Genomic DNA, 57,671 nt, shown 5'->3' with positions numbered 1-57,671 from the left:
ATTCCTGCTGACGAGATGATCCTGGACACCGGCCCCGCCTCGCACACGCTTTTCGCTGAGGTCATCAAGAACGCCGGCACAGTGATCTGGAACGGGCCCATGGGCGCTTTTGAGAATCCGGCTTTTGCCCAGGGCTCCATCAATCTGTGCCGGATGGTAGGAGCCGTTTCCGGCATGACCATTCTCGGCGGTGGTGACACCAACGTCATCGTGGAGCAGATGGGCATGGCGGACAAGTTCTCATTCATTTCGACCGGCGGCGGTTCCTTCCTGGAATTTTTGGAAGGCAAGGAGCTGCCTGCCTTCACAGCCCTGGAGAACAAGTCATGAAAAAGCTGCTCATGGCCGCCAACTGGAAGATGTACAAGACGGTGGAGGAGGGCGTGGCCACGGCCAGGGAACTGGTCTCGCTGCTCGGCACACTGCCCCAGGACAGGGAAGTGCTGGTCTGCCCGCCGTTCACCATGATGCACTCCGTGTGTCCCATCCTCGCGGGGAAAGCGGGCTGCCACTCCGGGGCCCAGAATTTTTATCCCGCAGCGCAGGGAGCCTTTACAGGTGAAGTCGCCCCGGAGCAGCTTCTGGACCTGGGCTGCACATACGCCCTGGCTGGTCACTCCGAGCGAAGACACGTTCTTGGCGAGATGGACGAGTTGATCGGAAGGAAGGTGGCCTTTGGCCTTGAAGCCGGCCTGAAGATGATCCTCTGCATCGGTGAGACCAGCGTCGAGCGGAGACTGGGCCAGATCGAGGAAGTTCTGGTACGCCAACTCGAAAGCGGGTTGGCCGGAGTGTTGTCCACCGCCACGGCGGAGAACCTTGCGGTTGCGTATGAGCCTGTCTGGGCCATCGGCACCGGCGATGTGGCCGGACCTGATGAAATCCTGGCGGCGCATGCCCTGGTGCGCTCCAAGCTTGAGTCGTTGTTGCCGAGCGAAGGCGCTCAAATCCGCATTCTTTACGGCGGTTCCGTCAAGCCGGACAACGCCGCCGCCATCATCCGCCTTGACAATGTGGACGGTGTGCTGGTAGGCGGCGCAAGTCTCAAAGCGAGCAGTTTCAGCCAGATCGTGCTCGCATAATTTAGGAGGTATTTTTTTGAACTCCCTGATGATAACCATACATGTCATTGCCTGTGTCACCCTTGTCGTTCTCGTCTTGCTGCAATCCGGCAAGGAGGGAATGGGGATAATCTTCGGTGGTGGCGGAGGCTCTGTTTTCGGATCCACCGGTGCCGGCAATTTGCTCAGCAAATTGACTGCCGGAGCGGCGACCGTGTTTTTTCTGACCTCCATCATTTTCACGTACGTCAGCACGCAGAAGCACACTTCCCCCAAGGAATCCATCGTGATCGACATGCCCGTGACCCAGACTCCCACAGCTCCCGCCGGAGTCACCACGGCCCCTGCCGAAGAATCTGCAGGCCAGGAAAAAAATCAGTAAAAAAATACTGGACAAACCAGTGGAGCATCGCTAAAGACTGCTTCTCCGGTTTGCGGGATTAGTTCGCAAATTTGAATGCTTAGATGTCGAAGTGGTGGAATTGGTAGACACGCTATCTTGAGGGGGTAGTGGGGTATCCCGTGGGGGTTCGAGTCCCCCCTTCGACACCATCTAAAAAGATAAGCCGCTGAAATGTAAAAATTTCAGCGGCTTTTTCTTTTTCAGAGTTCCAGCGAGGGTTGCGGATTCGTTCTTGGCCGTGAAAATGGAGGCTATCTTTTAAAATGAAGATGGCGACGCAAGGCTTCCTATCTCTCTCGATTGATGGAGGGGCGAGTATTGTGGACATGCCCATGCAGGTCGTGTTGTCTAATCGCGAGTTGTGGTAGGTTAGCTGGACATGGGAAGGCAACGCGTTTACCAAATTCAAAAGTCAAAAAGGACATGCCATGCACCATGACGCCTTCGCCAATCTGGACGCGCTAAAGTCCAGGCTCGACGCTCATCGTCCCCTTGCGCCGGAACTTGTCCGAAACCTGCGCAAGGACATGGTGCTGAGGTACACCTACCATTCCAACGCCATCGAGGGGAACACGCTGACCCTCATGGAGACCAAAGTGGTATTGGAAGAAGGTTTGACCATCGGTGGCAAACCGCTGAGACATCATCTCGAAGCCATCAACCATGCCGATGCCATTACCTATCTGGAAAGTCTCGTGCAGGAGAACATCCCGCTTGATGAGCGCATTTTGAAGGATCTGCACCAGCTTGTCCTGCGGGGTATCGACAATGAAGCCGGGCGTTATCGCGGCTGCAACGTCATCATCTCAGGTGCAGGGCATACGCCACCTGATCATCTCCATGTCGGCGAACGCATGCAGAGCTTCTTCGACTGGTACCGGGGCGAGGCTCAAAGCCTTCATCCGGTGGAAAGGGTTGCCAGGGTGCATGCCGATCTGGTCATCATTCATCCCTTCCGGGACGGCAACGGCAGGACTTCAAGACTCGTCATGAATCTGGAACTCATGCGGGCAGGATTTCCGACCGTGATCATCCCGGTGGAGGATAGGGCCGCCTATTACGAGAATCTGGACAAGGCGGGGAAGGACGCGGATTACGCCCCATTCGCTGAGCAACTTGCCCAACTGGTCGAGCAAAGTTTCGCCCCTTATTGGTATCTGCTTGGCATAGCCTAGCCGTTAAACACAACAACGAACGAAAAGCCCTGGAGTCACAAGCTCCGGGGCTTTTCGTATTTGGAGGATTTCATGATCGATACATGGGCTGTGTGCGTTCGCTGCCATTGGTGGCCTGCGTGCTCGGCAGAAAATACGGGGTGAAGGTCGAGATGGGTGGGGCGGATGCCTATACAGTTGGTAAAAATAATTAAGTTGCACAAAACGCACATGTTTTGTGCAACTATTGAGCTTTCTAAATGCCAAGCTCCGTACGCGCACGGTCGATTCCTTTCTTCTGAACTTCGAGATCAGGGCTTCTCTCGGAGTTATTGATCGCGCTGCGGATCAGGGCATCGACTTTTTCCCGTCCACTGGGTGATTTTGCCGCTTCCCTGGGTGTCTGCCCGTCAAGGATCGGAAGAGGGGTATCGACCCATTGACCCCAGTGGTCGAGAAACATGTTTTCCATGTGCTCCCTGACCGCAGGGTCTTGCATCATCTTGTTGTGGAAACCAAGCGGGTCTTCATCGTCTTCGGCGCGCTCCCCAGGATCACGCATGGGCTTGATGCTTGTGGTTTTGTAATGCGCCTTGTCGCCCATCAGGTTTGTAATGATTTCTCGGATTTCAGCCGCTCTTTTTTCCGAGTTCACTTCGACGGTCATGGATTCACTTTCGATGTCTATGTAGCCGAGGATGGTGTTTGACATTGGCGTGGCTTTCGCTGTTTCAAGCCGACTCCAGGGGATTGTCACGCCCGCAAGTTCACCGCTATCGGTATAGTCGGCGTTTTCAAGGAGCTGTTCTGGTGATTCCGTCACGCAGAGGTGGACCAGTGCGTCAAAGGCATCTTTGGGGCTTGAGATGCGGTAGTGAAGGGTTTGCAGGGATAGAGGATCGCCATCCGTGTTCGACAAAGATGGAGGGTTGTTGGCCGCCGCGTACAATTCCAGAAAAACTTGGCGAATCTCAAATTCGTATTCTGGCAGATCCTCCGTCGATAGCGCTTCTTTCCTGCCAATCAGGGAAGTGCGCAGGTCGATGACATGCGTTTTCCATGGCAGAGGGAAGGATATGGGACTCGCGGCGGAAAGAAATTCTACGTCGTCGACCCTGGAGATGGCACAAAACAAGATGGACCCTTGAGCCAGCCACTCCGAGGCGCTGTGATCGGTGACCCTGTGCGAACTGCCGGCGAGAATGTCGAGACAGGCAAAGCCGTTACCCGGAAAGACAGCCGTGACCTCATAGAACGAAAAGACCAGGCGACCCACGGATTCAAGGACATGAAGTTCCAGGCTGTCGATCTTGCTTGATCGTTTTTGCCGGTAGAGTTCCGCGATCGTGGTGTCGGCGGGGAGCGCAATTTCAAAATCAAGTTCTTCGATGTCAGGCTGCGTCAGATCCCAGCTACAGAGAATCCAAGGCACCATCACCTGGGAGAGTTCATCAATGGTGGTCTCGTTATCGAGTTCATCGCCCCAAAGCAGGAATGTGTCGATGGCCTCGTCCATGCCATCGGCTTCAAGCGTGTTTTGCGCAAAGGTCATGAGCTTGCCGGTCAGGCTTTGGAAGGTCTGGCTGATTCTGCGGTAGGAAAAATCCTGACTCTCTTCCTTGGGCAGGCAACATTTCTTGTATTTCTGTCCGCTGCCGCAAGGGCATGGGGCGTTCCGGGATATTTTCACAGCAGGTCGTCTCCCTGAAATAATTTTTTTGGCATCACGCCATCTTCTGATTCAACTCCTACGATTATTCGTCATTTTCCACAATCTGTGTTCACCGGGAATGCCCCGTAAGGATTACGACACATTGGTATTAGTCTTCAGGAAAACTGACGAACGGTTGGCCTTCAGTCATTTGTTTGCCGTTTCAGGGTGTTCGCCTTGTATTTCATGAGAATCATTCCGGCGGGCCCTGAGCGATGATTGTCTCCATGAGTTTCCCAAGGTTGGCTGCGTCTTCGATATGGTGCGCGCCCAAAGGGTTGAGGTCAGGGCCGGTCCAGGTGATCACGGTGCCTTCGCTGTCGTAGCGGATTTCGCCGGTTCGGGCCTGCGGACATGAGAGAACGTTGATTTGGGAAAGCAGGTAGCCCCTGTCCAGGATCTGATCCAGCGAGCCCTCCAGACCTTCCAGATGCGGGGCCACGATAAGGAAGGACAACTGACGCTTCCCGCTACGGGAAACATCGAAACGCTCTATGTTTTCGAGGATTTGATCCAACAGGTTGGTTTCCGTTCCGCCGTATGTCTGGTCTTTGTTGCTTACATGCGCCAGATAGGCGAATTCACCGGGCGGGACGGCAAGAAAGCCCGTACAGGTCGATATGCCGAAGGTACGAAGGCCCTGGCTGCGTTCGGCTCGATAGAATTCATCCATGTCCACCCGTATGGACGTTTTTTTTGTCCTTTGCGCCGGTGGATTCATCGCCGGACAGGTTTGCCCGGCCATCGCCTGGAGCAGTCGCTGGGTATAGTACCGCTTATGCAGGGCGAATTCTTTGGTGACAACCTCGTCTTTGTCCACCTTGGCCACCACCAGCCATCGCGCTCCCTTGAAGTCCACTACCTGAAAAGTCGTCAGGCATTCCTGCCCACGGTAGTCTGTTACCTCCATTCGTCCTTGGCCCTGGGCGAACTTCGAGGGCACATTGGAAAAGTTCAGATGGGCCCGGAGCACGCTGGTGTCGCCGAAGAACTGGGAGTCCGTGAGCATGATCCCCTTTTCGTTGACGAGAAGGGTTTCCATGGTTTCGTACTCTTCTCCGGTCGGGGCGAACAAGGCGTTGATCTTGTTGACCGAACACTGCAAGGCGATCCATCCCAACAATCGATCCTGTTTCAGGATTGGCTCCACCAGGAACGCTGCGGGTTCAGACGAAGGCGTATAGTCATGGTAGTCGATGAACACCTCGCTCTTTGGATGCCGGCTTATGCAGGCACCCAGCGGCGAAGAGGCCGCCTCGCCAGCGGTCAGGTTTGTCTGGAGGTCGCTTTCTCCCCGGAGGCTGTGGACCACGGCTCCGGTCGTGTCGATGAAAAGAATGTCGTAGAAAAGGTAATAATTCTCCATGTAATATCGGCGAAAACTTTCCTTCATCTCGGAAATCTTGACTTCAAAATCGCCGTCGACTGTCCCTTGGCGCAGCGCCTGGGCATGGAACGCCGAGAGCTCAAGCACAGACACGATCACCTTGTCCAAGGCCGCCGCACGGGCTTTTTCTTCGAGTCGACCGAGGACGCTTTCCAGCTGGGTCACTCGTTGGGTCCGCAACACCTGCAGGTCCGCATAGGGCCACGCAAAAGGCTCGTTCATGGAATTCGCCGGACCGCTCAAGAACAGCGAACCGAGAAAGAACGACATCAACATGCCGGCCAAACAGAACAGTTTATTCATCCGTAAATCTCCTCTCTGCCTCGTCACTATTGAGCTTATGTCAGTGCAAGGTTTTTGGTCGGTATCAGCCAAGCCGGGGCGTTGATACGTGATGACAATATATCCGTTGCGAAGATCCGGAGCTTTTAATGGCTATTGTCTGCAGAAATAGTTGATGGTTCAAGTCCAATATTTCAACCAGTTGGCATTGTATGGAAGGCGTGCTCTGCTGTAAAGTTTCCTGTTTTAGAGCCCGCCTGGAGTAGAGACTCCGAGTTGAATTTTGGTTGGCGCCTATCTTTGGTGCATTTAGGAAGGAAAATCTTCGAGGCTTCTTCGGTCTCTGACACGCTGTTGAAGAGATGGATGGCCAAGAAATCGGCGAGGTAAGTCCGGTTGAAGCGTTTGATATATGAGTTCTGCGTACGTTTTCCCAGCTGGATGAGAGGTGCTGTTGTATTATCCGACCGAAAGGGGAGGACTTAGAAAATGTTAACTATTCTTGCTCAAGATCTCTCTATGGGTTACGGTATGACTTATCGATTAAGGCTATCGTTACTAATTAATGTTTTGCCTGGAGGTTATATGGAAGAAGAGTTGGCGGTAAGCTGCACCCGTCCCACGGCGGAAGTCGAACAGCAGGCACCTGAAGAGCACGTTCAACCCACAGTTGTTTCACAAGGAGTTCGCCCCATGATTCAGATCGGAAGAAAAGCTCCCGATTTCACCGCCCCGGCCTATTTCAACGGAGGGTTCACCTCGGTCAAGTTGTCGGATCACCTGGGAAAGTGGGTGGTTTTGTGTTTCTATCCCGGTGACTTCACCTTTGTCTGATCGACCGAAATCTCGGCGGTCGCCGAGAAGCATGACGAATTCGCCAAGCTTGGCGTGCAGGTGCTGTCCATGAGCACGGACAGCATATTCGTTCATAAAATGTGGGTCGATGACGAGTTGTCAAAGATGGTCACGGCGGGGACCGTGCCTTTTCCCATGCTCTCCGACGGGGGAGGGAATGTCGGCAAGATGTACGGAATATATGACGAAGCAGGCGGCGTTGATGTGCGCGGTCGTTTCCTGATCGACCCGGATGGGGTCATCCAGGCTTTCGAGGTTCTGGCTCCTCCCGTGGGTCGCAACATCCCCGAGACCCTGCGGGAAATCCAGGCTTTCCAACTCGTTCGCGAAAGCAAGGGAACTCAGGCCACGCCTTCGGGCTGGAGACCGGGCAAGCAAACCTTGAAACCTGGTCCGGGCCTGGTTGGCAAGGTTTGGGAGGTCTGGAGCGTCGACAATGCCTTTGACTAGGTTTGTCGCCTGAATCTGGAGCGGCGGCGTCTGTTTTCAGGCGCCGTTTTTTTCATTTGTGCGCCGGATATTGCGCATGCTGAACCCGTGGAAACTGAAACCGACCCGTAGTATGGAAAAGGAGGATGACATGACCGAAGCATCAAGCAGGCCGTCTGACAATTACGCGCCACTCTATTTTTTGACGTCCCTTGGTTGTGGAGGACTGACCGTGACTTTTTTCATGTGGCTCATGCACTGGACAAGGCACCCTGGTCGCTCGGTTCCCGTGTTCGAGGATATTGTTGCCTCGTTTATCGCCGGAGGGGCAGGCGTTCGCGTCATGATCGCCCTGGCGGTGGCGGGGATCGCTTTCTACGCTTTCTTGAACATCAAATACCTGCTCTGGAACCTGGTCCGGTTTCGACAGTGGAAACGCACACCCGCCTATGCCCAGTTGTGTTCCTCCAACGCCGAGACGCAGTTGCTGGCCATGCCCCTGGCCTTGGCCATGACGGTCAACGTCTGCTTCATTCTGGGCATGGTCTTCGTGCCGGGTCTGTGGAGCGTGGTAGAGTACCTTTTTCCTCTGGCCATTCTTGCCTTTCTCGCCATCGGCGTTCTGGCTTTCCGCATGCTTGGAAGCTTCATGGGACGGGTGATGACGTCCGGCGGATTCAGTTGCTCCAGCAACAATTCCTTCGCCCAAGCCCTGCCCGCGTTCGCCCTGGCCATGATCGGCGTCGGTCTGTCGGCGCCTGCAGGATTGTCTGCGGCACCTTTGATGGCCGGAACGGGGCTGGTCCTTTCGACTTTTTTCCTGATAGCCGCCACTTTGATCGCAGCCATCGCCTTGGTTCTGGGGATTCGATCACTGGCAGAGAATGGGGCCAACATCGAGACAGCCCCGACACTTTCGGTCTTCATTCCGTTTTTGACCATCATCGGCATCCTGTCGTTGCGCCAGAACCATGGCCTTGACGATCATTTCGGCCTGACCAGCGGCGGGGCCGAACGGCTGATGATGCTCTCGCAGTATCTTTCGGCCCAACTCCTGTTCGCTTTGCTGACCGGGCTTGTACTGTGCCGGTTGGGCTATGTCGCCAAATATGTCACCGGCCGCGAGGCTTCGGTGGGTTCCTATGCCCTCGTCTGTCCAGGCGTGGCACTGGCTGTAATGATCCATTTCTGGCTCAATCGCGGGCTTGTGGACGCAGGCCTGATCGTTAAGTTCTCGTTTGGATACTGGACAATTTCGGTGCTGGCAGTTGCGATTCAGGTTGTGACCGCTTGGCTGGTCTTCATTTTGAATCGCAAGCATTTCAGGGCAGCGTGAGATAGCGATACGGAAGGTCGTCCAGACACGAAGGGGCAGCGGTGTGAGCGTGTCGTGGGGTATGTGATTAGGGACTTGCGTCACGCCACGCTCAGAGGGCACTGCAAAAAGTCGTCATTATATATGTTAGCCGCTTTTCTTGTGCCTTCTAAATCATGTTAGTGGCCATTTTTGACGTGAATGTAGAAGCCTTAAAATTTGGATTGCGGGGCCTTGCTGTCGATAGATCAATATATACGGCAGTCCAGGTACTACAAGTTCCTTTGTGCTCATTTCGGCTCCATTCCGGCCCATCTGGGGGAATTGGTCCAGACGTTCGCTGGCTGACCGGATCGCTTGGGCGACTCGCTGGGCAGACTCGGCATCATCGGCGGCGATGTACTCAAGCACGCTGTCCAGGTCTCTTATGGCGAGTTTTGTCCATCTGGGCATCTTATGCCCCGTATTTGTTGAAGATCGCTGTCACTTCATCCGGGGATGCGAGTTCGCCTTTATCGGCGGCCTCAATGCCTTTTTGGACCTCCTCCACGAACCAGGCCTGATGCTCCAGAATGTCGTCCAACGCTTTGTTCAGGAGCCAGTTGCGGCTTCTACCCATAGACGTGGCGATCGCGTCGATACGCTCAATTTTGTCTTTTGATGCCCGAAAACTGGTGGATACGGTTTCTGATGGGTTCATAGTGGTTCCTCCATGCAGTCAGAGTAACTACAAATGACTGCGCTGCCAAGTTGAGACAGTGGAGTTGAAAAGTCGACATTTTTTGATGTTTGCCGAATAATCACAGAAAGGCATTGAAAGACGACACTGCCAAAAGTCGCGAAAAACCTGCGTGTCATTCCCGCGAACGTGTGCCCAGCATGGGTAGGCGGGCCATGTCGGGCTATAGCGCGAAATCCATTCTTTTCAGATATTTAGGAAAGAATGGATCCCCTTCTTCAAGGGGATGACGACCTATTTTACTTTTTCCGCCTCCTCAATCATCTTTAGGTAGATAGCCTCAATATTGCTCAGACATGCTCTACGCATTTGTTCTTCCTTTTCGCCATTCATGGTGAAAGATTGAAGAGCATCGATTGATCTGCGGCTCCATACAATGGCCGTTTCGATGTCTTCTTCAATGAATGGAAGACTGCACTCGTCCGTCGGATCACTCCCAAGTATCGTATAAAGACTGATTGCAGCCACTGGCTGGATTGGAATATTGCGGGCAACAGAGAATTGCCAGATCAGGCTGAAAGCAGCGTCGGATTCTTTTCGTGTCGCAATTAAGATATCTGTGTTTACGAAAATATCTTTGCAGGCTTGATGCACAATGAACTCGAATTTTTTTTCCTCAATGGTCTCGTCCACAAAATGTTTATCCGCAAATGCTGGAAGCGCCATGAACATGAGTAACGATGCGAGGATCAAAGAGAAGTGCTTCACGCTCCTACCTCACTTCAAGAGTGGTTTCGCCGCTTCTGACAATGGCTTTCCGAGCTTCGCGACTCAAGACTATGCACCCTTTGGATGCGGTGCCCAAGGCACCTGTTTTGTCTCCGTGAATTCTGAAATGGGTTCTTCCGTGCGCAGAGTGGCCGACAGGATTCAGTTTCAGCACGAAAGGTCCCAGAGTGGCGCTGTCGTAATGGTCGAGATTGATGCGCCATGTGCCGCAGGGAATCGGGCCAGAATCGACTATCGCTTCGGATCTTGGCTCATTCTTGTGGACTCCGCGCCCGCTGTATCCCTGGTATTCCTCCCCTCCGGGACCGACGATTTTGCCTGATCTTTGATTGTAATGCCATGGCATGCTTGATTCTCCTTGATTGGCGTTAAGGTTTTCAAAGTTTGAATCGTGCCAGATTTCAGAGGCCGGGGATATTGGGGGGAATCTGTATCGCTTCGAGGCGTTCCGCCGCGCCCCCTGCGGGCGAGCTTTTCAGGCAGCGTATTGTTCACGCTTGTGTAGGCGAAAGGCGGAAACTTTCACGGCAGGCATGCTGCGGAGGATCGACAACGAAGCCGGGCGTTATCGTGGGTGCAACCTCAGCATCTTAGGTGCTGGGGGCTGTTAAACGGCATTGAAAAGTCTGGTCAGGAAACTCTGTTCGATATCCGTCGCATGAGCCAACGCGTCGGGAAAAACAAAGCCGGGCCGACCAGGGCCCAGGCGCTGATCCAGCCGAGTATTGCATGGAGAAGGGGGATGCCGAGAATGGCGAATGAGCCGATTGGATCCGTAAACACGATTTTTATGATGCCTGGAACCGTTGTCTCGAAATGCTCGACGTCAAGGATCGTTTCTCCAAGACGCAGAAAAGGGATCATGAGGGCGTATTGAAACGGGGTGAACACCAACGAGACCCCGCTCGTGATCGCCTTGTTGCATTTGAACGATCACGAAAGGATGAGGGCCATGATTGGGTTTGTGCCAATCTGGGGCCAGGTGGAAGACACCAGCCCGACGGTCCCCCAAGCCGAGTATTGGACCATCGTGACCCTGACCACGGTGGGCTATGGAGGCATCTCTTCGGTCACGCCGCTTGGGAAGGCTCTGGCCGCCGTGTTTCATCTTCCGACGTTGAGGTGAAGGAGTCCGTAATTTGGACATGAACTGCCGGCGGTCAGGCGGCTCGCAATCGCTTTTCTCGGGATCTTCAGAGGAAGCCTGCTTTTCGTGGTGGATCGAATTAGGTATGTCATGCGGACCCGTGATTCATGAACATTGCAACAGGTCGGGAGTCGTCATGACCATACTCGCGCTTGAGATTTTCTTTATTTTCCTGCTCATAGCGGTCAACGGCGTCTTCTCCATGTCCGAAATCGCCGTCCTGACATCCAGGCGGCATGCGCTCAAACGAGAGGCCAAAAGGGGAAACGCCCGGGCGCGCCTGGTCCTGGGTCTGGCCGGTCATCCCGAGAAATTCATGTCCGCCGTGCAGGTAGGCATCACCCTCATCGGCATACTCACCGGCGTTTTCAGCGGCGCCACGATTTCGGGAGGATTGTCCTTGAGAATCGCCGAGGCGTTCGATGTGTCCGCCGAGGTGTCCGAGACCGCCGCCGTCTTCATCACGGTCTCCGTGATCACCTATTTCACGCTCATATTCGGCGAGCTTCTGCCCAAGAAGCTCGCCCTTTCCAATCCCGATCGCTGGGCCAAGGCCATTGCGCCCGTCATCACGTTCGTTCAGGCCGTGGCCCATCCCGTCGTGGTGCTCGTCTCCCGAAATGTGCACCTCCTCGCGAGGATACTTGGGATTGGCGAAGGCAGAAGCGGGCTGACTGAAGAGGACTTCAGATCGGTCATTGATGAGGCCCGGGCCAGGGGCATTATCGAACCGGAGGAAAAGGACATGCTCAACCGCGTCATGCACTTCGCGGATCAGCGCGTTTCGGCTGTCATGACGCATCGGTCGCGCGTGGTGCAGATCGACGTGGCCGACGGCGAGCAGAGAAATGCCGAGGTCCTGCGCCAGGCAAACCACTCGAATTATCCGGTGGTGGAAGGTTCGGCGGACAACCTGATCGGCTTCGTGAGCGTGAAGGACCTCTACGGAAAGAGCCTCGGCGGACAGAGCATCCGCAGCGTGCTCCAGGAACCGATATTCATCCAGGAAACGCTTTCGGCCATGTCCCTCTTGGGCGCTTTCAAGGAGACCGGAAACAAGATCGCCATCGTCGTCGACGAGTATGGCGACATCCAGGGGCTCGTCACCCTGACGGACATTCTGGAATCCCTCGTCGGTGAAATCAGGGAGAACTCCCTGGAAGTTCCGCTCATTGCCGGGCGCGAGGACGGTTCATGGCTGGTGGACGCCCACGCGCCGCTTTACGACGTCTTCCACAGGCTGGGCATCGACGTGCCGACGGATCAGTCCTTTCCGGGGATCAACACCATCAGCGGATTCATTCTGCATCATCTCGGCGACATACCCAGTGAGTCGCAGTTTTTTACCTACCACGGGTTCAGATTCGAAATCGTGGACATGGACGGGCAACGGCTCGACAAGATTCTCATTTCCCGGCTTGAGGGCGACGATCCTGGCGGGTCGTGATGGCGGCAGTTGTCGGCTCGACTTGCCGGATGGCCATTGAAAACCAGACACTTTTTCATGCGGCAAAATCAATGTCCCGGACGGGACGTTTTCCGTGAATTTCCACTGAAATCGGCCGCCTTCCCACGCCTTGCGACAAATTCGGCCGTTCAGACGCGCGGCGACGCTGCGCCGGAACGGCCGGTCGGATTGCGCGCCGGCTTGTGTCTTTCAAAGATGCGAACTATGTCCTCGGGCTTCACGGCCCGGGGTCCGCTTCGTGCGGCCTTGACCGGGTCATCCTTCTTTTGCGCAGGATCGACATGGGATACTATCTGACAATCGGAGCCGTTCTGGGGCTTTCCGCCGGGTTCGCGCCGGGGCCGCTGCTTACGCTGGTCATTTCGGAAACGCTCCGGCACGGCATCAGATCCGGGATCAGGGTCGCCCTTGCCCCCGTTGTCACCGATTTTCCGATCATCCTTCTGACGCTTTTCGTGCTTTCCAGGCTGTCGTCTTTCCACGGCATACTGGGAATCATCTCCATCGCTGGCGGCGTTTTCATTCTGTCCATGGGTTACGAAAGCGTGCGCGCCAAGGGCTTCGATCTTCAGGTCGGGAATGCGGAGAAACGCTCGCTGCGCAAGGGCATTCTGGCCAACATGCTGAGTCCGCATCCCTATCTCTTCTGGTTCAGTGTCGGGGCGCCGACGATGACGAAGGCCCTGGTGGAGGGCCCTTGGGCTCCGGCGGCGTTTGTCGCGGGCTTCTACGCCTGCCTCATCGGGTCGAAGATTGCACTGGCCGTCCTGGTAGGCTCGTCGAGATCCTTCTTCAGGGGCGCGGTGTATGTCTGGACCATGCGCACGCTCGGTCTTGTGCTCATCGTCTTGGCGTTGCTGCTTTTTCGTGATGGGCTTAGGCTGCTGGGTTTTGGTGGTGGCGCGTTGTTTTGAGGTTTCAGAGGGCGCGGGCATCGACAGGCGGACAAAGCGAGGTCCCTGTCTCGATGGAGTGAATTTTAGATCAATTTTTGGAGGGATGCATGAAATTCGTCAGTGAGGATGTTGCGGCCCGGGTCGTGAGCATGGCCGAAGCCATAGAGGCCGTGGAGGCCATGTTCAAGGAATACGGGTGTGGTCTGGCCACGGTTTTTCCGGTGGCGCAGGGGCATGGACCCGACGAGGGGACCTCGTTCAGCATCAAGAGCGGCCTCATCGGGGCCAGCCGGAAAGTGGGCCTCAAGGTCGGCAGCTACTGGCCGGGGAATCGTGCGCGCGGGCTGGCCGCCCATGCCTCAACGACCCTGTTGCTGGACCCGGACACGGGCTACCCCGAGGCCCTCGTGGCCGCCTCGCATCTGACCTGTCTGCGCACCGCAGCCTCGGACGCCGTGGCCGTGCGCCATTTGTCCCGTCCGGACAGCCGCGTCCTGGCCCTGTTCGGAGCGGGGCACCAGGCCTGGTTCGAGTTGCTGGCCGTGCGCGAAGTGCGATCCATTGGCAAGGTTTTCGTGGTCAACCGCTCCTCGCAGGCAGGGGATGCGTTCGCGCGGCGCATCCGCGAAAAACTCGGGATCGACGCCGCGTGCGTGAGCGCACAGGCGGCCCTGGCCGACGCCGACATCGTGGTCACGGTCACCGCCTCGCGCGGTCCGCTCTTCGAGGCGGCATGGGTGCGGCCGGGCACGCACATCTCGGCCATGGGCGCGGATCAGCCGGGCAAGCAGGAGCTGGACACGGCCTTGGTGGCCGGTGCGTCGCTTTTTGCCGACGTGATGCAGCAGTCCCTGGCCATCGGTGAATATGAGGCGGCCCACAAGGCCGGACTGGCGGATCCCGGCCGCATCACGCCCATCGGAGCGGTGCTGAACGGGGCGCCGGGGAGGACCTGCGCCGATCAAATCACCATTTACGACAGTTCGGGCATGGCATTGCAGGACATCGCCGTCGGTTCCCTGGCGTTGCGCAAGGCCGACGAGCTTGGCCTGGTGCTGACGGCCTGACGCTGCCGATCTGGAGCTGGCGACCTGAAGCTGGCGACCCGATGCTGACGACCTGATGCGAATGTGGCAGGCCCACTTCCAGCTCCCCTTGAAACAAGACTCGTGGTCCCGGCTGTGCCGCGATTGCAAAAATGGATCGGCATGGGCAGGAACGGATGACAGAGCCGCCGTTCGGCAGGAGATCGACAGAACGAGGACATGCTTTCAGCGCATAAGGGAGGTCACGGATGAAGCTGCACGATCCCGATAAAAGTCTCGACATCGTTCTTCAGGACAAACTGCTTGCCGAGGCCGCAACGGCGGCGGAGCAGGCGTACGCGCCGTACTCTGGGTTCCGCGTCGGCGCCGCCGTGCTTGGCGGGAAGGGCACGATATACAGGGGCGCGAACATTGAGAACGCGAGCCTCGGCCTTGGCACCTGCGCCGAGCGGGTGGCCCTGGCTTCGGCCTATGCGGCCGGGGAGAGAGACATCATGGCCATCGCCGTCGCCTGCGTGGATGCGCCGCAAGGCGCGCCGCTTGAACAGCGCATGCCGTGCGGAGCATGCAGGCAGTGGATCCTGGAGCTTGCCCCGCATGCGGCGATCATCATCCCGGGCGCGGAGCGTTCCTTCACGATCCAGGAACTGATGCCGTTGGCGTTTTCCCTGGACTCCGGACACCCGGCAGGACGTGAAGGGCAGGGCTGATGCCTGCCGGACACGGGTCCTGCACGATTTTGCGGTTGAGCGCGACTTCGCTTCGGTCAGCCGGCATGCACTGCGGCTGACCGTCTCTTAACGACTGGACAAGAGCGCGCTTCCGGGCGTCGCCAATTGGAGATATGCCATGAAATCAGTCTGCGTGTTCCTGGGTTCAAGCTCCGGGAACCATCCGGCCTACATGCACGCCACCGACGCCCTTGGTCGTGAACTGGCCAGGCGCGGGATCACCTGTGTCTATGGCGGTTCCCGCACGGGCCTCATGAACCGGCTGGCCGAGAGTGTCCTTGAGGCCAAGGGAGAAGTCGTCGGCGTTACGGTTCAGGCCTTGAAGGACAAGGAGGAGTTCCACCGGGGTCTGACGCGGCTTCATGTCGTGCCGACGATGCACGAGCGCAAGACGCTCATGATCGAACTGGCGGACGCGTTTATCGCCCTTCCGGGCGGGATCGGGACATATGACGAGTTTTTCGAGGTTTACACGCTCAGGCAGTTGGGATTTCACTCCAAGCCCTGCGGACTCCTTGACGTGAACGGTTTTTATGAGCCGCTGAAGCTGATGCTCGGCATGGCCGAACGGGAAGGATTCATGAAGCAGCCGTATCGTGAAGCAATCACGGTCTCATCGGACCCGTCGGACATTCTGGATCTCATGGCGGAGCAGTCTCGTGACAGGCTGGCGGCCGGTTGAAGGATTGCCGGACGGACATGTCCGGTGAGCGCTTGGCGGATGCGTGGGGCAACCTTGTTCGAGGCGTCGGCCCTGGATTGATGCCATTTAGATGATGCCAAGCTTCTTCATTTCATTGATGATGCTGTGCCCATATATCGGTTTGACCAGATAGCCCGAAGCCCTGCCTTCGTAGAAGGCTTGGCTCACGCTTTCGGCGCTGTCGAGGGCGGTGGTCATGATGACCTTGACTTCCCTGATCTGAGGCAGGCGCAGAGCCCGCTCCCTCTCCCGAATGATTTTGAGCACCTCGTGTCCGTTCATGTCCGGCATCATGATATCCAGAAAGATCACGTCATAGGGCCTGCCCTCCGACCAGGCTCCATCGAAGGCCTCGATGGCGCCGGGTCCATCGTTCACCTCGTCGACGTCTCCATATTCGGTCAGGATCATCCTCAGCAGTATTGCTCCTGCGGGGTCGTCTTCAACGATCAGGAATTTCATAACGTTGGCAATCCTTCGGCAAAAGAGTCATATCTTCCTGTTATTCATGACTTATACGAACTTTTTCAAGGAGCGGCAAGCTCATTTTCGCGCACGTTCCTCCCGTACATGCCAGTCGCGGTACAGCGTTTCTTCAAGGAGTCAGCCACTGTTGTCCATCGCTCGGATGTTGCTCAAAAAATCCGGATGTTCCTCCATGATGCCCTCCAGAGTGTCGACCGCCGTCGGATCGAACGTAATCCCTTTCCCCTTGCGCAATTCCCTCATGGCCGCTTCCGGCCCAAGTCCAGGTCGATACGGACGGTAGGACGACATGGCCTCGAATACATCGGCCACGGCCAGGATTCTGGCCTCTGGAAGGATTTCTTCTTCCTTGAGGCCCCCCGGATAGCCGGATCCGTTCAGTCGTTCATGATGTTGCAGGACGATGTTGGCGACGGGCATGCTGAAAGGGATGTCCTGGATGATCTGGTGACCGATTTCCGGGTGATACTTCATCAGGTTCATTTCCGCTTCGCGCAGCGTTCCGGGCTTGGTCAAAAATTCCGCAGGCACATAGATCTTGCCGATATCGTGAAGCTTGGCCGCTGTTTCCAGCCCTTCCAGACACCGGGGATCCAGCCCCATGCGCCTGCCCATCTCCTTGGCCAAATGGGCGACACGGGCCTGATGGCCGGCCGTGTACGGATCCCTTATCTCGGTTACGCGGCCAAGGGCTTCCACGGTTTTGCTCAGTGTCGCCTGCAGCATGACCATGCGTTCCGCCAGGAGGGTCGCCTTTTCCTTCTGGTCCGTGATGTCGCGAAGCATGCCGAAAAGTTTCCAGACCCTGTCGCCATCCCTGAAAACATCCATGAATTGGATGACCCAGCGTTCTTCACCATCGGGTGTGACAATGCGGTGTTCGGCCTCTCTGGTTTGTCCGCTGTCGCGGCAGTTGTGGATGATGGAGAGGAGTTCCGCGCGATCTTCGATATGGACGCTTGAAAAAAGGGAAGGGAGTCTTGCGTTCCCGTCGTCCATCCGGGTGTGCATGATGCGTGCGAAACTCTCGTTCCAGCTGCATGTGTCTTCAAGAATGTCCCATTCCCAGCGCCCGACGGTGTCGGTCCGGCTGTTCAAGGCCGTTTTGGTGGCTTGCAGGCGCAGGGCCGTGAGGTACTCCTCAAGTATTTCCACAAGCTGTTGCGTCTCGATGGGTTTGGTCAGAAAGCGATGGATCTGTCCGGTGTTGATGGCGGCTATGACGCGCTCAAGACTGGCGTGGCCGGTGAGGATAATGCGGATGATCCGGGGCTGTCGGTTGCGGACTATGGCCAGAAAGTCGGAACCGGACATGCCGGGCATCTGTTCGTCGGCAACCACGATGTCGATGTCGCCCGAGTCGATAAGCTCCAGGGCCTGAAATGCGGAGCCGGCGAAATGGCGTCGGAAAGTGGCATTGTGGAGGGAACGGTTCAGTCCGAGCAATACTGCCGGTTCGTCATCGACGAAGAGGACTGCCTGTTCGCGATGCCTCTGGTTTGTGGTCACGCAAAACCTCTGTTGTTGCCGTATTGGTAAGGTCGCATGCCGACAGGGAATTGCCAGCATGCGCGTTCGTATCGGAAAATTTCCGGTTCCCGGATTGAGATGTCGTTATTTTTGGTACGTTCTTGCAGAATCCTGGCGCTTGCAGTATTTTGCCGCTCGATAACTTACGTATGGCATGGGCGTGAATGATGACAAGTGAAATTTGATTTATGCCCGAAGCACACGCGTTGCGCGCTTGCCCCCCCCCTCTTTTCGTGGAAGGACGGGATTCGCATTCAAAGCAAGGAACTCGCATGGATAATCCCGTTGACCTGCTCCGAGCCAAGGAAGATTGGCTTGTCGAGCGCATTCTCTTCTATGCCCGGGAGCACGGTTATGCCGAATACACATCCACACTCCCCGAGGCGTGGCGAATCTCCATTGCCGGGTTGATCGACGCCCTGTCTCCGGCCTTTGAGGAAGGAGCGGCGTCCGGCATCGAGATCAAGGTGCATACTGACTGGAGTTCGGATCCTGTGGCAGGATTCGGGCTTCAGGCGGCCCGCAGGCATCGGGAGCGCGGTGTCGATCTCGGCATGTTTCTGGGGCTTTTCGTGTACTACAGGCAGGCATTTCTGGACTGCATCAGACAGTTCATGCCTCCTGGAGAAGAAAGGGACAGCCTCGAATATTCCATGCTTCGTCTTTTCGATCGCATGAACACGGCGTTCTGCTCCGAATGGGCGGGGCACGGGGAGCAGGTTTCCAACGCCCGCTTGGCCGCAAGCCTGCGGAAAATGACTAACGAGAAGAATCGCTATCTGACTTTTTTCGAAAGTCTCGTTCATCCGGTCATCTTTGTTTCGCACGATGGAACCATCGAGAACCTGAATCGCGCCGCCGCCAGATTGCTCGACGAAAACGCGGTGCATGGTCGGGATTACTACGCCTGCCGCACCAAAGGAGCGATGGCGAGCCTTTGCGGGGAGGCGGCCGTGAAGGCTTTTCCCTGGCTTGCTGACGCATTGAGTCCAGAAGAAACGGAACCGGGCTACGCGAAGGAGCGCCTGGTCGCTTTTCCGGTTTCCGGTGGTGAACGGCTCTTCCAAGCCTGGACGTGCAAGGTGCCCAGCGTGTCCGGACAATTCGCGGGTACTTCGATTTTTCTTCAGGATGTGACGGAGTCCTTGAGAGATCAGGAAATGATCCTGAAAGCCAAGGAGGAACTCGAACGCACCTTCGACACAATTTCCGACTTGGTGTTTCTGGTCGACGACTCGGGCGTCATTCAACGGGCCAACAGGGCCCTGGCGGACAAACTGGGGCTGTTACCCGCGGACGTGGTCGGCAGGACGTGCCGGGAGATTTTGGGCTGCACCGAGTGCAGACTGCAAAACACGGGGCATTTGTCGCAGGAGATGTCCGTGACGTACCCCAATTTGCCGGGCAGATTCATGGTTCGCGGCAGCGAGTTGCTGGGCAGGGACGGCAAACGTATCGGCAGGGTTGTCGTATCCCGCGACGTGACCGCCTCGGACAGGATCCGAGACACCCTGGAGTCCATCGAGAGCAAGTACAAGAGCATTTTTGATCATGCGCCGGTGGGAATATTCCAGAGCACTCCCGAAGGCGTCTTCCTGAGCGTCAACGAGACCATGGCCGACATGTTCGGGTTTGGTTCGACCAACGATATGATCAGGTATTACATGGATATAGGTCGTCAGATGTATGCTGACCCGGCGGACCGGGGCGCACTGATCGCAGAAGGCCTTGAGCGGCATATCGTCCCCGCCAGGGACGTGAACCTGGTTCGACCGGACGGATCGACATTCTGGGGCCGGCTGCGTGGGCGTCTGGTGCGTGATGCGCAGAACAGGGTCATGTATTTCGAGGGGTTCGTCGAGGATGTCACCGGCCGTCGAAGCGCCGGGGAAAGCCTGGCGCGCAGCGAGCAGCTTTTTCGAAGTCTGGCCGAGAATATGAGCCAGGGGCTGGTGCATGTGGATTTGGCGGGCACTGTCGAATACTGCAACGATCATTTCTGCGACCTCGTGCGGCAGAGCAGGGATATGCTCATGGGCATGCCCATAACGCCTCTGGTGCATGAAGAGGACAAGGCGCTTTTTGGCTCGATATTCGGCCAGCAGGCCTGTTTCCTGCCGGGGTCCCGGTTCGATCTGCGCCTGCAGGTCCACCGGGACATCCGTTTTGTTCTGGTCACGCCTGTGGCGCAACGTTCAGGGGGTAGCCATCCGCAGGGCTACTGGCTTTTGTTTCTGGACATCACCGAGCGCAGGATGCTCGAATCCCAGCTTCTCCAGACGCAAAAGCTGGAGGCCATAGGTCAGTTGGCTGCCGGGATCGCCCACGAAATCAACACGCCGACCCAATATGTCATGAACAACATGTGGTTCATCAAGGAGGGGGTTGAAAATCTGAAATTGGCCCTCGAAGCCTGCCGGACTCTGATCACGGGAAGCGAGGCTCGGGAGATATTGACGGTCAGGGAGACTGATCTGCAAATTCCCTTTTATCTGGAAGAACTTCCACCGGCGATTTCCGAGACGCTGCAGGGCTTGGACCGGATCTCCGCCACCGTCAATTCGGTCAAACAGTTCGCGCATCCCGGCCACGACCAGCATCAGGAGGTCGATTTGAACGAACTGATCGATAAAACGGTGACTCTGTCCCGCAACGAGTGGAAATACGTGGCCGAAATGGCTGTCGACCTCGATCCGAATCTGCCCCGCGTTGTCTGCTCTTCCCAGGCCATAGGCCAGGTGCTCTTAAACCTGGTGGTCAATGCCGTGCACGCGGTCATGGATGTATCCAGGGACGCGAACCGGTTGGGCAAGATCACGATCGGTACGAGAAACATGAAAGACCGGGTGGAGATTCGGGTCATGGATAACGGAACGGGTATTCCACTGCATGCCAGGGCTCATATTTTTGAACCCTTCTTCACGACCAAGCTCGTGGGCAAAGGGACCGGACAGGGCCTGTTCATCGCCCATCGCGTGGTGGTCAAGGAGCATGGCGGCGATATCGGCTTTGAGACCGAAACCGGCAAGGGAACAACGATCATCATCTCCCTGCCCGTCGATGGCGGGGGCGAAGGTGTGCGCTATGAATAAGCTCAAAGTGCTCTTCGTTGATGACGACATCCATGTGCAGCAGAGTCTGAGGCGCATCGTCATGGCCAGAAAGTTGCCCATCGAGCTTCTGTTGACGACTTCCGCCAGTGAGGCGGATCGGATTCTCTCCTCCATGGCCTGCGACGTCATCGTGACCGACGCCAGACTGTCCGACATGGGTGGCAAGGAACTGTTGACGCACGTCAGGGAGCGCTGGCCCATGACCATGCGTATCCTGATGACGTCCGAAGCCGAGGATGGCGTTGTTTCAAGTCTTCTCGTCGCCGCGCATCAGCTGCTGAACAAGCCGGTCGGTCCGACGGAACTCCTTGAGGCGGTCCAATCGGCTTCGCGGCTGCGCTTTTTGCTCATGAACGAGCGTTTACGAACGGTCGTGCACCGCATGGAACATCTGCCCGTGGTGCCAAATGTCTATCGGGAACTGACCCGGGCGCTACGCGATGAAAACACGTCGAACCTGACCCTGGCTAAAATCCTTTCCCAGGACATGAGCCTGACGACGGGTATCCTGAAGCTCATCAATACTCCGTATTTCGGTCTTTCCCGCAGGGTGAGCGACATGCTTCAGGCCGTGGGCATACTCGGCGTGAATCTGATCAGGGGACTGGTGATCGCGGATCGAGTTTTCAAGACTCTGGATCCGGACATGTACCCCGGATTTGATACCGAGAAGCTCTGGACCCACTGTCTCGACGTGGCGCGTTGCTGCCGGGCGGTGACGCGGAGCGACGGGGCGAATGGCAGGGCGGTCGAGGACGCGTTTCTGTGCGGTCTCCTGCATGACGTGGGCAAGATCGTTCTGGCCGAAGGGTGTCCGGGAGAGTTTGTGCGGATCCTGCTTCTGGCTCAGGCGCGGAATATTCCCTTGGCGGACATCGAGGCGGAAGAGCTGGGGGTGACCCACGCGGAGATCGGCGCGTATCTGTTGGGGTTGTGGGGATTTTCCGAGGATGTCGTCATCGCCATCGCCCAGCACCATGGAAGCAGACAGGGACCTGCCTTGTCGCATCTTTCCTCCGTTGTGCACATGGTGGACGTGGAAATGCACAACCGGTACGTGCGGCAGAGCGGACACGCTCCGCATTCATTTGCGTCAGCACTTCTTGATGTGGAAGACGGAGAGATGACGCTCGCGAAATGGAAGGCCGCGATGGTGACCGAACTCGAATCTCCGAACTGACATGACTCGTGGAACATGGCTCCGTGGACGAGGCTCCCTTGGGCACAAGGGACCACGATGTATCGAGACAATCAACGGTGAGGGCTCATGAGCGAACGGATTCTTTTTGTCGACGATGAAAAATTCGTGCTTGAGACGTTTCGGCGCAACTTGCGCAATCGTTTCGAGATCGAGACCGCCGGAAGCGGCCTGGACGCCTTTCGGCTCATGGAGTCGAGCGGGCCTTTCGCCGTTGTTGTTTCGGACCTGAAGATGCCTGTCATGGATGGGGTGGAGTTTCTGGGCGTCATCAAGAATCGCTGGCCGGATACGGTCCGCGTCATGCTGACCGGCCACGCCGACCTCGATACGGCCATCTCGGCCGTGAACAAGGGAGCGATCTTCCGGTTGCTGACCAAGCCTTGCGCGCCGGATGCCCTGCTTGCGGCGGTGAACGACGGCGTGCAGCAGTACCGGCTCATAATGTCCGAGAGACAGCTTCTGCACGGCACCCTGCGCGGATGCATCCAGGTCTTGTCGGAACTTCTCGCGCTGGTCAGTCCCAAGGCCTTCGGGCGTGCAGAGAAGGCCAAACCCTTGGTCGCGGGCATTGTCCAGGTTCTCGGCCTGGAGGGGAGCTGGAAATACGAACTGGCGGCCATGCTCAGTCAGATCGGGTGCATATCCCTGCCCATGGATATTCTCGAACGGAAAATTTCCGGTGAGGATCTGTCGGAGGACGAGCAGGAAATATTTCTGATGCATCCGGACATCGCCGGCAATCTGTTGCGGCACGTTCCCCGCCTGGAGAGCGTGGTCGAGATGATCTCGGAGCAGGAGCTGGTATTGGGTAAAAATCCTTGCGCAGGCGCAAGGATACTCAAGGCAGCGCTGGATTTCGCGGATCTCGACAATCTCGGAATTCCCGCCGCTGGAGCGTTGCAGCGCATGCGGGAGATGCCGGACGTGTACGACGTGCGGGTCTTGTCCGCCTTGGCGGAAGTCATGGAAAGGCGGCAGCAAAGCGAGATCCGCAGTGTCCTGATCGACGATCTGCGCGAGGGCATGCTGCTGATGGATCCGGTGTTGAGCGGAAAAGGCTCGGTCCTGATGGACAGGGGGCAGAGCATCACCGTGGCAGGGCTGGAACTGATCCGAAATTTCGGAACCATCCTGGGGGTCAAGGAGCCGCTCTACGTGCTGGCCAGGAAAGAACAGAAACAGGAGCCGGAACAGTAGGCAGCGTCCGGCATCCGGCATCCGGCATCCGACATTTATTTTTTTGGCCCTGGCGCACGGATTTCGTGCGCGACTCCTCAGCCGACGAATCCTTGGGCAACCTTTGCGAGTTCCGACTGCAAATCTTTCATGGTCACCGGTTTGGAGAGATAGCCGCTCATTCCGGCATCAAGGAATTTGTCCTTGTCCCCGCGCATGGCAAAGGCGGTCATGGCGATGATGGGAATGTCTTTTCTCGATGCCTGGCTTGTCTTCGCGCGGATAGCCCTGGTTGCCGCGACCCCGTCCATGACGGGCATTTGGATGTCCATGAGGATCAGGTCGAACCCCTGCTTTTCGAGCAGATCGAGGACCTCCTGGCCGTTCACCGCCAAGGAAACCTCGTGGCCGCTTTTTTCCAGGAGTGTCTTGGTGGCGAAGGCGTTGGCCCAGTCGTCTTCGGCCAGCAGGATGCGCATCCCACGCATAGGTTTGTCCTGACCGGAATTCTCCCGGTCTCGGGCGTTTAGGAGTGCCGGTGGCAGTTTCAGGGGCAGGATGACATGCACGCTGGTTCCCTCGTCCGGCACGCTGTCCATGATGATGTGGCCGTCCATGAGTTCAACGAGCCTGCGCACGATGGACAGGCCGAGTCCCGCGCCCTGGTATTTCCGGGTGTAGGACGTTTCGACCTGGGAGAAGGGCTGGAACAGCTCGTCCAACCGCTCGGTCGGAATTCCGATTCCAGTGTCGATCACGCTCATGAGCACGAGCGGTTGCCCGTTCTCGAACCGTAGCGGCGTCATCTCCAGTGTTACCGAACCTGTATTGGTAAATTTCACCGCATTGCCGATCAGATTGAAGAGGATCTGACGCAGCCGCGATTCGTCCCCTAGCATCCTTGGGGGCAGTGCGGGGTCCAGGGAACTCTCAAGTTTGATGCCTTTCTCCCTGGATGCGACCAGGAAAAGTTCGAATACGGACTCGCACAGCTCCCTGGCCCCGAACTCCTCCTCGCGCAGGACCATCCTGCCGGATTCGATGCGGGAGAGGTCGAGAAGGTCTGTCAGAAGTCGGGCAAGACGGTCCGAGGACGTCATGGCCATGGAGACGTATTTGGCTTGTTCCGGGTTCAGCGGCGTCATCTCCAGGACTTGCATCATGGCCATGATGCCGTTCAGCGGTGTGCGGATTTCGTGGCTCATGTTGGCCAGGAACGAACTTTTGGCATTGTTGGCTGCTTCGGCGTCTTCCTTGGCCTGGATAAGGGCCTGTTCGTTGTGCTTGCGTTCGGTGATGTCGTAGCAATGGCCAATGTAGCCGATGAACGCTCCCGCACTGTCGTGGCGCGGGTTGCCGAGATCGAGAATCCAGCGGTAGGAACCGTCGGCATGACGCAGCCGGTACTCGATCTCGAACGCTTCACGGAGGTTGAATTTCGCAAGGTAGAAGTTCTGGCAGCGGTCAAAGTCGTCCGGGTGTACACCTTCCGCCCAACCATGCCCAAGCTCCTGTTCCAGGTTGCGGCCCGTGAAATCCAGCCAGGCGTCGTTGAAATAGTCGCAGAGCATGTCCGGGCCCGATGTCCAGATAAGGGCCGTTCCGGCGTTGGCCAAGGTGCGGAAGTGGTGTTCGCTCTCCCGCAGGGCTGTTTCCGCCCGCTTGCGTTCGGTGATGTCGCGGGCTGCGGCGATAATCCTTTTCCGACCGCCGATGATCGAGTGCCTGAGCGTGATCTCGACCGGAAAAACAGTGCCGTCGTGTCGCTTGGCCTGCCAGTCGAACTGGAGGCGCTCCCCATGAAACGCCGCGACGATTCTCTTTTGGGCCTCCGCTTCGGTGAATGGTTCCTCGTTTGAACTCAAGTCTCCTATGTTTCCCGCCAGTACTGCCTCCTTGGAATGGTAACCGTACATAGTGAGCATGGCATCGTTTACGTCGAGAAGCCTGCCGGTGTCCGCTTCGCTGATGAAAATGGCTTCGGATGTTGCGTTGAAGATCTCTCTGTAGCGCTGTTCGCTCTCCCGCAGTGAAATTTCGGCCTTCTTCATCTCCGTGACGTCCTGAATGACACCGGTGATTTTCACGACCTGGCCGTCTTCCACCACGGGCCTGCCCACGGTTCTGACCCATTTTTTATTCCCGGCGGCGGTCAGCATCTCCAGTTCCAGATCATACGGAAGCGCCAGGTCCACGGCGTCCTGCACCGCACTCGCTATTTTTTCCCTGGATGTTTCGATGTAGAAGCTCAGCCCCTGCTCGACGCTCACCTTTTCAGAGGATGCCAGGTCGTGGATTCTTGCCACCTGGCTTGTCCAAGTGCCTTGCAGGGTCTTCACATTGAACTCCCATCCCCCAAGTCCGGCAATTTCTCCAGCCTGCTCCAGCAATTCGCTTGCCCGTTGGATCTCCTGCTGCGATTCCATCTGCTCCGAGATGTCCGTAATGACCCCATCCCAGATGATCCGGCCGTCGGCCAGACGGCGGGGCCGCGAGCTGATCTGGAACCAACGCCAGACACCATCGGCGCGGCGCATGGAGAGTTTCATGACAAAATCCGAGAGGTCCTTGATACTGGCGACCTGGTTGGCTTTCATCTCTTGAAACTGGGCTGGAGACACTTGGTTATACAGAAGACGTCCATCTCGCATCACGTCTTCCGCGCTGAGTCCGTGGAGGCGTTCGATGCCTGCGCTGAGGAAAAGAAAACGGGGCGTGCCGTCCGGCTCCAATGTGAATTGGTACACATAGCTGTCGGGAAGGTTGTCGCACACAAGACGAAATCTGTCTTCGCTCTCTGCGAGACGATTGAGAAGCTCCTCATGACTGGCCGAGTGAAGGCGAATGAGTGTCATCAGGAGGGCCGCCGAGACGAATACGAACCCCCATCCCTTGTAAATGGACCACCGAACTACCGTTGGTGCATCAAGATCAATTACGGCAAGAATACTGTCAGAGATAAGAATCCAAAGACACGCGAAAATAAAATATGGAAGCACGATGCCAAATATGCTTTTTGAAAATATTGTTTCTTTGCGCACGTAAAGTCCCGCTCATGCATTTATATTATTGTTAACACCCTTGATCGGTGCCAGGTCGGTATAATTTTTTGAGTCAGAAGTGATTCACTGCGTTTACAAGCGTCACCGTAAGAAGTCATCGTTCCCGCCATTGCCCGCCTACCCATGCCGGGCACTCGTTCGCGGTAATGCCACCCAGGTTCATTCGCGATTTTTTGCAGTGTCATCATTACAGAGCCACCGTGCCAGCGCCGTTTTGGTCGTTCGCGCTCCTTTTCCGTTCGGCAATGGCATGGAGGCCTCTCAGCCGCCGCTTGTCTGCTCGGCGAGCTTGCTGTCACGATGACTTGCCGGAAAAGTTCGAACTGTTCAATCTTCGAGAAATGTTACCTCTTGCAACACCTCTCGCTTTTCCCAGACGCCCAAGGCCAAACCTTGGCTGGCTGATTCCGGCTTGACACGAAAGAATATGTCGAGCAAAAGGCTTTTGAATTCACGAATTATATTTCGCGAATTGCATGGCGCCTAGTCCTTCTCCCAGACATCAAACTTTACACAACCCTCACGGAAGATTGCTCATGACCAACACCCCTCAAGCGTCCTCCTGGACATTTTTGACCAATCACACACACGTAATGTTCTGCCTGTCCCGGGATCCGGGCATGCGCATGAAGGACATCGCCGGCGAGGTCGGCATCACGGAGCGGGCCGTCCAGCACATCGTCGCCGATTTGCGCGCCGCCGGTTATCTGGTCGGGGAGCGCGAAGGCCGACGGGTCAGATACACCATCCTTCGCGACCAGCGCCTGCGGCATCCCCTGGAAAGCGGATGCTGTATCGGCGACGTCCTCGAAGTTCTGGAACGTTTGACGGGTGCTGCACGATGAAATGGGTTGTTCTTTGCGCTGGTTGTCTGACCCAGATGATACTTGGTGGCATTTACGCATGGAGTGAGTTCGTTCCACTGCTGACAGCGGAATATGGATTAACATCAAGCCAGTGTGGGATCATTTTCGGCGCCACCATTGCAGTCTTCACCTGTGTCATGATTCCCGCAGGGCGTTTTCTGCAGCGTCGCGGGGCGCGTTTGACCGCGATGGTCGGCGCGCTACTTTTTTCGGCAGGCTACCTTATGGCGTCGTTGTCGCAAGGAAACTTCTTTTTGCTGTTCTTTAGTCTCAGCGTGGTCACGGGAGCCGGAATCGGCTTTGGATACATCTGCCCTCTGACGGTCTCCATGAAATGGTTTCCGGATAAAAAGGGGCTCGTGACCGGAGTCTCGGTCGCCGGCTTCGGGGCAGGGGCCATCCTCCTGAGCGTCGTGGCCGAGCATCTGCTTGTGACCCGCGCCATGGACGTGATGCATGTGTTTCGTTTTATCGGCCTTGGCTCCGGCGCCATCGCGATATGCAGCGCCCTGCTCATGCGCGAGCCGCCCTCGGACGAACACGCCAAAAGCCTTCAGGGCAGCGCCCGGACGGCCCTGCCCATGAGCTTGCTGACTTCGCGCAATTTCCTGCTCCTGTGCCTTGGCATGTTCTGTGGAACCTTCGCCGGGTTGCTGGTGGTGGGCAACCTCAAGCCCATCGCCTTGTCCCTGGGCCTTGAGAGCTCGGCTGCCACTCTGGCCATATCGGTCTTCGCTCTGGGCAATGCCATGGGCCGGATCGGCTGGGGACAGGTTCACGATCGGGCTGGTTCACGCCTGACCATCTTTCTTTTTCAGGCGTTCCTGGGGCTGAGCATGCTGCTCTTCTTGCTGCCGCCCGCGCCCGCGCTTGTGCTGGCCGCCGTGCTGTTTACGGGAATCGGGTTTGGAGGATGCTTCGTCGTCTATGCAGCCTCCATCGTGGAGCAACTCGGCATAGAGCTGTTCCCCCGCCTTTATCCCATTTGCTTTCTCTGGTACGGACTGGCTGCGCTCATCGGACCGCCCTTGGGCGGTATCATGGCCGACGCCACCGGATCATACGGGGTCTCCATCACCGTGAGTGCGTTGCTCGTCCTGACCACGGCGCCCCTGAGCTGGGTATTGTTCCAGCGCAAACAGATCGCAAGAAGTGTAATGGATTACAGAGGGCCGTTGTGCAATCGCTTTGGTTCATGCGAATGAGGGCAGCTCTTGATCTGGAGTAGGTGCGACGCAACGCCTTTTTCAATGCGAAACCGATACGGATTCGAGCTCTGAGTCTGATTTTTCGAGAATAGTCACTTCATCTTATGTGGAGGTTTTCAATGAGTATCATGAATCTTCTTGATCAAATGCTTCAGTCGGGTCAGGGGGCATTGCAGAATGCCGGGAACCGGGCAAATGCCACAGCCGGGGGAAATCCGCTGGGCGCCTTGCTCACGGGAGCGGGAGGCGGCGCTTTGGCCGCAGGCACGATCGGGGTGCTCATGGGCAGCAAAAAGGCGCGCAAGATGGGTGGTACGGCACTCAAGTACGGTGGCTTGGCGGCGCTTGGTCTTGTGGCCTACAAGGCTTTCAGCACCTGGCAGCAGAACAGCGCCTCCGCGCCTCAAGTGTCGCAACCCCGGACCGTGGACAGGGTTCCTGCCCTGGAAGCCGAATTCCACGGAAAGGCGGTTCTGCGCGCGATCATCGCGGCTGCAAAGGCGGACGGCCATATCGACGATCGTGAGCGGCAGTTGATCGACCAGAGTATCGCGCAGTTGACCAGCGACCAGGAATTGCAGGCCTGGGTAGACCAGGAATTGCGCAAGCCCATGGATCCCGCAGAAGTCGCGACCTCGGCCACGACTCCGGAGATTGCCGCTGAAATGTATCTGGCCAGCCTCTTGATGGTGGACGAGGAAAATTTCATGGAGCGTGCCTATCTGGACGAACTGGCTCGCCAGATGAATCTGGATCCGTCCTTCAAGATGGAGCTGGAACATCAGGCCAGACAGGCGCAACTGTGATTTGATGCGTTTGCGCATCCCTGACAGGCAAGCCGCTGGAATGTAGAATTTTCAGCGGCTTGTCTGTTTTGAGCAAGGCTTCGGTCCCAGGGATCAGGAATGGCAAGAATTGATTGGTCTGATGCGGGCCCGGTAAGGTCAATTGATTCGCCAGGAGGCGGTGACTTCCAGCGCCCTTATCAGCTCCGTCAGCATCTGATTGACAGGAGTGGGGATGCCGGTCTTGGCTCCCTCGCGGACCACCGCGCCGTTGATGACGTCGATTTCGGTAGGCCGTCCCGCGAGGATGTCCTGGAGCATTGAGGACTGGTTGCCGCTGGTCATTGCGCAAACCCTTCGGACCTTCTCCAGCGGCGCGTCGTTCGGCAGTCTTACGCCCATGGCCCGGGCCACGGTCACGGCTTCGTCCACGGCCTTGGTCATGAGGCATTCGCATTCCGGGATCTCGGCCAAGGTGCCGTTTGGGACCCGCAGCAGCGCGGTCAGGGCGTTGATGCCCACGTTGACGATGAGCTTGGACCAGAGCAGGGCCGCGACGTCTTCGGTGACGGTGGTGGCGATGCCTGCCTGGTTGAACAGGGCGGCGACGGCGGCGATTTTTTTATCCTGTCCGGGCCCTGCGCCCAGCACCGTGGGGCCGCTTCCTGCATGGCGTATCTGCCCGGGGCCGAGCAGGGTGGCCGCCTGGGCGGTGATTCCGGCGGCGGCGCGGGAGACGCCGACAGCGGCCTGGATGAGTTCGAGGTTGCCGAGCCCGTTCTGTAAGGTGAGCACCAAGCCGTCTTCGGCGAGCAGTCGGTTTGCGGTTTCGGCGGCTTGGCCGGTCGAGCGGGCCTTGGTGCAAATGAGGATCAGGTCGGCGCGACGGCCGTACCGGTCTGGATCGGTCAGTGCACAGGCCGAAGTGCGGCGGACCTGGCCGTCCATGCAGTTGAGGGCCAGCCCGGCTTGATTGATGGCCTCGGCGTGCCCGGTATTGGTGGTGAACAGGGTTACAGGAACCAGCGGAGCGAGCAGGGTTGCGAACAATCCGCCCATGGCACCGGCGCCAATGATCAGTGTCTCCATCTTTTCTCCTGGTTGTCGGCATTGCCGCTGGGTGGTGCCGCGCGGGCAGACGCGGGAAAGTCCGAAAAATTATAAACCCTGCGCGAAAAGGTCAATTCGAATCCGTGATTTCTGTTCGTCCATCCGCTCAAAATTCAACAAAAATAGTGGCCGCCACGGACGGCGTGGATGCGCGGCCTTGGATCGCCTTTTTGGAAATGGTGAACTTTCAGATCGGTTCGTCATTTTTGGCATGGCCCGAAAGTGGCGGACATGAAGCAATTGTGCCAAGGTCTTGCTTCAGACCTCTTTTGGCTGGAGCAGACTGTCGTGTTTTGCCGCGAGCCTCGGAATTGGCCGTAAACGGAGAATTTGGCCGATATGCGCGCCAGGGGCATGGCGGGAAAAGCTTAATCCGTAATTTTGCAAGGAGTGGATTTTGATGCAGGAAAAAAAAGATGTCTATGTGCAGAAACTCAAAGCCAAAATTGACGAATGGAACGCCGAGATCGACCTGCTGGCCTCAAAGGCGAATCAGTCCAAGGCCGATCTGAAGATTGGCTACCTTGAACGCATCCAGGAACTCAAGGAAAAACGCAATGAGCTTGAAACGAAAGTGAAGACCTTGCAAGAGGCCGGCGGATCTGCCTGGGAGGAACTCAAAGATGGCCTGGAGGAGTCGCTTAAGGTCTGGAAGGACAGTTTTACCAAGGCCAAGGCGGCATTCGGGCAGGGGCTCAAGGAAGGCAAAGAGGACAAGGATTGATGCTGTCGCGGGCATGACGTTGCCCTTGGCGGATGGCTTGGACGGGATGGCCGGATTGGTCATGTCCGCGCGTCAATGCTCCCGGCGCGATGACTTCCGGGCCGTCTTCGGCCTTGATCATTTCTTGGGATCGACGAAGCGTTTGTCGGAGCGGACCCGGCCCGCTTCGTTCTGATGGCTTTCGGCCCAGCCTGAAATGGCTTCAGGGAAGGCGTCGAAGGTTTTGAAGTAGGGCTTGATGTCCAGAAGCGGTGTGCCGTCCAGGACATCCACATCGAGGATGTGCAGGACGTTGCCCTCAACGCGCTCAAGCCTCACGATGGACATGCCGATCTGGTTGGGGCGTCTTGGAGCGCGGGTGGAAAAGAGTCCGCGTTCGGCTGGTTCCATGAACGGGACGACGGTCAGGTCGAAACCCCGGCTCATGTGGAAGTGGTAGAGCAGATAGATGTGGGAAAATCCTTCCAGATCCGTCAGGCCGGGGGCCAGGGCTTCCTCCAGGACTATCCGACCTGCCACGTCGCGCGCGCCGCAAGGCTGGATGGGCATGTCGGCCCTGTCCGTGAAGGGGGAATTGATGACGCCGATGGGGCGTATGCGGATGTCATCCATGGGTAGCTCCGGTTTTGTTCGTGTCTCTTTGCCGCGAAAACGCGACGCATCGGCGAATCACGCGGAAAAGTTCGCCTTTCGTCCCGGCATCGCGAATTTCGTCATCGATCCCGATGTTCCATGTCTTTCAATTGATCAAAGCTGACATTGATCGGACGGCCGGGCTTTCCCAATTTTGGTCTTGTCCCTGCCCATATTGCGATTGCCGCTGCCATGACGAGGGTTATTGTGATAATGAGAGTCGTTTTCATACGAAAAATGTTAGCATGTGAAATATGGAACGATCAAGGAAAATACGTAAGGAAATTTACGTAGGGAATCTTTGATTATTCTCAGTATAAATACGGATATGCCCAGCAGTTCGCGGTGCTGGTCGTCCGACATGTTCGTGTTGGCCACGTGTTGGCCACGTGTTGGCCCCGATTTGGTCGGTTAAAATGACGCAGTATCATGGCCCCCTGTTTCAAAATTAGGCATGTTGCGCTGCTACGACCCAGAACCTCCGTAATTTTTGAAGTGGAATTGAGCGGCAACCGACACCCGCATCGGAACCGCTCAATCGTTATCTATCAGCTCCGATCCGAGATCGTGGGAGGCGCGATCTTGGCGGACGCATCTTTTTCTCCCAGGGGGATTTGGATGGTTTGCGTCGCCGGGGTTATCTTTTCTATGATTCGTGCGTGGTAGTCTTCCTCCTGCAAGCCTTTGTACAGGCTGTAGCACATGATCAACAAGACAAGTGTGAACGGCAGGCCGGTGGCGATGGACGCGCTTTGGAGCGCCACCAAGCCTCCACCCATGAGCAGCGCGGCGGCGCATACGCCTTCCATGACGGCCCAGAAAATGCGTTGCGGAATTGGAGAGTCGAGTTTGCCGCCGGAGGTGAGGTGGTCAACCACCAATGATCCCGAATCGGACGATGTCACGAAGAAGACTATTACAAGGGTGATGCCGATGAACGATGTGATTTTCGACAAGGGAAAATTCTCGAGCATCACGAAGAGCGCCGTCGAGACGTCCTTGCTGACTGCGCCGGCGATGTCGACATTCCCTGCAATCTGAAGCCACAGGGCCGAACCGCCAAAGGCGGACATCCACAAAAAAGAGAGAAGCGTTGGAAATATCATCACGCCGAGAATGAATTCGCGCACGGTCCGACCCTTTGAGATCCTGGCAATGAACATGCCCACGAAGGGCGACCACGATATCCACCAGCCCCAGTAAAAGATGGTCCAGGGATTTTGCCAGTTGCTCCCTTCGGCTCCGTAATATGTCTCCACCCAGAAACTGAGCTGGGGCAGGTTCTGGATGTAAAATCCGATGTTCTGCGTAAAGGCCTTGAGGATATAGACCGTCGGACCCACGGCACACAGGAAGATCATGAAGGCGCCTGCCAGGTACATGTTGCCGAGGCTGAGCAGTTTGACCCCCTTATCAAGCCCTGCCGTCACCGAGATGACCGCCAGAAAGGTGATCGCCCCGATCAGGATCACGGCGAATTCAACAGTGTTCGGCGAGTCGAAGAGATACGTAAGCCCCGTCGCGACCTGCTTCACGCCAAGGCCAAGAGACGTGGCCAGTCCGAAAAGCGTGGCCAGCACGGAGAGGATGTCGATGATGTTGCCCCAGAATCCATATATTTTTTCTCCCAGAAGCGGATAGAAAATGGACCGGATGGTGAGCGGAAGCCCCCGGTTGTAAGCAAAAAAGGCCAGCGAGAGGCCTACCAGCGCGTAGATGCCCCAAGGGTGAATTCCCCAGTGATAGTACGTGAGTCCCAGCGCGACCTGTGCCGACTGAGGGGTACTGGCCGGGACGTCGAACATGGGTGAAGGCGCCATGTAATGGAAGATGGGTTCGCCAACGCTCCAGAACATGAGGCCGATGCCCATGCCCGCGCTGATGAGCATGGAATACCAACTGAAGGTCGAGAATTCCGGCAAGGCATCCGGGCCGCCGATCCTGATTTTTCCGTAGTCGCTGGAGGCGATCAGGATCATGGTGATGACAAAGAAATTCGCCGCCAGAATGTAGAACCAGCCAAATGTATTGCCGATGCCGTCAAGCACGCTTTGAAACAAGACCGCCGACTGCTCCTTGAACATTATGGTCGTGACGATGAACGTCAGCAAAAGGATGCCCGCGCCGAAAAAGACATGGGGGTGAACGTCGAATCCGTAGCCGACCCAATTGCTTTCACCGGGTTTGTGGCCGAGCGAATCGTCGTAATAGGCTTTTGTCGGGATGATCTGGAGCCCGCGGAAAACCCGTCGTTCGTGGATGGCTTTCTGCTTTTGCTTTTCGTAGTGCTCGCGCGCCATTTCAATGGCTTTGCGCTCGTAGGTCGGCTCGCGTCTCTTTTTTTTCTTCTTTTTGGCCTTGTCCACGAATACCTCCACTGTTCGATTTCCGGGGGGGGTGATGACAGCATGAGCGAATCCAACATAGCATTATCGCACGGAAGCATCCAGAAAAAAGGATGTCCGGATGACTGATTCACTCCTTGAAACAAGTAAGAAGGCTGCCAGTTATGTCCGGGCCGAAGTCGCACCGTGCGAAACGGCATTTCCGGTTGAATTTTCCTGACAATCGCGGCAGATTCCGTATTGATTGAGGCTTCCGTCAAATCGCCGCGTCTTTGGGCATGACCAGGCAAATATTTTCAGTAACAACAAATGGTTAATTTATTGATGGTCTGACCTGGCTGTTTCATTTCGAAGTCTGCGCCGTACATGAAGTGGTTATCCTGGGGGGGAGAGGTAAATATGACCTACGATCAGGCTCTCATCATGATGATCATAGCCGCCGCCATCGGCATGTTCTTGTGGGGCAGGTGGCGGCACGACATGGTGGCGGTAGGGGCGTTGGTGCTCTGCGTGCTGTCCGGTCTGGTCGAGCCGCAGGCGGCCTTTACCGGTTTTGGTCATCCCGCCGTGGTTACCGTGGCTTGCGTGCTGGTGTTGAGTCGCGGCCTGCAAGCTTCCGGTGCGGTCGATGTGCTGACCAGGACTGTATTACCGTCCAACGCCGGTCCGACGCTGAGTATCGCAGCCTTGACCGCCTTGGGCGCCGTGCTTTCGGGCTTCATGAACAATGTCGGTGCGCTGGCCTTGCTCATGCCGGTCGCGATCCAGGTCGCGGGGCGTCTTGATCTGCCTCCGGGCAAGGTACTGATGCCTCTGGCCTTCGGCTCGATTCTGGGCGGCACCACGACCCTGATCGGCACCCCTCCCAATCTGATCATCGCGGGCTTTCGCGCAGACCGGCCGGACATGAGCGCCTTCAAGATGTTCGACTTTTCGATGGTCGGTTTGCCGCTGACCGTCGCGGGGGTCGTATTTATCGCCCTCATTGGATGGCGTCTTGTCCCGGCGCGCAGGCAGGCGGGAGCATCGGGTTTTGAGACGAGCGCCTACATCACCGAGGTTCGCGTGCCGGAGGGCAGCGCCATCGAAGGCAAGCGGTTCCAGGAAATAAGGACGGTTCTGCAGGAGCTCGATGTCCAGATGCTGGATCTCGTACGCAACGACCTGCACGTTCGCTCTCCACGTCCCGGCAAGATCGTGCGCGCCGGAGACGTCCTGATTCTGGAGGCCGACGTGGGGGCGCTGAGCGAAGTGCTGTCCCGGCTTGATCTGAAGCTCGAAGAGGACAAACAGCAGGAGAGTGGCGGACAGGAAGATGCCGAGGCCGGTGATGAAGAGCTGTTCGACGATTTGGAAATGATGAGCCCGGACGAAAGTGAAGCCCCGCCGATTGAGACGGGAGGCGAGTCCGAAGATCTGGCCGAGCTTGCGAAGACCGAGGCGGAACCCGAGGAACCGGGGCGTGAGGAGGCCTCGCTGATGGAAATGGCGGTGCTGCCGGAATCAAGGATCGTCGGGAGTTCGGCCAGCGATTTGGCGTTGCGGACCCGGTACGGCATAAATCTGCTCGCTGTTGCCCGGCAGGGCGAATGCACCATGGCCCGCTTGCGGTCCCTGCTGATCAAGCCTGGCGACGTGCTGCTGATGCAGGGGCGGCTTGACAGCCTGAACGGCTTTGCCGGCAATTCGGGCTGCGTGCCCCTTGCCCAGCGGGATCTGCGTATTCCCGACAAGCGCAAGGCGCTCATGGCCACGGGCATCATGATAATTTCGGTGGGCTTGGCCGCCTTTGGCCTGCTTCCCGCAGAAGTGTCTTTTGCCGCCGGAGTTCTGGCCTCCATGGCGTTGCGCACGTTGCCCATGCGTTCGGTCTACGAGGCGGTGGACTGGCCGGTGGTTGTGCTGCTGGGAGGGCTGCTGCCGGTTGCCGGGGCCATGCGCAACACGGGCGCGGCCGATCTCATCGCGCGCCTGCTGCTTGAAAACGTGGCTCAGGGCAACCCCTTTGTCGCGCTGGCGGTGGTCATGCTCACGACCATGATTCTGACCGATCTCATGAACAATGCCGCGACGGCGGCCGTGATGGCTCCCATCGGGCTGGGAGCGGCGATTCAGCTCGGCGTCAATCCGGACACTTTTCTGATGGCCGTCGCCATTGGCGCCTCCTGCGCCTTCCTGACGCCCATCGGACACCAGAACAATACATTGATCCTCGGCCCCGGCGGATTCCGTTTTGGCGATTACTGGCGCATGGGTCTGCCCATGGACGTGGTCGTCATCGCCCTTGGGCTTCCGCTTCTGGTTTGGTTCTGGCCGCTGTAGCATGAACGTCCGGCTGGGATGCGCAAGGTCAGTCCGATTGCGAAATCGAGTCGGCTGTGGCGCCGGGGTTTTGATCAAGGTGAAAGTCCATACAGGTGACATTATTTCTTGAGGAGAACTTCATGCCATTTTTTTCCAAGCAGGATTCTTGCAAGCTGCTGGCCGACCAGGACGGTCCGGCCTCCCGACGTTTTCGGCATTACAATGCCTTTCTGGAGCACAATCATCGTGCGCTGCGCATCCTGGCGGAGCTTGAAATGCTGGACCGTGGGGCCGGATTGGCCACTTTGGCCTTCATCCAGCGCCGTGGCGCGGAGCTTCTGGATCAGGTCAGGGAACTGGTGGGCTCCCTGAATCAGCTCTCAGGCCATCGCTACGACGGGATTCTGCCCGTTTTTGACACCGTGGCCGATGAGCTTCACGCCTTGATGCAGCGAGAGCGGCCCGTCATCGAAGGGCCGCTCTCGCTGCCTTTCGCGCAACTTGGCGCCAGGGACATGCCCATCTCCGGCGCCAAGGCCGCCAACCTGGCGCAGATCACAAATGTGCTCGGGCTGTCGGCGCCGGACGGGTTTGTCGTCACGACCGCAGGCTTTGATCTTTTTCTGCGCGAAAACGGCTTGCTTGATTCCGTGGAGAAGATGCTGGCCGAATTCGATCCGGGCCGGCCCGACAGCGACGAGGCGTGCAACCAGATCCGGGAGAAAATTCTGGCCGCCCCGTTGCCCAGCGCCTTGGAGACGGCCATGCAGGATGAATTTCGCGCCCTGTCCAGGCGGCTTGGCCGCAAGCCGCGACTGGCCGTGCGCAGCAGCGCCGTGGGCGAGGACACGGCAGCCTCCTTTGCCGGACAGTATGCAAGCGTGCTCCCGGTTGAAGAAGAGGATTTGCCCACGGCCTTTCGTACTGTCCTGGCCAGCAAGTACACGCCTCGTGCCATCCTGTACCGGCTTCGGTACGGGCTGTCCGATGCGGCCACGCCCATGGCGGTGGCCGTCGTGGATTTGGTCGACGCCAGGGCCAGCGGCGTCCTCTATACTTTGGATCCTTCCATGCCGCAGGCGGGCCAGGCGCGGATCGACGCGGCCCTTGGCCTGGGTGAGCAGGTGGTCGGAGGGTCCGCCTCGCCGGATGTGTACAGGGTTGACCGCGACACGTTTTCAATCGCCGGACGCGCAATCCAGCCCAAGGACGAAGATCCGGAGAACGTGACGCCTGCCCTTACGGATTCGGGCGTCATTGATCTGGTGCGTTCCGGACTTCGGCTTGAAGCGCATTTCGGCGCGCCGCAGGACATAGAATGGGCTGAAGATGCACAAGGGAAGCTCGTTTTTCTCCAGTCGCGCCCTTTGGGCATCACCAAGTCCGGCAAACCACCTTCAGCCTTGAATACCGAAGCCATGGAGCTGCTCTTGTCGGCCGGACAAACGGCGTCGCCCGGCAGGGTTTCGGGCAAGGCGGTCCTTGTTTCCCCCGAACTGAAACCGGAGCAGACCGAGAACGCCATCCTGGTCGCCCGGACGGCAGCTCCGGATCTGGCCCCCTACATGAGCCGGGTCCGAGGGCTGATCACCGATCTTGGCGGGGTGGCCAGCCATCTTGCCTCCGTGGCTCGGGAGTTCAATGTTCCGGCCCTCATGGATACCCGGGAGGCCACGACGAAAATATCCTCCGGCCAGGAGATCACCTTGCTGGCTGAAGAAGCGGAGGTCTATCTGGGCCTTGTTCCCGAATTGACCCGAAAGCTTCCTGCCCGGGAAGAAGATGAAGGGCAGGGGCCCATTGGCAGGCACCTGCGAAAGCTGCTGGAGCGCATATCCCCCCTCAATCTGACCGACCCGAAATCGCCGGACTTCACTCCCGAGGGCTGTCGCACTCTGCACGACCTGATCCGCTTCGCCCACGAAAAGGCCATGGAGGAAATGTTCAACATCTCCCGGCTTGCAGGCGACTCGGTGGTGTCGCGCAGCATGAGCGCCAATATCCCGCTGGCCATGCATTTCATCGACTTGGGCGGCGGCTTGGCCGAGGGTCTTGATACCTGCGCCGAGATTCTTCCGGAGCACATCCGTTCCAGACCCATGGCCGCCTTGTGGCGAGGCTTGGCGCATCCGGGCGTGACCTGGGCCGGAAACGTGGACCTGAGCGGACGCAACTTCATGGCCCTCATGTCCGGAAGCATGGGGCCCGGCGGTGCCATGCCGCCGGAAACGAAATCCTATGCCCTGGTTTCGGCCGATTACCTGAACCTGAGCGTCAAGTTTGGGTACCATTATTCCAATCTGGACGCGCTCTGTTCGGATGATTCGGATGCCAACACCCTGACCTTGCAGTTTTCGGGCGGAGCCGGCACCGGCTCCGGCAAGGCCCTGCGCATCGAGTTCCTGTCCAATGTGCTGAAGCGGCTGGGCTACGAGGTGAACATCAGCGGGGATATGCTGCAGGCGGCTTTGAGGGGGCTTGACTGCCCGGCCATGGAAGAGGTGCTGGATCAGACCGGGCGTTTACTGGGCTGCAGCAGGCTTCTTGATCTGGCCATTCCAAATCAGGAGGAGGTGCAGACCCTGACCGAAATGTTCTTCAGGCAGGAATATGATTTTCTGGATCGTTCCGAAAAACGTGTTCCCGGTTTTTATGCGTCTTTTGGTCAGTGGTCCCTTGCCGAAATGGATGGCCGGGAGGTCATCATGCAGGACGGAGCGCACATGGGGCAGACGGTTTCGTGTGCACTGCATTTTGCCGCGAGTTCGGTCCTGGGCGGACGGTACCGGAAATTTCTGGAAAAACGGCATGCCCGGCACTACTATCCGACCGCCGTGAAGCGCGACAGTCGGCACGAAGATGGGCGTATCCGGGTCGACGTGCGCATCGAGGCCGGATGCGTGGACCTCGCCGCCGGGCTGGCTTTCGGCCTGGGCAATGTCGGAAACTGTCTGGTATTGGCAGTGGATGGCGCCGCAGGAGAATTGCAGCTGCTCGAATTCGTGAACAATACCAGAAGTTTTTTGGCGCGGGTCGACATGCAGGTGCCTTTGGGGCGTTGGATTGGCCTTGAAGTGACGGTGGCTGGAAAGGAGATCAACGCCGCCGGCTTGGGTGGACGCGATCTAAGTCTAAGCTTCACCGCCTCCAGGCCCGTCTCCGGTTACGTCGGTCTCTGGACCAAGGGAGACACCACGGCCTATTTCAGGAATCTGGAAACGGCCGGTGCCCCGCAGAATGAAAGCGGATCAGGAAAATAGATCCGACGCGTGCAAAATGCAGGAGCGGCAAAACGCGCCGCTCCTGCCGGGAATCCTTTTTTTCAGGCTTTTTTCCAAGTTATCGGAACATGTATTTCATTGCGTAGCCAAAAGATGGGTATGCCCACAGCATGGAACGCAATTCATCGACATCGACCTTCTTGCGCATGGCCAGGGCGAAAAGGTTGATTGTCTCCTCTGCCGCGTCGCCCAGAACGTGCGCCCCCAGTAGCAGCCGCGTGTCTTTTTCGACCAGCAGCTTGAATCCCGCGCACGTTTGTCCGATGCGCTGGTACTCCGACCATCCTGCCGAATCTCCATGGATGACATCGAAGCGCATTCCCCGCTTTTGTGCCTCCTCTTCAAGCATGCCCACGGTCGCCAGCGGCGGGTAGGTGAACAGGGAGAATGGCGTCACGTCAGGGTTCATCGTGTGCTTCGGGCCTTCGATGATGTTTTTGGCCACGACTTCCGCCTCCACGCTGGCCACCGGAGTCAGGGGCATGGTTTCGGCGATGACGTCTCCGGCAGCGAAGACGCCAGGGTTGGAGAGACTCTGCATGTAGGCGTTGACGGCGACTCCGCCATTGCTCGTATCGACGTTGCCGGCGGGCAGGTCGAGGTCGGCCAGGGCCGGAATGCGTCCGGCCGCATTGAAGATCGCATCCGCCGTAAAGCTTTGCCGACCTTCGTCTCCAGCCTTCAATAGCAACGCGCCGCCATTTTCTTCAATGGAGTGGGGTGGACAGTTCCGATGAAATTTCACGCCCAGTTTTTCCAGATGCCCGGTCAATCGCTGCACCAGGTCGGCGTCGAACTTTTTGAGGAAACGCTCGCTGCGATGAACGATTGTCACCTGGGCCCCGGCAACTGCCGCGATGTGAGCCAGTTCAAAGGCGATGAATCCGCCTCCGATGAAGACGATCCTTTCCGGCAGGGTGGGCATGGCCAGGAAATCGTTGCTGGAAGACAGAAGCCCGTTCCCCGGAATCTGCAACTCTCTGGGCGTCGAGCCGGTTGCAATGCAGATATGGGCGGCTTCAAGCCGTTCATCCCCGCTCACGATAGTGTTGGGACCGGCAAAGCTGCCAGCCGTCGTGAATGTCTGGATGCCCAGGTTTTGATAATGCTTCCGGATTTTGTCCGGCAAATCGTCGGTGAACGTGCGCTTGAAGCGCATGAGCTCGACCCAGTCGAGTTTGGCGGAGCCGGTCGGACCTGTCCCGGAGGTGTTGTTGAAACGCTCCACGGTCTCGGTGGCGTCGGCCATGACTTTCTTGGGTTCGCAGCCATGCAGCGGGCAGGTGCCTCCGAAACCGTGGCTTTCCAGCAGCGCCACACTCAGACCGGCCTTGTGGCAGCGTGAGGCGACATGGCCCCCGGCGACTCCAGAGCCCAGAACGATGACGTCGATTTTTCGAGTTTTCAAAAGCAACTCCATGTGTTCAGATTTGAACCCCCGGGACTTCGGGAATGCCGCATCCAAGCGGACTTGGAACGGTAAGCATGGTTGCCCGGGTGCCTGATTGAGACTTCTTTCGCGGCGGAATTTTACGGCATGCGTCCGAAATCTCGAAAGATGGATTATTCAGAATGGACGGTACATGTAATTGTGCCGCTTTTCAAATCATGAAGAATAAAAAGTCGGATTCGAAAAGATTTGCATGGGCAAGCCCGCACGAGATGCGTTGGCATTGGGAAACGGAGCGAGGCGTTCCGTGCTCTCCGGATTACCGTCCGTAAGAGCCACCTGGCTGCATCACTGCAAGGCTAACGTAAAGGTGGTTTTGAATGGTCGTGGAATGGTTGTGAGAAATGATGTCCACAGGACGTTTCTTGCCTGCCTTGCGGACATGGCATGTCGGTAATCTGGTGTTTCGCGAGACCGCCGTTTTAAGTGCGAGCCTTAATTCTGGTTCAGAATATCAAGAAAATATATCCCTCCGTGGCGCAGTTCGTTGAAGGTGTGGATACCTATCTTCTGGAGGATGTTCGAGCGGTGCTTGTCGACGGTCTTGATGCTGATGGCCAGAATTTCCGCGATCTCCCGGCTTTTCCTGCCGTCGAAAATCAATTTTACCACTTCGATCTCGCGGGCGGTGAGTTTTTGCAGGGAAGACAAGCCCTTTCGTTGCCGTGTGGCGATTATATAGTCCTTGACGATGTTTTTGGTGAGCTTGGGGCTGATGAAGATTTCATCGTTCAAAGCGTATTTTATGGCCATGAAAATTTCTTCTGGGTTCTCGCTTTTGAGGACGTATGCGTTGGTGCCATATTCCAGGGTTTCATAAAGGAACTCGTTGTTCTGGCAGACGGTCAACACGATTATTTTGACCTGCTTGTCGATCCTGCGCAGTTTTCTCAGCACTTCCGTTCCTCTCATGTCCGGCAGCAACAGATCCAGAAGGACGATGTCCGCAGGTTTCTGCCTGAAGGAGCGCAGCGCCTCCCTGCCTGTCGCCACGTCCGAAGCGCATGTGTATTCGTCATGCATGTCGATCATGGATTTCAGCCCCATGCGTAAAAGGTGATCGTCTTCAACCAGAAGAAAGTTGTTTTTTTCCAAGGTGTGTCACTCCCGGATTTTTCTCGATGATTGCAGGTTACGAAGCCCCTTTTTGTGTTTTTTTATCGAATGTTGAAAATTGCGGACTTATAAAATTTTTCATGAATATTATTTATTAACATAATATGCGAACTGCTTCGATATTATTTTGTATCTTCATGCCTTGTGTTTTATATATGGCGATTATGAATTATGTGAATTATTTCAGGGTTGAAATTTGCGAAGTGACAATGATATGCATCTTGAAACGCCACACAATGCCAATTTGTTACATAAGTACACATTGAGAGTTTACTTGAATGCAAAGAGTTTCAGCAACGGAAAGTGCTGTGTATTTTGGATAAATTTGACTAAAACGTGGTAAGTATAAAATTAAGATTCCACGTCCGTATTTTTCTCGAAGGGAAGGTTGTGGCGGCTCGGCTATTTGTTGATGTCCTCTTCGTACATTTCGGTGAGGACATACATTTTACGCTGGCGCAGGTCGGCCAGGTTGCTGAGGCCCAGTTTTTCCAGGATGTTCGACCGGTGTTTGTGAACGGTTTTGACGCTGATAAAGAGCGTGTCGGCTATCTCCTTGCTCTTTTTTCCGTCGATGATGAGTTTGACGATTTCCCTTTCCCGTGCCGTGAGTTCGTTCAAAGGCGGCAGTGCCTTTCGTTGGCGATTGACGAAGAGGTAGGCTTCCACGATGAGCTTGGCCAGTTTCGGACTGATGAACATCTCGCTCAGTAGCGCGTAATGAATGCCCAGGAACAATTCTTCCGGCCCCGCTCCCTTGAGAACATAACAGTTCGCGCCCCACTCCAGCGCTTCAAAAAGCAGTTCGTTTTCTTCATGGGCGGTAAGCACCACCACTGGAATTTTGGGAGCGATCCGTTTTATGTGCCGCAACACCTCGATGCCGGAAATGTCAGGCAACAAAAGATCGAGGAGCACTATATCGGGATGATTGGCGTCGAAGAGACGCAGGGCCTGCTTTCCGCTCGCCGTATCGGCATCGATGGCGTATTCTTTTTTGGTCTGAATTATGGACTTCAGGCCCAAACGCAGCAGGTCGTCGTCTTCAATCAGCAGAATTCTTTTTTTCATGGCATACTTCTCCCAAATGGCTGCATGCCACGCAATTCGCTGAAGTTCAACCCTTACCTTTCACGAAGAGCGCCTCTGGCAGTCTTGATGATGGGTTTTAAAATGTATTCAAGCACTGTTTTCTTGCCGGTCAGCACATCCACTTCGGCCACCATGCCCGGAATGATGGGCAGTTCCTTGCCGTCCTTGCTTGTCAAGGAAGCACTGTCGGTGCGGACCTTGACCAGATAGTAGCTGCTTTTTTGTTGTTCGTCGGTAATGGCGTCGGCGCTGATGTGTTCCACTTTTCCCTTCATGCTTCCATAGATGGAATAGTCGTAGGCCGTGATCTTGACGTCGGCATTTTGTCCTGGATGCAGAAAGGCGATGTCTTGCGGAGGCACCCTTGCCTCGACCAGAAGGGTGTCTTCCCGGGGCACGATCTCAAGCATCTCCTGGCCCGGTCCGACGGCCTCACCGATGGTCGTCACGAAGACCCGCTGCACGGTGCCGTCCACGGGAGAGCGCACACTGGTGCGGTTCATCTGGTCTTCAAGGGCCGGAAGTTTTTCCTTGCGACCCTCCATTTCGGTGCGAATCGCACTGAGTTCCTTGAGTATTTCCGTGCGATGGTTGCTTTTTTCCTCCTCGATGCGGTGCGTGGCGGCTTCCTGGGTGGCGGCCACCTTGGGGATGGCGATGCGGGTGTCGGCGATCTGGCCGGTAAGTTCCATGAGCTGGCGCCTTGAGCGCAAAAGATCCATCTCCGACGCGGCTCCCTTGGCAACCATGGTCCGGGTCATCTCCACTTCCTTGCTCAGCAGCGCATGGTTGCTTTGCAGATAACCCAGCCTGCTCCTGAGTTCTTTGAGTTCCTGCACGCGCTGCTGCCTGTCGAATTCAAGAACGGACAGGGCGGCCTGGCGGTTTGCGGTGCGAGAGCGCAGAAGCTCGGTCTGGTTTTCGAGCAGGTGCGGTTTCTGGTTCCGCGCCTCGGCCGGGAAGACTATGGCATCCTTGCCTGCCAGTTCAGCCTCCAGCCGGGCGATGGCCAGGATCTGGTCCAGATAGTTTGACTGCTGTTCACGAAACCGGGAGGCCATCTGTGTCTGATCGAGGAGGATGAGCGACTGGTCCCTTGCCACCTCCTGGCCTTCGCGCACCAGGATCTCCTTGACGATGCCGCCCTCGAAATTCTGGATGCGCTTGATTTCCGTGGAGGGGATGACCTTGCCCATGCCCCGCACCACCTCGTCAAGGGGGGCATGGGTCGCCCAGGCAAGGGCTGCCGTGAAGAACATGATGACGATGACGAGCAGAAGATTTGGTGTGATCCGGCTCTGGCTGGTCAGGTCGTCGAGTTCCATCGCGAAACTTCGGGGCTGTTGGTCCTGGGGGGCGTGCCCCGGTCTTCCTGCAGCGCTGCCCGGAGAGGGGCACGAATCTTGTTGCGCGCAGGAGCGCGGTGTGGCTTTAATTTCGGTATTTGAAGAAGGTGTGGCGGAGCTTTGCGGAGCGTTCATTGTCTTACCCCCGTTTGCCGCTGCACGGTTTGGTTGACGGGGACTCCTCCGGATTGCAACTGCCGCATGATCGCCTCCTTTGGCCCATCCGCCACCACCCGGCCATCGTCGATGACCACCAGACGATCCACCAGTTCCAGAAGGGATGGGCGATGGGTGATCAGCACCAGGGTCTTTGCGTCCAGAACGAATTTGAGGCGTTGCAGCAGAAGCGCCTCGGACTGGGAGTCCATGGAGCTGGAAGGCTCGTCCATGACCAGGATACGCGGATCGCGCAATAGCGCCCGGGCGATGGAGATGGCCTGGCGCTGGCCACCGGAGAGCGTGCTGCCGCGTTCACCCACATGCAGGGCGTAACCTTGGGGGTGAGTGCTCATGAAGTCGTGGGTGCCGGAGATCCGGGCGGCATGCAGGATTTCCTGGTCCGAAGCCTGGGGATGCGCCATGGAGATGTTTTGCCGTACCGTGCCCTGGAACAGGGCCACGTCCTGGGGCATGTAGCCGGTCCAGCGACGCAGGTCCGTCGGGTCGACCTGGCGCAGATCCGCACCGTCCACGAGCACCGAGCCCTGGTCGGGAGAGTAGAGGCTCATGATCAGCTTGCCCAGGGTTGACTTGCCCGAGCCTGTCCTGCCCACGATGCCCACCCGTTCACCGGCTGCGATGCGCAGGTTCAAGCCCTTGAGGGCCGGCAGCTTGGAGCCGGGGTAGGAGAACGTGACGTCGCGGAACTCAATGCTTCCATCAAGTCGGGGTCTGTGCAGAAAGGAGTCCGTGTCCGTGCGTTCGACCGGCAGGTCCATGATCCGGTTCAGCTCCCTGTAGGCGCTCATGGTATGGTGCAGGCGTGTGATGAGCTGGGCGATCTGGGCGAAGGGGCCCATGACCCGGCCACTCAATATGGAACAGGCCACAAGGCCGCCCATGGTGAGCTTTCCGTCCTTGATCAGGTACACGCCGACGATGATGATGATCACATACGCGAACTGCTGCACGAAGCCCGTCAGGTTCATGGCCAGATGGGACAGGGAGCGGGAGCGGATTGCGTGACGGGCGCTGGTGGCAGTATCGTGCATCCATCGTCCGCGCATGGTCGCCTCGCAGCCGAGGCCCTTGATCGTTTCGATGTTGCTCAAGGTCTCGACCAGTACTGCGTGCTTGCTGTTGCCCATGGCCATGGCGGTTTCTACGGATTTTTTTATGGGGACATGGATGATCAGGCCGATAAGCAACGTGATGGGCAGCACGGCCATGAAAATAAAGGCGATGGGGCCGCCAATGTACCAGAACATGATGATGAAGAGCATGATGAACGGCAGGTCGACGAAGCTCACCAACGTGGCCGATGTGAAGAAGTCCCGCAGGACTTCCAGTTCGCGCAGGAGGTTGGCGAAGGAGCCCACGGAGGCGGGCTTGTCCTTCAGGTGCATGTCGAGAAGCTGGTCAAAGAGCCTGCCCTCCAGTTCGACGTCGATCTTCTTGCCGGTGCTGTCGATGAAGAAGGCGCGCAGTCCTTTGATGGCAAAATCGAAAACGAAGACGACGCCCATGCCCATGGCCAGCACCCAGAGGGTTTCCAGGGCGCTGTTGGGCACCACCCTGTCGTACACGTTCATGACGAAGAGCGGCATGGCCAAGGCGAGCATGTTCAGAATCGTCGCCGCGATAATGACCTGCGAATAGGCACGCCAGTTCCGGAGCAGGGCGCTTTGGAGCCAATGGCCTTTGGGTTTTGATGCGGCGCCCTGAGGTGAGGCCTCCTTTCTTGTGGGCATGAGATAGAGGACGTGTCCTGTGTGGAGTTTTTCGAGCTCTTGCCTGGTCATGACCTTGACCCCGTCTTCAAGGTCCGGATGGGAGACCGTGTAGTTTTCGCCATCCACCTCTCGCAGGACGCAGACTTCGTCGTCCTTCAGAAAGAGCACGGCCGGCAGGGCGAAGCGGGCGATCTTCTTCAGCGGACTTCTGACGATGCGGGTGGACAGCCCGGCATTGCGGGCAGCCGCCTCGATCATGCCGGGAGTCAAGCACCCCTGGGCATCGAGAGGCAGGCCGGACAGGAGGGATGCAGGCGACAGGATGCGGCCGTGATGTCTGGCGACAAAGAGAAGACACCCGGTGAGCGCGTCGGCGATTCCCGGACTTTCTTTACGGCCGACCGTGCCGGACTGGATGGTCTCTTCGCTTGCTGTTTGCGGTTCCTGCGACATGCAACACTCCTTGGCTTGCGTGTTTTGATGGCCGATCCTGGAAGGGAGATGAGGCCATCCCGATATGACTAGGTATTACGCGATATAAATTTTTTGAATCATTCCTAATTGTTATTATTTTTTGATTATAGCCGTACTTAGTTTTGTGTATTTTTTTGGCAAAATATTCGCCAAGATGCGTATGATCATATTTCATCCCCGTAGCTTATGATGTTTTCGAGTGGAGGATGTTCTTGGTCGGAGCTTCGCATCGCGATGACGTCATTTACCTGAAATAATCGCACATCTGTCTTGCAGCCGGCAGCCTTGCGCGTTGCCAATGAGCCTTTAATGTATTAACGTCATACATACTTGTCATACAGTGTGTAGATTGCATGAAATTTTGGGAGGTTAAGTCCGTAGTGCGTATTTTTTTGGCGAATGCGTGAATGAAAGAGCTTGGGTTCGTTTGGGTTGCAATTTTAGCGAGTTAAGGTTTTTTGACATGGATTGATATTTTTACGGAGGATGTGATGAACAGTAACGCGGCGATTCTGGTTCTGGACATGGACGAGGCGCTGTTGAGGTTCAGCGGGAACAGGCAGATTTTCGTGAAGCTTCTGCTGCGATTTCTGGAGCTTAACGCGCAGGTTCGGGAAAAGGCGGAAGGGGTCGTGCAGGGCGGCGATTGCGATGAAATCGTCCTGTTCTTTCACTCCATCAAGGGTGGGGCTGCAAACCTTTCGGCCAAGAGGCTGGCCGCCCAGAGCGCGCTTCTTGAAAATCTGGCCCGGGTCGGAGACGTGGAGGGCATCAAGCAGGAACTTCCTGCCTTCCATGCTCTTTTCGAAGAGGTCGCCATCGCGGCCCGAGAACTCAGCGATTCCACCCCCTAGGCTTAAGCCATGAGTTCGCGGCATGGGAAAATGTCATCGTGTATTTGCCATTTTTCTTCGCTACGCAGCGGGGCGCTATTTTTCTTTTCTTTTTTCTTATGCCTGCCCGGCTCTCTCCATGCCCGAAATCTGCCAGTTCTGATGCTGGATTGTTCGGTCCAAGAGCGCGACCTGCGCCCATTCATGGAGGTCATGGAAGATCCCGGCAGATCCCTGACCATCGACCAGGCCGCCTCTTCGGCCATGGCGGGAATATTCGCTCTTCCGGCATCCGGACACTTCAACTTCGGCTTTACGTCCTCGGCCCTGTGGTTTCGCTTTTCGATCAAGGAGGAGCCGCGATCGGCTAATCGCCGGGGACTCCCTTCCGCCTGGATTCTCGATCCCGGCTGGAACGTCTACGACACCATCCATCTGTATGTTCCCCGGCCTGATGCTTCCGGCGGCTGGCAGGTCCATGCGGCCGGAAACCTCCTTGCGAAAACCGGAGAGCCCGAACGGCGGCACTTTCTTCTTCCGGAAGATCTCTCGGAACCCCTCACGTGCTACCTGCGCGTGACCGGCCTGCGGCCGATCATGGTCAGTCCGCATATCACCACCGTGGATCGCGCCCTGCATGTCAACAGCCTCAAGGTCCTCGGAACGGGTCTGGTCATCGGCTATTTTCTGACCATGGCCTTTGGCCATCTTTTCGTCTGGCTCTATGCCGGCATCGACAAATTCAAGTGGTCCATACCCGGCAATCTCGGTTTTGCCTCCTTCGTGGCCCTGACCAGCTATCAGCACCTCGTAAGTTTCCGAAATCTTACGGAAATAATCATGGTCGTCGGTCTCGTGACCCAGGGGTTCCTGGCCCTGGTCATCCGGGCCGTCATGGATACGAGGATCTACAACAGGATTCTCGACAGGCTTCTGCTCGGAAGCGTCTTCCTCGTGTTTTTGGCCGCCGCCGTGGGGCCGTTTCTGCCGGAGCATCTGCATGGAAGCCTCTCCATGCGCATCGTCATGCCCGTGGCGTTCATCGGCGCCTGGGCCTGTGTCGACAACCTGAAGCGCAACCGGACGGTATCGATCATCTTTCTCGCAGCATGGGGCGGAACGGTTTTTGACACCTTGATTTACAACAGGGCGGCCAACGGCGGAGCCGCGTTCATGCACCCCATGATGATGTGGGTCGGTTTCATTGCCGAGGCGTTGGCCATGGCCTTTCTGCTGGCCTATTTCACTTCTTCCATCTCGTCGCAGCGCCAGGCGGCCGAGGCCATGGCCGAGGCCAAGAGCATTTTCCTGGCCGGAATGAGCCACGAGATCCGCACCCCCATGACCGCCATTCTGGGATTTTTGAACCTGGCCATGCAGTCCGGGGGGACAGGACCGCTGCGGCAGTATCTGCGCAAGATCCAGGCATCTGCCCGGCATCTGCTGGGAATCATCAATGACATCCTCGACGTTTCCAGGATCGAGGAAGGCAAGATCCACCTGGAGTCGAAACCCTTCGAGGTGGAGAACCTGCTGCGCGAAACGGCTGATATTTTGGTGCCGCGCGCTTTTGAAAACGCGAACGAGCTGGTTGTCTGCCTCGGCCCGGGGGTACCCCGGCGTATCGAGGGTGATTTTTTGCGACTGGAGCAGGTGCTGGTCAATCTTGGGGGCAATGCCGTCAAATTCACCAAGAGCGGCACGGTCGTCATTGATGTGAGCCTGCCCGGGCAGGTTGCGCCGGAAGAGGGCAAGACGGCGCTGCGCTTTCAGGTCAGCGACACGGGCATCGGCATCGAGGCGGATGTCCTGCCCCGTCTGTTCCAATCTTTCGAGCAGGCCCACGGATCAACGGCCAGGATTTTTGGCGGGACGGGACTCGGACTGAACATCAGTCGTCGGTTGGTGCAGCTTATGGGTGGGGATATCGATGTCTCAAGCACTCCCGGCAAGGGTTCAACCTTTGCGTTCACGATTCCGTTCGTCGTGTCCGAAGAAACCGGAGAAAACGTCTATCTCTCGCCAACCAGGTATGCGGATCTCTCCGTTCTTTTCGTCGAGGACAATGCTTCGGCCAGAGCGGCCATGGAAGACATCGCGCTTCGGCTGGGGCTGGACATGCGCGTTGCCGGCACGGCTGACGAAGCACTTCGCATGGCGGCTGAAGAAAGATTCGATGCGATCCTTCTGGATTGGGATCTGCCGGACATGACCGGGATTGAGCTCGCCTCGCGTCTGCGTGAGGCCGGTGTCGCCGACGGGATTCCGGTCGCCGTCATGTCGAGCCTGGCCCGTCCGGAAATGGAGGGTCTGCAACCGGCATTTTTCGGGACCCGGGCGATTCTGGCCAAGCCGTTAACGCTTTCCACGGTGGAGGACGTGCTGCGCCTGCTCGTGTTCCAGGAAGAGATCGTGGACGAGGAGGGCGAGGCCCTGCACGCCGAGGAGCTTCGCAACCTGGAGCAGGTACGGGGCATGCGCATCCTGGTGGTGGACGACAATGCATTCAACCGCGAACTTTTCGAGGTCATGCTCACGCAGGCCGGAGCGGAGCTGGAAACGCTGACCAACGGCCGGGAGGCCGTGCGTCGCCTGCTGGATTCGGACCGGCTGTTGCCGGAAGTTGTACTCATGGATGTGCACATGCCCGAGATGGACGGATACGAGGCCACGCGAATTGTTCGCAAGGATGCCAGGTGCGCCCGGCTTCCCATCATCGCCCTGACCGCCGACGTGGTAGAGGAAAACAGGGCGCTTTGTCTGGATGCGGGGATGAACGACAGATTGACCAAGCCTGTGGAGGCCGGGCCGCTTTTCGAGGCCCTGAGCAGATGGGGTCGGTCCGGGAGAGGCGCCCAGAGCTCCTCCTGCGCCGCGTCCGGGGAAGGTGTCGAGTGAACAAGCGGGAGGCCAGTCTTATGCGCGGCAACTCAATGGTATTGCTTATATTCGTCCTGATAGGGCTTTTGTGTTCATCGCAGGCCGAGGCCGGGTCCGTCTGTGTGCTCGATCCGGGCAGTCAGGCTCATGACCTCAAACCCTTCATGGAGTTCCTGGAAGATCCAGGCGGCAGGCTGACCATCGAGGACGTTGCTTCCGAATCCATGGCTTCGCGATTTCGCAGGCCGTCCACAGGGCATTTCAATTTCGGCTTCACCTCGTCGGCCCTGTGGTTCAGGTTCACCGTTGTCGAGCCGTTGCCGCCCGGGCAGGCCTTCGACGCGCAAAGGGCATTTTGGATTTTCGATCCGGGCTGGCATCTTTACGACACATTTCATCTTTTCATTCCGCAAACCACGGCCCACGGTGGCTGGAAAGAATATTCCGCCGGACGGCTGATTCATGGCCCAGGACACAGGGAGCACAGGCATTTCCAGCTTTCTTCGGACTTGACGACTCCCACGACCTGTTACGTCCGTGTCACGGGAATCCGGTCCGTTGTTCTGAATCCCTACATCTCCACCATCGACCATGCCATGCACAGCAACGGTTTCAAGATGCTGGGCACGTCCTTGCTGCTGGGTTTCTTCGGCACTCTCATGCTCGCCAACCTGGGCATCCTTCTCTACACCCGCAACCTGAAGTTCGGCGGTTTCGTCTTGGCTAACGCCGCCTTTACCGTCTTTGTAGCCGTGAGCAGCTATCAATTTCTGTTCATACATGAGCGACTCCCTACGTTCATCATGGTCGCCGGGCTGTTCTCCCAGGGGGCCCTGGCCATGGTGGCCCGTGCATTCCTGGAAACCCGCAAAGGCGAGAGGCTGATCGATGGTCTGCTTCTGACCAGTATCTGGCTTGTGTTTGCCGCCGCCGCGCTGGCGTTCTTTCTTCCGGACCAGGTGCAGGGAAAACTTTCCCTCTACGTGCTCACCCCGCTCAGCCTGGTCATGATCTGGGCCTGCCTTGCGAATCTCAAGCGCGACAGGACGGTGTCGCTTATCTTTCTTTCGGCCTGGGTCGTGGGGAGCGCGAACATTTTTGTCTATACGTGGGCCTCGCAGGGTATTTTGCCTTTCGTGCACCCCGCGATGATCTGGATCGGCCTTGTGGTGCTGGCCATGGCCATGGCCGTGCTGATGGCCCATGACATCCGTGTCATGGCCGCCCGGCGTCAGTCCGCCGTGGCCATGGCGCGTGCCAGAAGCACCTTCCTGGCCAGCATGAGCCACGAGATCCGCACTCCGATGACGGCCATTCTGGGCTTCCTGAATCTCTCCCTGCAAGCCGGGGCCGAGGGGCAGCTTCGAAGCTACCTGCTCAAGGTTCGAAGCGCGGCCCAGCATTTGATGGGCGTCATCAACGACATCCTGGACGTGGCCAAGATCGAGGCGGGCAAGATCGAACTGGAGAGCAAGGTCTTCGATCCCGAGACGCTTCTGGCCGATACCGCAGCCCTGATCACATCCCAGGCGTTTGAGAACGGCAACGAACTGGTGCTCTCCCTGGGTCCTTCCGTTCCAGGCTGTCTGGTGGGCGACTCTCTGCGTCTGCAGCAGATTCTGCTCAATCTGGGCGGCAATGCCGCAAAATTCACCAAAAACGGTACGGTGTGCATGGTCGTGGATGTGGCCGACGGGGGTGAGCCGATGAAGGACAGCGTCTGGTTGCGTTTTCAGGTCGTCGATACCGGCATCGGCATCGATCCGGAAGTTTTGCCCAGGCTCTTCCAGTCCTTCGAACAGGCGGACAGTTCCACAGCCAGGGTCTACGGCGGGACAGGCCTCGGACTGAACATCAGCCAACGACTTGCGCATCTCATGGGCAGTGAAATAAATGTGCAGAGCGCGCTAGGGCGGGGATCGACATTTGAATTCACGGTCAAGTTCGAGCGGGTTGCGGGCGATGAAAAGAGCCAGGAGAAGGTACATGCCTTCGATGGGCTCAGGACGCTTCTCGTGGAGGACAATCCCGCCAGCCGTGCCGCCATGGAGGAGATTCTCGGTCGTCTTGGCGTCGACGTGAAATCCGCCGCGACGGCGTCCGACGCCCTGCGGTTGCTGGCATCTGAATCATTCGACCTTGTCCTTTTGGACCTGGATCTTCCTGACTATACAGGGCTCGAAGTCTTGGCCTCTCTGAACGAATTTAAACTGGGCGCCAAGCTCAAGGTGGTGCTGATGGCCAGTCTGGTCCGGTCCGAGATGGATGGTATGCAGCCGGATCTGACCGGGGTTCGTGAAATTTTGATGAAACCCTTCACGTATTTGGCGGTGAAGGATGTTCTGAGCCGTGCGGTTCTGGGAGAAGCCTTTGTCGCTGATGCCACGTGTCGGGCCGAGAAGATGCCCAATCACGAGGCGGTGCGGGGGTTGCGCGTTCTACTGGTCGAGGACAACCTCTTCAACCAGGAATTGATATCCGTGATTCTGGAACAGGCCGAGGTGGAATTCGATCTCGCCATGGATGGGCGGGAAGCCGTGACCAGGATCATGAAAGACGACACGAAGTTCGATGTCGTACTCATGGACATTCAGATGCCCGGGATGGACGGGTACGAGGCAACGCGCATCATCAGGAGCGATAAGCGGTTTGGGTCCCTGCCCATCATCGCCATGACCGCCAATGTCATGGCCGAGGATCGTGCCAGATGCAAGGCGGCAGGCATGGACGGGCATCTCAACAAACCTGTCGACACGGATGAACTTTTCAAAACCCTTGCGGCATGGGGTCGCGGAAGCGAATAAAACAGCGCCCTTCGTTTTTGACACGTGTTGCGAGATCCCCGGTTGCCTCCGGGGATTTTTTTTGCATACACTTTTACAAGTTATGGGTCATTTTTTTGAATCTGAAGGTGATACGGATCAAATATTTCAATAGGTTGTATTTACAGGATGCGTGCTTTGTTATCTATAAGCATGGCAGGTAGTTATGGTTGTTTTCTGTTGGAGGTATAAGTGTTTTTACTTAGATAAATGCAGTGCGCTCTACAGCTCTAATTAGTGATTTTATCTTTCAATTTCAGTACACGTGCACATTATCCTGAATGCTCAAAGAGAATAACACTCCCAGATAATTTATCACTACTCGGCAACTTAAATCCTGGGAGAGAGTTCATGCCAAACACCAAGGTTCTGGTTCGGCAGCCGGACGGAAATACTCGTGAAGTGGAAATTGTCGACGGCAGCAAGCTGTCGTTGCAGGAAAATGAGCAACTGGTGATCGCGGCTTCTCCGGATCAGGCCGAGGTGAAATCTGGTGATCAGGGACAGATCTCGATACGCCTCGAAGGATTGGGTGAATTCACGGTGGAGTCGGCGGCCGAACCGCCCGAAATAGTCGCCATGAATCTTGATGAAGCTCCGGCGTTTCGAGCCCAGCCAAGAATAGTTTTCGAAAAGGCCGGATCGGGCGCGGAGAGTGACGCGTTGACGCATGAACCCCTGGGGGTCCATCAGGCCAGTGTCGGCGACACCGGATTTCTCGATCAGAATGTAGGCGAGGACTTCGGTATCGGACAGGCCCTGGACATGGCTTCCTTCAGCGCCAACGCCGGGGGAAAGCTGCCTATGACCAGGGTCGCGTCTGACGTCGCGTCTGACCAGGGCGTGCTTGGCCTGGCTGATTTCGATTCGGGCTCCTCCAGTCCCGGGGTCTTGAACGAACCACCGGTCATCGTTCTCAATGATACGCTGCTGGTGCCGGACGGCCAGAGCGCGTCCCTGAACGGTTCGCTCAAATCGGTGGATGAGCGCACCCCTGCGACGGAACTCAGCTATTTCGTCAGGCAGGCACCAGTCCAAGGGGAACTGCTGCTTGACGGCGTCGCCATCACGGATTTCTCCAAGGCGGCCTTTACCCAAGCAGATATCGACTCAGGTCGCGTCAGCTTTCGTTTCGACACGTCGACCCCCGGCACATCCATTCAGGTGCTGGAGAACGATAATTTCCTGTTCAAGGTCAGCGACGGGCAACTGAGCGCCGAGGCCGTCTTCAACATCGACGCCGAGCTGCCCCAGATTCTGGGGACCGACGGGGCTGACGATCTGACCACCGCGACGGACTTTAGCCGCACCGGCGTGTCCTTCCATGTCTATGGCTTCGCTGGCGACGACACCCTCCGCGGCGGAGCCGGAGCCGACACCCTCGACGGCGGTTCGAACACCGTCGGCGAGGCCGTCAAATTCCACCACTATGGTGATTCGAATATTTTTAGTCCGGTGATTCGCTATGAGGCGACGCCCGGCGGCGACTGGGCGGATTACGGCGCGAGCGATGCGGCCGTGATCGTGGATCTGACCAGTTCCGGAGCCCAGAGCGGCGGCTATGCCGAAGGGGACGTGCTGACGGGCATCGAGAACGTGATCGGCTCGACCCACGGCGATACGCTCATCGGCCAGGACTACGTGAGCAACGTGTTCGCCGGCCTGGCCGGGGCGGACTCACTGGTGGGCGGCGAGAGCGTCCTGAATGTCATTTTAGACCCCGCCTGGAACTTTAGGACGATCTACTACTATCCGGATACGACCGACTACAGCCTGAGCCCGTCCTGGGTGAACGTCGACTTGAACACTGCGGGCGGCCAGACGGGCGGCGGCGCGGGCAACCACGCCCTGGGCGACACTCTTGTGGGCATCGAGAACGTCATCGGCACGAACGATGCCCATGGCGACGTGCTCACGGGCGACGGGAGCCACAATTTCCTGGACGGCCTGGCAGGGTCCGATACGCTCATGGGCGGCGCGGGAGGCGACACGCTGCGCGGCGGTTCCGGGGCCGATTTCCTGGACGGCGGTACGAACACGCAGTGGGAGCGGTATACCAATAACGGCGACTGGGTGGACTACAGTACGAGCGCGGCGGGCGTGAGCGTGAACCTGTACCACCAGGACGGGATCGCGACCCAGAGCGGCGGTGACGCCGAGGGCGACACGCTGCTGGGCTTTGAGAACGTGATGGGCTCGGAGCATGACGATTACATCATGGGCAGCAACGACAGCAACTGGCTGGTGGGCCTGGACGGCAACGACACCATGATCGGCGATACCAGTCTTGTTTCAGGGAATTACAGCCATGACAGCATGTGGGGCGGCGCGGGCGACGACCTCATGTACGGGGGCGTTGGAAACGACCAGATGTGGGGCGGTCCCGGGAATGACCGCCTGACTGGTGGTCTCGGTAAAGACTCTCTGTATGGCGGGGATGGCGACGATATCCTTCACGGCAGCGTCAGCAGCAATAACTACAACAACAACTTCTACGACGACGCGATCATCGGCGTCGACAATACTGTTCCACTCTTCACCGCAGCTTACGATGACAGCGGCGACTTCCTTTCCGGCGGCGCCGGCCGGGACACCCTGGACGGCGGCGGCGGGCTGTTCGGCCGCGAGACCCTGGAGGGCGGCGCGGACGGCGACCTGTTGCTGGGCTGGGGGACAGGTGGCGGCCACAACTTGGCCTACTACCACAACTCGCCGATCCGGATCTACCTGGACTTGGACAATCAGGGCGGCTTTGGTCAGATCGACCCCGATGGCCTAGTCAGCGAGGCCACCGGTGATACGCTGCTGGGCATCCAGCACGTTCAGGCCACCCGCTTCGACGATACCATCCTCGGCTCTTGGGAGGACAACGAGATTTTCGGTGGCGAGGGAAATGACTTCATCACCGGCAGCAGGGGGCAGGATAGCCTGTGGGGCGACTGGACAGGCGATCATCACAACTGGGGCAATGACACGCTGGAGGGCGGCCCCGGCGCCGACTACCTCAATGGCGGCGAAGGCGGCATGGACATCGCCAGTTACCGCAATTCCACGCAGGGAGTGCGCGTGGATTTAAACAATCAGAATTACGCCGTGCCCGGCCCCCCCAATCCCCGCCATCCCGGCCAGGGCGAACCCGGCCAGATCGGCGCCAGCCCCACGGGCGAGGAGCACGGCGACTGGTTGTGGAATATGGACGGCGTATGGGGTTCGGAGCACGGCGACACGCTGCTGGGCCGAAACGACGGATGGTGTCCAATGCCCCAAGCTTTTATCGATTACCCCGAATTCATGATGCCCGGCTACGCGGACTACGATGATCAACTGTGGGGCTTCGGCGGCGACGATTATCTGTACGGCGGCGACGGCGACGATTCGCTGTACGGCGGCGATGGCGACGATACCTTGGTCGGCGCCGCCGGGGCGGACATTCTCGACGGCGGCGACGGCTTCGACACGGCCGATTACAGTGCAAGCCCCACATGGGTGAACATCGACCTGAGCGTCACGGGCGCCCAGACGGGAGGCGGCACCGGCAATCACGGCCTCGGTGACACCCTGACAGGCATCGAGGAAGTTTTGGGCACGAACGACGCGCTGCACGGCGACGTGCTGACGGGCGACGACGCCGACAACTTGCTTGACGGCTTATCGGGCCACGACACCCTGTACGGCGGTGGCGGGAACGACACGCTGTATGGCCGCGAAGGCTTCGATGTCCTGTACGGCGGCGACGGCGACGACCTGTTGCAGGGCCATGGCGGCAACGACTTCCTCTATGGCGGCGCCGGTGACGACGTCCTCATTGGCGGCTACGGACGTGATGTCCTGTATGGCGGCGAGGGGAACGACACACTCGTGGGCGGCAATACGACAGACCCATCAT

Annotated in this window: 43 protein-coding genes, 1 tRNA gene and 1 pseudogene (1 of these 45 running past the window's edge); 27 read left to right on the top strand and 18 right to left on the bottom strand. The window is 57.5% G+C overall.

The genetic code is table 11. The annotated features are described in order from the left end of the window. From BMZ40_RS15055 to BMZ40_RS15035, 5 genes are all read left to right on the top strand, one after another. On the top strand, window positions 1–330 hold the 3' portion of the coding sequence (locus tag BMZ40_RS15055) for a phosphoglycerate kinase (protein ID WP_092377643.1). 852 nt of this gene lie to the left of the window's left edge; the window shows 330 of its 1,182 coding nt (coding positions 853–1,182); its start codon lies off the left edge, out of view; the stop codon is at window positions 328–330. Further along, entirely contained in the window at window positions 327–1,082 is a 756-nt protein-coding gene (tpiA, locus tag BMZ40_RS15050) for a triose-phosphate isomerase (RefSeq protein ID WP_092377640.1), read from the top strand. Before BMZ40_RS15055 ends, tpiA begins: the two co-directional genes overlap by 4 nt. Window positions 1,083–1,098: 16 nt before the next feature. Beyond that, entirely contained in the window at window positions 1,099–1,443 is a 345-nt protein-coding gene (gene secG / locus BMZ40_RS15045) for a preprotein translocase subunit SecG (protein ID WP_092377636.1), read from the top strand. Between the two features lie 85 nt (window positions 1,444–1,528). Continuing rightward, a tRNA-Leu gene (locus BMZ40_RS15040) sits at window positions 1,529–1,613 on the top strand. Between the two features lie 279 nt (window positions 1,614–1,892). Beyond that, complete coding sequence (locus BMZ40_RS15035; protein WP_092377632.1) at window positions 1,893–2,639, top strand: Fic family protein; 747 nt, start codon at window positions 1,893–1,895, stop codon at window positions 2,637–2,639. Window positions 2,640–2,874: 235 nt separating this feature from the next. Here BMZ40_RS15035 and BMZ40_RS15030 read toward each other — a convergent pair whose 3' ends face one another. The 3 genes and pseudogenes from BMZ40_RS15030 to BMZ40_RS15025 all read right to left on the bottom strand — a co-directional run bounded on the left by BMZ40_RS15030 (window position 2,875) and on the right by BMZ40_RS15025 (window position 6,019). Beyond that, the gene (locus BMZ40_RS15030; protein ID WP_245751124.1) at window positions 2,875–4,170 is read right to left on the bottom strand and encodes a hypothetical protein; all 1,296 of its coding nucleotides are present in this window, start codon (window positions 4,168–4,170) and stop codon (window positions 2,875–2,877) included. 69 nt (window positions 4,171–4,239) lie between these two features. Then, window positions 4,240–4,308 (bottom strand): annotated as a pseudogene (locus BMZ40_RS20205) (SEC-C metal-binding domain-containing protein); the annotation flags it as partial. Between the two features lie 214 nt (window positions 4,309–4,522). Next, the gene (locus BMZ40_RS15025) at window positions 4,523–6,019 is read right to left on the bottom strand and encodes a cache domain-containing protein (RefSeq protein WP_092377625.1); all 1,497 of its coding nucleotides are present in this window, start codon (window positions 6,017–6,019) and stop codon (window positions 4,523–4,525) included. 564 nt (window positions 6,020–6,583) lie between these two features. On the opposite strand from BMZ40_RS15025, the gene prxU reads away from it, so the two are divergent. Further along, entirely contained in the window at window positions 6,584–7,303 is a 720-nt protein-coding gene (prxU, locus tag BMZ40_RS15020; RefSeq protein ID WP_092377620.1) for a thioredoxin-dependent peroxiredoxin, read from the top strand. 130 nt (window positions 7,304–7,433) lie between these two features. Beyond that, entirely contained in the window at window positions 7,434–8,618 is a 1,185-nt protein-coding gene (locus tag BMZ40_RS15015; protein ID WP_092377719.1) for a TsoY family (seleno)protein, read from the top strand. A 153-nt stretch (window positions 8,619–8,771) separates the two neighbouring features. Here BMZ40_RS15015 and BMZ40_RS20200 read toward each other — a convergent pair whose 3' ends face one another. The 4 genes from BMZ40_RS20200 to BMZ40_RS14995 form a co-directional block, all read right to left on the bottom strand. Next, complete coding sequence (locus tag BMZ40_RS20200; protein WP_092377617.1) at window positions 8,772–9,050, bottom strand: type II toxin-antitoxin system RelE/ParE family toxin; 279 nt, start codon at window positions 9,048–9,050, stop codon at window positions 8,772–8,774. Window position 9,051: 1 nt separating this feature from the next. Further along, a complete protein-coding gene (locus BMZ40_RS15005; RefSeq protein WP_092377615.1) occupies window positions 9,052–9,297 on the bottom strand; it encodes a CopG family ribbon-helix-helix protein in 246 nt (81 codons plus the stop codon). Window positions 9,298–9,570: 273 nt separating this feature from the next. Further along, on the bottom strand, window positions 9,571–10,044 hold the full coding sequence (locus BMZ40_RS15000; protein ID WP_092377613.1) for a hypothetical protein: 474 nt from the start codon (window positions 10,042–10,044) through the stop codon (window positions 9,571–9,573). 4 nt (window positions 10,045–10,048) lie between these two features. Then, on the bottom strand, window positions 10,049–10,411 hold the full coding sequence (locus BMZ40_RS14995; protein WP_092377609.1) for a tlde1 domain-containing protein: 363 nt from the start codon (window positions 10,409–10,411) through the stop codon (window positions 10,049–10,051). A gap of 606 nt (window positions 10,412–11,017) precedes the next feature. Between BMZ40_RS14995 and BMZ40_RS14985 the strand changes: the two genes are divergently transcribed. From BMZ40_RS14985 to BMZ40_RS14960, 6 genes are all read left to right on the top strand, one after another. Next, entirely contained in the window at window positions 11,018–11,191 is a 174-nt protein-coding gene (locus BMZ40_RS14985) for an ion channel (RefSeq protein WP_218143785.1), read from the top strand. A gap of 157 nt (window positions 11,192–11,348) precedes the next feature. Further along, window positions 11,349–12,659: a hemolysin family protein gene (locus BMZ40_RS14980; protein ID WP_177193208.1), complete on the top strand. Its 1,311-nt coding sequence runs from the start codon at window positions 11,349–11,351 to the stop codon at window positions 12,657–12,659. 203 nt (window positions 12,660–12,862) lie between these two features. Further along, complete coding sequence (locus BMZ40_RS14975) at window positions 12,863–13,594, top strand: LysE family translocator (RefSeq protein ID WP_218143784.1); 732 nt, start codon at window positions 12,863–12,865, stop codon at window positions 13,592–13,594. Between the two features lie 89 nt (window positions 13,595–13,683). Beyond that, window positions 13,684–14,643 carry an ornithine cyclodeaminase family protein gene (locus BMZ40_RS14970; RefSeq protein ID WP_092377598.1) on the top strand — a complete coding sequence of 320 codons (960 nt, stop codon included), beginning with the start codon at window positions 13,684–13,686 and terminating at the stop codon, window positions 14,641–14,643. Between the two features lie 227 nt (window positions 14,644–14,870). Beyond that, entirely contained in the window at window positions 14,871–15,332 is a 462-nt protein-coding gene (locus BMZ40_RS14965; RefSeq protein ID WP_092377593.1) for a cytidine deaminase, read from the top strand. A gap of 139 nt (window positions 15,333–15,471) precedes the next feature. Next, window positions 15,472–16,035: an LOG family protein gene (locus BMZ40_RS14960; RefSeq protein ID WP_092377590.1), complete on the top strand. Its 564-nt coding sequence runs from the start codon at window positions 15,472–15,474 to the stop codon at window positions 16,033–16,035. A gap of 87 nt (window positions 16,036–16,122) precedes the next feature. Here the strand turns inward: BMZ40_RS14960 and BMZ40_RS14955 are convergent, their stop codons facing one another. Both BMZ40_RS14955 and BMZ40_RS14950 read right to left on the bottom strand, forming a co-directional pair. Further along, window positions 16,123–16,518 carry a response regulator gene (locus BMZ40_RS14955; RefSeq protein ID WP_092377587.1) on the bottom strand — a complete coding sequence of 132 codons (396 nt, stop codon included), beginning with the start codon at window positions 16,516–16,518 and terminating at the stop codon, window positions 16,123–16,125. 141 nt (window positions 16,519–16,659) lie between these two features. Beyond that, a complete protein-coding gene (locus BMZ40_RS14950) occupies window positions 16,660–18,051 on the bottom strand; it encodes an HD domain-containing phosphohydrolase (protein ID WP_177193207.1) in 1,392 nt (463 codons plus the stop codon). A 293-nt stretch (window positions 18,052–18,344) separates the two neighbouring features. Between BMZ40_RS14950 and BMZ40_RS14945 the strand changes: the two genes are divergently transcribed. The 3 genes from BMZ40_RS14945 to BMZ40_RS14935 all read left to right on the top strand — a co-directional run bounded on the left by BMZ40_RS14945 (window position 18,345) and on the right by BMZ40_RS14935 (window position 23,583). Next, a complete protein-coding gene (locus BMZ40_RS14945; RefSeq protein WP_177193206.1) occupies window positions 18,345–21,164 on the top strand; it encodes a PAS domain-containing sensor histidine kinase in 2,820 nt (939 codons plus the stop codon). Beyond that, complete coding sequence (locus tag BMZ40_RS14940) at window positions 21,157–22,365, top strand: response regulator (protein WP_177193205.1); 1,209 nt, start codon at window positions 21,157–21,159, stop codon at window positions 22,363–22,365. The genes BMZ40_RS14945 and BMZ40_RS14940 overlap by 8 nt, the downstream gene beginning before the upstream one ends. 87 nt (window positions 22,366–22,452) lie before the next feature. Next, window positions 22,453–23,583: a response regulator gene (locus BMZ40_RS14935; protein WP_092377576.1), complete on the top strand. Its 1,131-nt coding sequence runs from the start codon at window positions 22,453–22,455 to the stop codon at window positions 23,581–23,583. Between the two features lie 77 nt (window positions 23,584–23,660). Here the strand turns inward: BMZ40_RS14935 and BMZ40_RS14930 are convergent, their stop codons facing one another. After that, window positions 23,661–26,417: a PAS domain-containing hybrid sensor histidine kinase/response regulator gene (locus BMZ40_RS14930; protein WP_092377572.1), complete on the bottom strand. Its 2,757-nt coding sequence runs from the start codon at window positions 26,415–26,417 to the stop codon at window positions 23,661–23,663. Between the two features lie 743 nt (window positions 26,418–27,160). Here BMZ40_RS14930 and BMZ40_RS14925 point away from each other — a divergent pair. The 3 genes from BMZ40_RS14925 (at window position 27,161) to BMZ40_RS14915 (ending at window position 29,504) form a co-directional block, all read left to right on the top strand. Next, window positions 27,161–27,469, top strand: coding sequence for a winged helix-turn-helix domain-containing protein (locus tag BMZ40_RS14925; protein ID WP_092377568.1), 309 nt, complete (start codon window positions 27,161–27,163; stop codon window positions 27,467–27,469). Further along, window positions 27,412–28,695 (top strand): MFS transporter, encoded by a 1,284-nt coding sequence (locus tag BMZ40_RS14920; protein ID WP_092377564.1) that lies wholly within the window; start codon window positions 27,412–27,414, stop codon window positions 28,693–28,695. The genes BMZ40_RS14925 and BMZ40_RS14920 overlap by 58 nt, the downstream gene beginning before the upstream one ends. Window positions 28,696–28,817: 122 nt before the next feature. After that, complete coding sequence (locus BMZ40_RS14915; protein ID WP_092377561.1) at window positions 28,818–29,504, top strand: tellurite resistance TerB family protein; 687 nt, start codon at window positions 28,818–28,820, stop codon at window positions 29,502–29,504. A 138-nt stretch (window positions 29,505–29,642) separates the two neighbouring features. On the opposite strand, the gene BMZ40_RS14910 is transcribed toward BMZ40_RS14915, so the two are convergent. Continuing rightward, on the bottom strand, window positions 29,643–30,572 hold the full coding sequence (locus BMZ40_RS14910) for a ketopantoate reductase family protein (protein WP_092377558.1): 930 nt from the start codon (window positions 30,570–30,572) through the stop codon (window positions 29,643–29,645). Between the two features lie 421 nt (window positions 30,573–30,993). On the opposite strand from BMZ40_RS14910, the gene BMZ40_RS14905 reads away from it, so the two are divergent. After that, a complete protein-coding gene (locus BMZ40_RS14905; protein ID WP_092377555.1) occupies window positions 30,994–31,317 on the top strand; it encodes a sll1863 family stress response protein in 324 nt (107 codons plus the stop codon). 117 nt (window positions 31,318–31,434) lie between these two features. Here BMZ40_RS14905 and tsaA read toward each other — a convergent pair whose 3' ends face one another. Next, window positions 31,435–31,929, bottom strand: a complete 495-nt coding sequence (tsaA, locus tag BMZ40_RS14900) for a tRNA (N6-threonylcarbamoyladenosine(37)-N6)-methyltransferase TrmO (protein WP_092377552.1) — start codon at window positions 31,927–31,929, stop codon at window positions 31,435–31,437. On the opposite strand from tsaA, the gene BMZ40_RS19675 reads away from it, so the two are divergent. Continuing rightward, entirely contained in the window at window positions 31,928–32,074 is a 147-nt protein-coding gene (locus tag BMZ40_RS19675; protein ID WP_177193203.1) for a hypothetical protein, read from the top strand. The genes tsaA and BMZ40_RS19675 overlap by 2 nt on opposite strands. 424 nt (window positions 32,075–32,498) lie before the next feature. On the opposite strand, the gene BMZ40_RS14895 is transcribed toward BMZ40_RS19675, so the two are convergent. Then, window positions 32,499–34,316 carry a BCCT family transporter gene (locus tag BMZ40_RS14895; RefSeq protein WP_092377549.1) on the bottom strand — a complete coding sequence of 606 codons (1,818 nt, stop codon included), beginning with the start codon at window positions 34,314–34,316 and terminating at the stop codon, window positions 32,499–32,501. Between the two features lie 378 nt (window positions 34,317–34,694). Here BMZ40_RS14895 and BMZ40_RS14890 point away from each other — a divergent pair, with 378 nt between their 5' ends. After that, a complete protein-coding gene (locus BMZ40_RS14890) occupies window positions 34,695–36,617 on the top strand; it encodes an SLC13 family permease (protein ID WP_092377546.1) in 1,923 nt (640 codons plus the stop codon). A 122-nt stretch (window positions 36,618–36,739) separates the two neighbouring features. Next, the gene (locus BMZ40_RS14885) at window positions 36,740–39,859 is read left to right on the top strand and encodes a PEP/pyruvate-binding domain-containing protein (protein ID WP_092377542.1); all 3,120 of its coding nucleotides are present in this window, start codon (window positions 36,740–36,742) and stop codon (window positions 39,857–39,859) included. Window positions 39,860–39,938: 79 nt separating this feature from the next. Here the strand turns inward: BMZ40_RS14885 and BMZ40_RS14880 are convergent, their stop codons facing one another. The 5 genes from BMZ40_RS14880 to BMZ40_RS14860 all read right to left on the bottom strand — a co-directional run bounded on the left by BMZ40_RS14880 (window position 39,939) and on the right by BMZ40_RS14860 (window position 47,229). Then, window positions 39,939–41,288, bottom strand: coding sequence for a dihydrolipoyl dehydrogenase family protein (locus BMZ40_RS14880; RefSeq protein ID WP_092377539.1), 1,350 nt, complete (start codon window positions 41,286–41,288; stop codon window positions 39,939–39,941). A 477-nt stretch (window positions 41,289–41,765) separates the two neighbouring features. After that, window positions 41,766–42,425, bottom strand: coding sequence for a response regulator (locus BMZ40_RS14875; RefSeq protein WP_092377536.1), 660 nt, complete (start codon window positions 42,423–42,425; stop codon window positions 41,766–41,768). Between the two features lie 423 nt (window positions 42,426–42,848). Further along, window positions 42,849–43,517: a response regulator gene (locus BMZ40_RS14870; protein ID WP_092377533.1), complete on the bottom strand. Its 669-nt coding sequence runs from the start codon at window positions 43,515–43,517 to the stop codon at window positions 42,849–42,851. A gap of 53 nt (window positions 43,518–43,570) precedes the next feature. Next, a complete protein-coding gene (locus BMZ40_RS14865) occupies window positions 43,571–44,863 on the bottom strand; it encodes an HlyD family type I secretion periplasmic adaptor subunit (protein ID WP_092377529.1) in 1,293 nt (430 codons plus the stop codon). A gap of 152 nt (window positions 44,864–45,015) precedes the next feature. Further along, complete coding sequence (locus BMZ40_RS14860) at window positions 45,016–47,229, bottom strand: type I secretion system permease/ATPase (protein ID WP_092377526.1); 2,214 nt, start codon at window positions 47,227–47,229, stop codon at window positions 45,016–45,018. A gap of 512 nt (window positions 47,230–47,741) precedes the next feature. Between BMZ40_RS14860 and BMZ40_RS14855 the strand changes: the two genes are divergently transcribed. The 4 genes from BMZ40_RS14855 to BMZ40_RS14840 form a co-directional block, all read left to right on the top strand. Further along, entirely contained in the window at window positions 47,742–48,104 is a 363-nt protein-coding gene (locus BMZ40_RS14855) for an Hpt domain-containing protein (RefSeq protein ID WP_092377523.1), read from the top strand. 141 nt (window positions 48,105–48,245) lie between these two features. Beyond that, complete coding sequence (locus tag BMZ40_RS14850) at window positions 48,246–50,981, top strand: hybrid sensor histidine kinase/response regulator (RefSeq protein ID WP_177193202.1); 2,736 nt, start codon at window positions 48,246–48,248, stop codon at window positions 50,979–50,981. 20 nt (window positions 50,982–51,001) lie between these two features. Continuing rightward, window positions 51,002–53,767: a response regulator gene (locus BMZ40_RS14845; protein WP_177193201.1), complete on the top strand. Its 2,766-nt coding sequence runs from the start codon at window positions 51,002–51,004 to the stop codon at window positions 53,765–53,767. 369 nt (window positions 53,768–54,136) lie between these two features. After that, window positions 54,137–57,671: cadherin-like domain-containing protein (locus BMZ40_RS14840; protein ID WP_281243808.1), on the top strand; the 3,535-nt coding region annotated here is incomplete at its 3' end.

Source organism: Desulfomicrobium apsheronum, assembly GCF_900114115.1.
GTDB lineage: Bacteria > Desulfobacterota > Desulfovibrionia > Desulfovibrionales > Desulfomicrobiaceae > Desulfomicrobium > Desulfomicrobium apsheronum.
The sequence above is the reverse complement of the archived record's forward strand: the minus strand, read 5'-3'. Positions and strand labels throughout refer to the sequence as shown.

Excerpts from the sequence above, each read along its gene's own strand:
- tpiA (WP_092377640.1), top strand. The coding sequence starts at position 327 with ATGAAAAAGCTGCTCATGGCCGCCAACTGGAAGATGTACAAGACGGTG.
- BMZ40_RS15035 (WP_092377632.1), top strand. The coding sequence starts at position 1,893 with ATGCACCATGACGCCTTCGCCAATCTGGACGCGCTAAAGTCCAGGCTC.
- BMZ40_RS15030 (WP_245751124.1), bottom strand. The coding sequence starts at position 4,170 with ATGACCTTTGCGCAAAACACGCTTGAAGCCGATGGCATGGACGAGGCC.
- BMZ40_RS15025 (WP_092377625.1), bottom strand. The coding sequence starts at position 6,019 with ATGAATAAACTGTTCTGTTTGGCCGGCATGTTGATGTCGTTCTTTCTC.
- BMZ40_RS15015 (WP_092377719.1), top strand. The coding sequence starts at position 7,434 with ATGACCGAAGCATCAAGCAGGCCGTCTGACAATTACGCGCCACTCTAT.
- BMZ40_RS20200 (WP_092377617.1), bottom strand. The coding sequence starts at position 9,050 with ATGCCCAGATGGACAAAACTCGCCATAAGAGACCTGGACAGCGTGCTT.
- BMZ40_RS15005 (WP_092377615.1), bottom strand. The coding sequence starts at position 9,297 with ATGAACCCATCAGAAACCGTATCCACCAGTTTTCGGGCATCAAAAGAC.
- BMZ40_RS14995 (WP_092377609.1), bottom strand. The coding sequence starts at position 10,411 with ATGCCATGGCATTACAATCAAAGATCAGGCAAAATCGTCGGTCCCGGA.
- BMZ40_RS14985 (WP_218143785.1), top strand. The coding sequence starts at position 11,018 with ATGATTGGGTTTGTGCCAATCTGGGGCCAGGTGGAAGACACCAGCCCG.
- BMZ40_RS14980 (WP_177193208.1), top strand. The coding sequence starts at position 11,349 with ATGACCATACTCGCGCTTGAGATTTTCTTTATTTTCCTGCTCATAGCG.
- BMZ40_RS14970 (WP_092377598.1), top strand. The coding sequence starts at position 13,684 with ATGAAATTCGTCAGTGAGGATGTTGCGGCCCGGGTCGTGAGCATGGCC.
- BMZ40_RS14965 (WP_092377593.1), top strand. The coding sequence starts at position 14,871 with ATGAAGCTGCACGATCCCGATAAAAGTCTCGACATCGTTCTTCAGGAC.
- BMZ40_RS14960 (WP_092377590.1), top strand. The coding sequence starts at position 15,472 with ATGAAATCAGTCTGCGTGTTCCTGGGTTCAAGCTCCGGGAACCATCCG.
- BMZ40_RS14955 (WP_092377587.1), bottom strand. The coding sequence starts at position 16,518 with ATGAAATTCCTGATCGTTGAAGACGACCCCGCAGGAGCAATACTGCTG.
- BMZ40_RS14945 (WP_177193206.1), top strand. The coding sequence starts at position 18,345 with ATGGATAATCCCGTTGACCTGCTCCGAGCCAAGGAAGATTGGCTTGTC.
- BMZ40_RS14940 (WP_177193205.1), top strand. The coding sequence starts at position 21,157 with ATGAATAAGCTCAAAGTGCTCTTCGTTGATGACGACATCCATGTGCAG.
- BMZ40_RS14935 (WP_092377576.1), top strand. The coding sequence starts at position 22,453 with ATGAGCGAACGGATTCTTTTTGTCGACGATGAAAAATTCGTGCTTGAG.
- BMZ40_RS14930 (WP_092377572.1), bottom strand. The coding sequence starts at position 26,417 with ATGACACTCATTCGCCTTCACTCGGCCAGTCATGAGGAGCTTCTCAAT.
- BMZ40_RS14925 (WP_092377568.1), top strand. The coding sequence starts at position 27,161 with ATGACCAACACCCCTCAAGCGTCCTCCTGGACATTTTTGACCAATCAC.
- BMZ40_RS14920 (WP_092377564.1), top strand. The coding sequence starts at position 27,412 with ATGCTGTATCGGCGACGTCCTCGAAGTTCTGGAACGTTTGACGGGTGC.
- BMZ40_RS14915 (WP_092377561.1), top strand. The coding sequence starts at position 28,818 with ATGAGTATCATGAATCTTCTTGATCAAATGCTTCAGTCGGGTCAGGGG.
- BMZ40_RS14910 (WP_092377558.1), bottom strand. The coding sequence starts at position 30,572 with ATGGAGACACTGATCATTGGCGCCGGTGCCATGGGCGGATTGTTCGCA.
- BMZ40_RS14905 (WP_092377555.1), top strand. The coding sequence starts at position 30,994 with ATGCAGGAAAAAAAAGATGTCTATGTGCAGAAACTCAAAGCCAAAATT.
- BMZ40_RS19675 (WP_177193203.1), top strand. The coding sequence starts at position 31,928 with ATGGGTAGCTCCGGTTTTGTTCGTGTCTCTTTGCCGCGAAAACGCGAC.
- tsaA (WP_092377552.1), bottom strand. The coding sequence starts at position 31,929 with ATGGATGACATCCGCATACGCCCCATCGGCGTCATCAATTCCCCCTTC.
- BMZ40_RS14890 (WP_092377546.1), top strand. The coding sequence starts at position 34,695 with ATGACCTACGATCAGGCTCTCATCATGATGATCATAGCCGCCGCCATC.
- BMZ40_RS14885 (WP_092377542.1), top strand. The coding sequence starts at position 36,740 with ATGCCATTTTTTTCCAAGCAGGATTCTTGCAAGCTGCTGGCCGACCAG.
- BMZ40_RS14870 (WP_092377533.1), bottom strand. The coding sequence starts at position 43,517 with ATGAAAAAAAGAATTCTGCTGATTGAAGACGACGACCTGCTGCGTTTG.
- BMZ40_RS14865 (WP_092377529.1), bottom strand. The coding sequence starts at position 44,863 with ATGGAACTCGACGACCTGACCAGCCAGAGCCGGATCACACCAAATCTT.
- BMZ40_RS14860 (WP_092377526.1), bottom strand. The coding sequence starts at position 47,229 with ATGTCGCAGGAACCGCAAACAGCAAGCGAAGAGACCATCCAGTCCGGC.
- BMZ40_RS14855 (WP_092377523.1), top strand. The coding sequence starts at position 47,742 with ATGAACAGTAACGCGGCGATTCTGGTTCTGGACATGGACGAGGCGCTG.
- BMZ40_RS14850 (WP_177193202.1), top strand. The coding sequence starts at position 48,246 with ATGCTGGATTGTTCGGTCCAAGAGCGCGACCTGCGCCCATTCATGGAG.
- BMZ40_RS14845 (WP_177193201.1), top strand. The coding sequence starts at position 51,002 with ATGCGCGGCAACTCAATGGTATTGCTTATATTCGTCCTGATAGGGCTT.